Consider the following 55,704-nt stretch of genomic DNA (forward strand, 5'->3'; position numbering starts at 1 on the left):
GGCCAGCACGTGGAGCTCCGTCGACATGGACGGCAAGATCTACGGTCTGCCCCAGGACTCGGGCCCCATGGCGCTGTTCTACAACAAGGCCGTGTTCGACAAGTACGGCATCTCCGTGCCGAAGACGTGGGACGAGTACGTCGCCGCGGCGAAGAAGCTGCACACCGCCGACCCGGACGCGTACATCGCGGCCGACTCCGGCGACGCGGGCTTCACCACGAGCATGATCGCCCAGGCCGGCGGCACGCCCTTCACCACGAAGGGCGACAAGGTCACGATCAACCTCGAGGACGCCGGCACGAAGAAGTGGACCAAGACCTGGGACCAGCTCGTCGAGCAGGGGCTGCTGTCGAAGACCGTCGGCTGGAGCGACGACTGGTACAAGCAGCTCGGCAACGGCCAGATCGCCACGCTGATCACCGGTGCCTGGATGCCGGGCAACCTCGAGGCGAGCGTCGCGGACGCGAGCGGTGACTGGCGCGTCGCGCCGATGCCGACCTACGACGGCGGCACGGCCCAGACCGCGAACAACGGCGGCAGCGCCGAGGCGGTCATGAAGCAGTCGAAGAACCCGGCGCTCGCGGCGGGCTTCCTGAAGTGGCTGAACTCCTCGAAGGAGTCGACCGGCGTCTTCATGAAGTCCGGCGGCTTCCCGTCCACCACGGCGGACCTCGAGTCCTCGGCGTTCCTCGACGAGAAGCCCGATTACTTCGGCGGCCAGCAGATCAACAAGGTGCTCGTCGACGCGTCGAAGTCGTCGACCAACGACTTCACCTACCTGCCGTACCAGGTGTACGCGAACAGCGTCTACGCCGACACCGTCGGCCAGTCGTACGAGAACGGCACCTCGCTCGAGAGCGGGCTCGCCGCGTGGCAGAAGGCCCTCGCGAAGTACGGCGAGGACCAGGGCTTCACGGTCTCGTCCAAGTAGTCACCACACCAGTTCGACCCGGGGCCGTGCGGATCCTTCCGCACGGCCCCGTCTCCTGAGAGAGTTCCCCCATGCGCTTCGCCATCGGCGACACCGACTTCCTGCTCGACGGCGAGCCGCACCGGATCCTGTCCGGCGCGATCCACTACTTCCGCGTCCACCCCGACCTGTGGGCCGACCGGATCCGCAAGGCGAAGCTGATGGGGCTCAACACCATCGAGACCTACGTCGCCTGGAACGCGCACGCTCCGTCGCCCGGCGTCTTCGACCTCACCGGCGGGCTCGACCTCGGCCGCTTCCTCGACCTCGTCGCCGCCGAGGGCATGCACGCCATCGTCCGCCCCGGGCCCTACATCTGCGCCGAGTGGACGAACGGCGGTCTGCCGTACTGGCTCTTCGCCGACGGCACCGTCGGGGTCCGCCGCGACGAGCCCGGCTTCCTCGCAGCCGTCGAGACCTACCTGCAGCAGCTCGCCCCCGTGCTCGTCCCGCGGCAGATCGACGCCGGCGGGCCCATCGTCCTCGTGCAGGTCGAGAACGAGTACGGCGCGTACGGCTCCGACCCGGTCTACCTGTCGAAGCTCGAGCAGATGCACCGCGCGATCGGCCTCACCGTGCCGTTCACGAGCGTCGACCAGCCGATGGGCACCATGCTCGAGGACGGGTCGCTGCCCTCGCTGCACAAGACCGGTTCGTTCGGCTCGCGGTCCGTCGCCCGGCTGGCACGCCTCCGCGAGGCCCAGCCCACCGGCCCCCTCATGTGCTCGGAGTTCTGGGACGGCTGGTTCGACAGCTGGGGCGAGCACCACCACACGACCTCGGCCGCCGACAGCGCCGCGGACCTCGACGACCTGCTCGCCGCCGGCGGCTCGGTGAACGTCTACATGTTCCACGGCGGCACGAACTTCGGCTTCACGAACGGTGCGAACGACAAGGGCGTGTACCGCCCCATCGCGACGTCGTACGACTACGACGCCCCGCTCGACGAGGCCGGGCGTCCGACGGAGAAGTTCCACGCCTTCCGCTCGGTCATCGAGCGCTACGCGCCCGTGCCGCCGCTGCCCGACTCGATGCGTCCGGGTGGATCCGGACGGCTCGCGTCCGACCCGTCCGGCGGGTCCGTCGCGTCCGGCGGTTCCGTCGCGTCCAGCGGGTCCGACGCGGCGGTCCAGGAGGCGCGGCCCACCCCCGCCGCGGACGTCGCCGTCCGCCTCGACCGCGTCACGTCCCTGCGCGCCCTGCTCCCGGCGCTCACCGACTGGTCCTCGCACGACGTCCCGCCGACGTTCGACGCGCTCGGCGCCGCCTCGGGCTTCGTCGTGCACCGGACCGAGGTCGACCTGCCGGCCGGCGGCGTGCTCACCGTCGGCGAGGAGGTCCGCGACCGCGCCGTGGTCTCCGTCGACGGCACCGTCGTCGGCGTGCTCGAGCGGGAGCACCACGACCGCGCGATCGCGCTGCCGCCGGTCACCGGCACGCTCGAGCTCCTCGTCGAGGACCAGGGCCGCGTCGACTACGGCCCGCGCATCGGCGAGCCGAAGGGCCTGATCGGCGGGGTCGCCGTCGACGGTGTGCCGCTCGCCCGGTGGACCGCGTCGCCGCTCACCCTCGACCCCCTGCCCGAGTCGGCCCGGACGATGCTCAGCGACGCACTCGCGACCGACGGCGACGTGCTGGCCGGACCGACGTTCGCCACGGGGTCCTTCGACCTCGCGGAGCCCGACGACCGGTACCTGTCGCTCGACGGCTTCCGGAAGGGCGTCGCCTGGGTCAACGGGTTCTGCCTCGGCCGGTACTGGTCCCGCGGGCCGCAGCGCACCCTGGCCGTCCCCGGACCGGTGCTCCGCGCCGGGCGGAACGACGTCGTCGTCCTCGAGCTGCACGCCGCCGCGTCCCGCACGGTGTGCCTCCGCGTCGAGCCGGACCTCGGCCACACCGAGGCCTGATCGGGCTACGCTGAGCGGACGGACAGGGACCGAGGGGGTCGCGATGGTGCAGGTACTGCGTTCGGTGGGGCGGGTCGTCGCGACGGCGCTCCACGTGCTGGCGGGGGTGCTGACCTCGTTCGGGTCCGACGGGGTCGTCGGGGCGGGCACACCCCCGACCCCCACCCCGAAGCAGCCCCACGAGTACCGCCCCTGACCTACGGCGCGCGACGGAGTCCGTCGAGCGCGTCGAGTTCGGCCAGGGCCGCTCGTGCGTCGGCGATCCGGTCGGCCTCGGGGCGACTCCACCACTCGGGCCCGCGCTCGCCGAGCCCGTGCTTCGCCAGGCCGTTGCGGTGCCGCGCGGCCGCGAGGGCGTCCTCGTCGCCCGATCGCCTGGCCTCCCCGACCGCGTTGCGACCCCGGCCGAGATGGGACCGGAGCGCTGCGGCGACGTCCTCCGGGAGCGCGGGATCGGTCCGTCGCCACCGCCGGCCGTCGACGACGAAGAAGTGGTCGTCGGGGGTCGCGGTCATGTCCTCGAGTCTCGCAGCGGACGCCGCGTTCGTCCGGGGTGGTGACCGTTCCGGTTCGAGATCCCCGGGGATCGCGAACCGGAACGGTCAGCGCGCGGATCCGGTGGGCGGTGTCAGGGGCGCACGGTAGAACGGCGGGGATGCCCGCACCCCACCCGCGCCCCCTGCTCGACGTCCGCCGGATCTACGCCGAGCCCGCCGCCCTCGAGCTGCAGCGCGGGCAGGAGGTCGTCGGACGCTGGCCCGACGCCGAGATCGTGCCCGTCGCCTCGCACTGGAACATCCCCGAGGTGCACGGCGACGAGCGCAACGTCCAGCGGTGGGTGCGCATCAAGACCGAGGCGCTCGTGCTCGGCGTGAAGAAGTCCCTCGTGACCCGGCCGAACGGGCGTTCCGCCGACTTCATCGCCCCCTCGACGGCGAACGGCTGCGCCATGGCGTGCGCGTACTGCTACGTCCCGCGGCGCAAGGGCTACAGCAACCCCGTCACGGTCTTCGCGAACATCGACCAGATCACGAAGCACGTCGCCCGGAACATCGCGAAGCAGGGGCCGAAGACCGAACCGAACCAGTGCGACCCCGACGCGTGGGTCTACGACATCGGGGAGAACAGCGACTGCTCGGTGGACGCGATGCTGAGCGACAACGTCCGCGACCTCTGCGACCTGTTCCGGATGTCGCCCACGGCGAAGGCGTCCTTCGCCACGAAGTACGTGAACCGCGACCTGCTCGACTGGGACCCGGTGGGACGCACCCGCATCCGGTTCTCGCTGATGCCGCACGAGACCGCCAAGGTCACCGACATCCGGACGAGCCCGGTCGCCGAACGGATCGCCGCGGTGAACGACTTCGTCGACGCCGGGTACGAGGTCCACCTCAACTTCTCACCCGTCGTCCTCACACCGACGTGGGAGGCCGACTGGACCGAGCTGCTCCGACAGGTCGACGACGTCTTGTCACCGGCGGCGAAGGCGCAGCTCGCGGCCGAGGTCATCTTCCTCACCCACAACGAGGCGTTGCACGAGGTGAACCTCGGCTGGCACCCGAAGGCCGAAGAACTCCTCTGGCGTCCGGACCTGCAGGAGCAGAAGGTGTCCCAGAACGGTGCGGTGAACGTCCGGTACCGCTCCGGGATGAAGGGGGCGCTGGTCGAGCGCTTCCGCGAGCTCGTCGCGGAGCACCTGCCGAGCTGCCGGATCCGCTACGCCTTCTGACCGCACGGAACGACGAACGCCCGCGCCGGACGGCGCGGGCGTTGCGTGGTTCGACGGGTTCAGTGACCGTCGAGCTTGTCCTTGGCCTTCTCGGTCTCGAGGCGTGCCTCGCCCATGGCCTGGTCCTTCTGGCCCTGGTGCTTGAGCTCGGCGTCGTCGGTGTGCTTGCCGACGGCCTCCTCGACCTTGCCGACGATCTTCTGGGTGGCGTCCTTGGCCTTGTCTCCGAGCGACATGGTGTCTTCCTTCCTCCGGGAACCGCCGAGGGTCCCCGGCGCCTGTGCCACGAAGACAACCAGGCGCCACCGCGGGGTTCGCGGCCGAGGCGCAGGTTGGTGTACCCCGGTTGCTTCCGTCGGGGTACGGATCAGGAGACGAGGCGGTCGGCCCGGTAGCGGTCGAACAGCTCGGCGAAGGCGCGCTCGGTCCGACGGAACGCGGTGAAGCCGGCGTCGCGGCTCTTGCCCATGTCTGTCACGACCTCCATCGCGCGACCGAGGTCGGCGTCGGTGTGCCACCACGAGGCGAGGCGGGTGATGTCCGGCTCGGCGAGCCCGTGGCGCTCGGCGATCCCGGCCCACGCGGACTCGTACGGGGCCATCTGCGCTTCCAGCGGGCGGGGCTCGCCCTCGAAGCCGACCACGCGGGCGGGGTCGACGCCGAGGTGCGCCGCGAGCCGGGGCCACATCCAGCGCCAGCGGAACACGTCGCCGTTCACGATGTTGAACGCCTGGTCGGCTCCCGCCGGGGTCGTCGACGCCCACACCATGTGCTCCGCGAGGAGGCCGGCGTCCGTCATGTCGGTCAGGCCGTTCCACTGCTCAGCGCTGCCGGGGAAGACGAAGTCGAGGTCGAGCTCCTTCGCCAGGGTCGCCTGCACGGCGATGGTCAGGCCCATGTTCATGGCGTTGCCGACCGCGTGCCCGATGACCGTGTGCGAGCGGTGCACCGACCACGTGAAGCCCTGTCGCTCGGCGGCCGCGAAGAGCTCGTCCTCCTGCGCGTAGTAGAAGTTCGGGGTGTCGAGCCGCGGCTCCTCCTCGTGGAAGGGCGTGTCCGGCATCTCGCCCGCCGCGTACGCCTCGAACGGACCGAGGTAGTGCTTCAACCCGGTGACGAGGGCGACGTGCGCGAGCGGCGCGTGGTCGAGTGCGGCGAGCAGGTCTCGGACCATGCCGCCGTTCACGCGGATGTTCTCGGCCTCGGTCTCCTGGCGCTGCCAGGCGGTGAAGAACACGTGCGTCGGGCGCTCGCCGGCGAGGGCGGTGCGGAGCGAGTCCGGGTCGCGCAGGTCGGCGGCCACGGTCCGGACCCCGTCGCGGGGGAGCGGGCGCCGGGAGAGCGCGGTGACGGCCCAGCCGAGGCCGAGCAGGTGGTCCACCAGTGCGGAGCCGGTGATGCCGCTGGCGCCCACGACGAGGGCCTCGGGACGGACGTCGGTCGGTGCGGTGTCGGTCGGTGCGGTGTCGAGTGTCATCCCCGGGTGCAACGCCCACGCCCGACAGGTGTTCCCTACCGGGGGCGTCGGATCCGGATCGGGCCCTTCGCCGTGGACGGATCGACCACGCTGCCGTGCTGCGTGATCTCGACCTCGCCGCGCGCGACCATGCGGCGGGCGGCACGTCTCGCCGGTTCCATCAGGTCGCGCCAACCGTCCGGGTCGAGTGCCCGAGCGGCGTCCGACGGGCAGATGCTGGATGACCGGGAGCGCGCTGCGAGCAGCTCGTCGATCCGCTGTTCGAGCGCCCGGTCGGTCGCGTCGACGCCGTGCTTCCGGCACGCGGCCGAGCAGTACTTCGCGTCCGGAGCCGCGGACGCGGGCATCCGACGCCCGCACGACGCGCAGGTGCGTTCGGCGTGCTCGGCCGCGTTCGCCGTCGCGTCCGCCTCGGTCCTGATCGCGCGTCCCATGCGCCCATCCTCTCCCCGCTGTCCGGTTGCGCACCCAGCCCAGGCACGGCTGGCAGCATCGGGTCGGTGAACCCCGTTCCCGATGCCGCCCGCCCGCATGAACCCGCCTGGGTCGAACACGTGATGTGGTGGCACGTCTACCCGCTCGGGTTCGTGGGCGCCGAGGTCCGTCCGGACACCGCCGTCGCGGACCGGCCCGTCGAGCACCGCCTCGAGCGCATCGAGGCCTGGCTCGACCACGTCGTGGACCTCGGGCTGAACGGGCTGATGCTCGGTCCGGTCTTCAGGAGCTCGACGCACGGGTACGACACGGTCGACCACTTCCGGATCGACCCGCGGCTCGGCGACGACGAGGACTTCGACCGCCTGGTGGCGGCGGCGCACGAGCGCGGCGTGCGGGTACTCCTCGACGGGGTGTTCAACCACGTGGGGCGGGAACACCCGGCCTTCCGCGCGCTCGAGGAGCAGGGCCCGGACGCACGGACGGCGGATCTGTTCGCGATCGACTGGGCCGGCTGGTCGCCCGGAGACGACGTGCCGGTGGGACTGTTCGAGGGGCACGACATCCTGGTCGCGCTCGACCACGGCAGCCGCGCCACCGACGACCTCGTCGTCGAGGTGATGACGCACTGGCTCGCACGGGGCGTGGACGGCTGGCGACTCGACGCGGCCTACGCGGTGCCGACGGCGTTCTGGGCCCGGGTGCTGCCGCGCGTCCGGGAGCGCTTCCCGGACGCCTGGTTCACGGGCGAGGTCATCCACGGCGACACCGCTGCGTTCGTCCGTGCCTCGACGGTCGACTCCACCACGCAGTACGAGCTCTGGCAGGGCATCTGGCACGGCATCGCCGACCGGAACTGCTTCGAGCTCGCGCACGCCGTCGAACGGCACGACGCACTGCTGGCCGCGCAGGCGCCGAGCACGTTCGTCGGCAACCACGACGTGACGCGCATCGCGAGCGCCGTGGGGGAGCGGTTCGCCGGGCACGCCGCCGCCGTCCTCTTCACGGTCGCCGGGACCCCGAGCGTCTGGGCCGGTGACGAGTACGGCTGGACGGGGGTGAAGGAGGAGCGCGTCGGCGGGGACGACGCCGTCCGCCCGGAGTTCCCGGCCGGTCCGCTCGAGCCCGTGGAACTCACGCACGCGTACGAGGCGCTCATCGCCCTCCGTCGCCGCGAGCCCTGGCTGCACCGGGCGCACACCGACGTCGTCCACCTCACGAACACGGCGGTCGTGCTGCGCACCGCGACCTCGGAGCGGGCGGTGGTGACCGCCCTGAACCTGGCCGACGACCCCGTCGACGTGCCCACAGCGGGTGCGACGCGCGTGGAGGCGGGCGGAGCCGACGTCGGGGACGGGACCCTGCGCCTCCCGGCTGCCGGCTGGGCCGTGCTCTCCGGATCGTGAGCAGAAATGGTCGGGTCCCCGGAGAGGACCCGACCATTTCTGCTCACGAAGCGAACGCGCGCGACGCGAACGCGCGACGCGAACGCCCGCGACGCGAACGCGCGTCCCTACTTGCGGGCGGACGCGGCCCGGCGCTTGTTGAACACGTCGAACGCGACGGCGGCGAGCAGCACCAGGCCCTTGATGAGCGACTGGTACTCGGTACCGACGCCGAGGATCGACATGCCGTTGTTCAGGATGCCGATGATGAGACCACCGACGATGGCCCCCGGCACCGTGCCGATGCCACCGGTGACGGCGGCGCCGCCGATGAACACGGCCGCGATGGCGTCGAGCTCGAACCCGTTGCCGGCACCCGGCGCCGCGAGGTTCAGCTGGCCCGTGAAGACCACGCCCGCGAGGGCCGAGATGACGCCCATGTTCACGAAGAGCAGGAACGTCACGCGCTTCGTCTTCACGCCGGACAGCTGCGCGGCGAGGGCGTTGCCACCGATCGCGTAGATGTGGCGGCCGAACACCGCGCTCCGCATGACGACCGAGTAGATCACCACGAGGGCGCCGAGCACGACGAGGACGATCGGGGTGCCGTTGTAGCTGGCGAGCAGGAGTGCCACGTAGATCACGAGCCCGGCACCGAACGCCGTCTTCACGATGAACCAGACGAACGGCTCGCTCTCGAGCTGGTACTTGCGACGGGTGATGCGGCCGCGGAACGCCGCGATCACCATCACCGCGGCCGCGGCGAACCCGAGGATCATCGTGAGCGGCTCGTACCCGGTCGTGCCGAAGGACGGCAGGAAGCCGGAGCCGAGCGACCGGAAGCCCTCGGGGAAGGGCGAGATCTGCTGGTTCCGCAGGACGATCTGCGCCGCACCGCGGAAGGCGAGCATGCCCGCCAGGGTCACGATGAAGGCCGGGATCCCGAAGTAGGCGATCCAGAACCCCTGCCAGGCCCCGACGAGCGCACCGACGACGAGGCAGAGCACGACGGCGATCGGCCAGGGGAGGCCCCACTGCGTGATCATGACGCCCGACATGGCACCGGTGAAGGCGACGACCGACCCGACGGACAGGTCGATGTGCCCGGCGATGATGACCATCACCATGCCGATCGCGAGGATCAGGATGTAGCTGTTCTGGACGACGATGTTCGAGACGTTGATCGGGGCCAGCGTGATGCCGTTCGTCGTCACCTGGAAGAAGATGACGATGACGATCAGCGCGATGAACAGGCCGATCTGTCGGAGCTGCCCGGTGAGGTAGCCGGCGGCGGACTTAAGCGCGTTCATTGACAGGGGTCTCCCGTTCCTGGGTCATGTACTGCATGAGGACCTCGGGCGTGGCCTCGGAGCGGGGCACGTCGGCGGTGATCGTGCCCTCGGAGAGCGTGTAGATGCGGTCGCAGATGCCGAGGAGTTCGGGGAGCTCCGACGAGATCACGATGATCCCCTTCCCCTGGTCCGCGAGCTGGTTGATGATCGTGTAGATCTCGTACTTCGCGCCGACGTCGATGCCGCGCGTGGGTTCGTCGAGGATCAGCACGTCCGGGTCGGCGTACATCCACTTCGACAGGACGACCTTCTGCTGGTTGCCGCCGGAGAGCTTGCCGGTGACGACGTCGACGTTCGGTGCCTTGATGTTGAGGCTGCGGAGGAACCCTCCGGCGACGGTGGTCTCCTCGGACGCGTTGACGAAGCCCCAGTTCGCGAGCTTCCCGAGCGCCGACCCGGAGATGTTCCGCTTGATGTCGTCGATGAGGTTGAGGCCGTAGCGCTTGCGGTCCTCGGTGACGTAGGCGATGCCGTTGTCGATGGCCTGCGTCACGGTGTGGGTCTTGATCGGCTTGCCGCGCTTGTAGACGGTGCCGCTGATCCCCGACCCGTACGACTGCCCGAAGACGCTCATCGCGAGCTCGGTGCGTCCGGCGCCCATCAGCCCGGCGATGCCGACGACCTCGCCGGCCTTCACGTCGAGGTTCGCCTGGTGGATGATCTCGCGGGAGCCGTCGAGCGGGTGGTGCACGGTCCAGTCCTCGATGCGGAGGAGCTCCTCGCCGATGACCGGGTTCTCCCGCTCGGGGTACCGGTTCGACAGGTCGCGGCCGACCATCCCGCGGATGATGCGGTCCTCGGAGACCTCGTCGGCACGCATGTCGAGCGTCTCGATGGTCTTGCCGTCGCGGATGATCGTGACCTTGTCCGCGATCGCCTTGATCTCGTTGAGCTTGTGGCTGATGATGATCGCCGTCATGCCCTCCGCCTGCAGCGAGCGGATGAGGTCGAGCAGGTGCGCCGAGTCGTCGTCGTTCAGCGCCGCGGTGGGCTCGTCGAGGATGAGGAGCTTCACCTTCTTCGACAGCGCCTTCGCGATCTCGACGAGCTGCTGCTTGCCGACGCCGATGTCGACGATCTTCGTGACCGGGTTGTCCTTGAGGCCGACGCGCTGCAGGAGCTCGGCGGCCGCCAGGTTCGTCTTGTTCCAGTCGATGAAGCCGCCCTTGGACTGCTCGTTGCCGAGGAAGATGTTCTCGGCGATCGACAGGAACGGGCTGAGCGCGAGCTCCTGGTGGATGATCACCACGCCCGCCGCTTCGGAGTCGTTGATGTTCGAGAACGCGACCGGTTCGCCGTCGAGCAGGATCTCGCCGTCGAAGGAGCCGTGCGGGTAGACGCCCGACAGCACCTTCATCAGGGTCGACTTGCCGGCGCCGTTCTCACCGCAGATCGCGTGGACCTGGCCACGCTCGACCTCGATCGAGACTCCCTGCAGCGCCTTGACCCCGGGGAACGTCTTGGTGATGTCCCGCATCTCGAGGATGGTGTCCGCCATGCGGACCGCCTTTCCGTCGTGCGCGCGTGTGCGCGCTGGTGATGACGGACTGGAGGCGCGGTGCGGGCTCGCACCGCGCCTCCAGTCCCGAAGGTGAAGGGGACTACTTCAGGTCGGCCTCGGTGTAGTAGCCGGAGTCGACGAGGACTTCCTTGTAGTTGTCCTTGGTGACGATCGTCGGCTGGAAGAGGTAGGTCGGGACGACCTTGACCTTGTTGTCGTAGCTCTTCGTGTCGTTGACCTCGGGCTTCTTGCCGGTGAGCAGGTCCTCGGCCATGGTGACCGACTGCTTGGCGAGCTTGCGCGTGTCCTTGTAGATGGTCGAGTACTGCTGACCGGCGATGATCGACTTCACGCTGGCCTGCTCGGCGTCCTGGCCCGTGATCGTCGGGAGCGGTCGGTCACCCGAGCCGTACCCGGCGCCCTGCAGGGCCGAGATGATGCCGATCGAGATGCCGTCGTAGGGCGAGAGGACGCCGTTCAGCGTCGTGCCGCCGGAGTACGACTTCGCGATGAGGTTCTGCATGCGGGCCTTGGCGGTCGCCGGGTCCCACTGCTGCGTCGCGGCCTGCGAGAGCTGGTCCTGGCCGGACTGGATCTTCAGCGTGCCGTCCTCGAGGTACGGCTTCAGGGTGTCCATCGCGCCGTTGAAGAAGAACCCGGCGTTGTTGTCGTCGAGCGAGCCGGCGAAGACCTCGATGTTGAAGGGGCCCTTCTCGCTGGTCTTCTTGCCGTCCGCGTCGAGGACGCCGAGGCCAGTGAGGAGGCTGGTGGCCTGGTCGACGCCCACCTTGTAGTTGTCGAACGACACGTAGTAGTCGACGTTCTTGTTGCCCGTGAGGAGGCGGTCGTAGGAGATCACCTTGATGCCGGCCTTCGCGGCGGCGTCGAGCTGGTCGGAGAGCGCTCCGCCGTCGATGGACGCGATGATCAGGACCTTCGCGCCCTTCGTGATCATGTTGCTGACCTGCTGCGCCTGCTGCTGGACCTTGTTGTCGCCGTACTCGAGGTCGACCTTGTAGCCGGCCTTCTCGAGGTCGCTCTTGACGGCGTTGCCGTCCTTGATCCAGCGTTCCGAGACCTTGGTCGGCATCGCGACGCCGACGAGGGCGCCCTTGTTGTCGCCGCCACCGTCACCGCTGCCGGTCGCTCCACGTCCCCCTGCGGAGCATGCGGCCAGGCTGACTGCCAGCCCGACGGCCACGATCCCCGCTGCGATCTTGCGCTTCATCATCGAAGTACCTCTTGTTCCTCTCACGTCGTCCTCGACGCGCTGGGTGTGGGCTGCTGTGGCCCGTGGGTGCTGCTCAAAGTGAGCGCTCACATCATGTGGGTTGTTTCACGGGGTGTCAACTCGTCGTGATCGTTTCGCGACCTTTCGTCGGTTGCGAGTGCCGGGGGTACGGTTGCGACGTGACGAACACGACGGCCCCCGGGGGCAAGCGCCACAAGGCGCCGACGATCTTCGACGTCGCCGAGCGCGCCGGGGTGTCGCACCAGACCGTCTCCCGCGTCATCAACGGCGACCCGACCGTGCGTGACCAGTTCCGGGAGCAGGTCGCGGCCGCCGTGACCGAGCTCGGCTACCGTCCGCGAGCAGCGGCCAGGGCACTCGCCGGCGGGCGGAGCCGGGCGCTCGGGATCGTCAGCACCGGCGACGCGCTGTACGGTCCGTCGAGCACGGCGATCGGCTTCGAACGTGCCGCACGCACCGCCGGGTACCACGTGCTGCTGTCCACACTGCCCGAGGACCCCGTGCCCGCCGACCTCTCCGGGGCGCTCGCCTCGCTCCTCGCGCAGGACGTGGCCGCGGTCGTGCTGGTCGCCGCCGACAACCGCGTGCTCGATGCGCTCGCCTCACTCGTCGTCCCCGTGACGGTCCCCGTCGTGGTGGCGAACGCCGTGCAGCCCGACGCGGTCAGGACCGGAGCGGCGCCGAACGTCGCCGCGGTCGCCATCGACCAGGCCTCCGGGGCGGTACTCGCCCTCGACCACCTCTTCGCACGCGGGCACCGGCGCATCGTGCACCTCGCCGGTCCGTCCGTGTCGCAGGAGGCCGAGGTCCGCCGCGCCACCTACGAACGGGTCATGACCGACCGGGGGCTCGAACCCGTCGTCCTCGCTGGCGACTGGACGCCCGCGAGCGGCTTCCGTGCGGCGCAGTCGATCGACGTGCACACCGTGGACGCCGTCTTCGCCGGGAACGACCAGATGGCGCTCGGCGTGCTGCACGCCTTCGCGGAGGAGGGGCTCCGCGTCCCGGACGACATCGCCGTGGTCGGCTTCGACGACATCCCGGAGGCGGCGCACTTCACCCCGCCGCTCACCACGGTGCGGCAGGACTTCATGGCCATGGGGGAGCGGGTGCTCGACTCCGTCCGGGCGCTCGTCGAGGGGCGGTCCCACGACGACCGGCTCCTCGCGCCCGAGCTCGTGGTGCGCCGGAGCGCGTAGGGCGCGCGGGCGCTGGGCTGGGGGCGCGGGGTTGGGGAGCGCGGGCTGCGGCGGGCGCGGCGCACGGTGCGAGGCCCGTCGGTCGGTGCGAGGTTGCCCGCTCCGTGCGTGCTTGTAGCGCTGCACGGAGCGGGCAACCTCGCACGGACTGAGCAGTGCGGCACCGTGCGAGGCCGGCCCTGCGCAGCACGGAGCGGACAACAGCGCACCGTGCGCTTTCGTCCGCCCGGTGTCAGGCGCCGGACGTCCTCCGCGGGAACGGCACGGTGCGAGGTTCGTCAGCCGGTACCGGGTGCGTCTGCCCGTGCGCGGTGGATCCATCGGGATGGCGTCGGCCGGTGGCCGCACGGTGCGAGATCCGTCGGCCGGTGCGAGGTTGCCCGCTCCGTGCGTGCTCGTAGCGCCGCACGGTGCGAGCAACCTCGCACGGACTGGGTCGCGCGGCACCGTGCGAAGCCGGCCCTGCGCCGCACGGTGCGAGGTCGGCCCCGCGCAGCACGGTACGAGGTCGGCCCCGCGCAACACGGTGCGGGCGACCTCGCACGGACTGGGCAGCGGAGCACCGTGCGAGGTCGGCGCTGCGCAGTGCACAGCGTGCAACAGGGCGCCCGCGGACGTCAGCCCTTCAGCGCGCCGGAGGACAGGCCCGCGACGTAGAAGCGCTGCAACCCGACGTAGAGCGCGATGCACGGGATCATCGCCACGACCGACCCGGCGACGAGGTTCCCGTACGACACCTGCCCGTACGCCCCGGTCTGCAGGTTGAGCAACGCGACGGGCAGCGTGTAGAGCGAGTCCTTCGTGAGGAAGGTCAGCGCCCCGAGGAACTCCGTCCACGACGCCAGGAACGCGTACAGCGCAGCGGTTGCCGCACCGGGCAGGAGCAGCGGGCGGAGCACGGACACGACGACCCGGAAGCGTGAGGCGCCGTCGACGAACGCCGAGTCCTCGAGCTCGGTGGGGATCGACTCGAACGCGTTCCGCATCACGAACACCCCGAACGGCAGGTTCACCGTCGTGTAGAACAGCACGAGCCCGACGAGCGAGTTCGTCAGCTTCATCGCGTTCATCTCGAGGTACAGCGGCGTGAGGATGGCCTGGAACGGCACCATCATCGTCAGCAGCACGAGCCCGAAGACGATGCCGGACCCGCGGAACCGGAACCGCGCGAACCCGTACCCGGCCATCGTCGCGATCACGGCGGTGAGGACAGCCGTGGCGATCGAGACGACGAGCGAGTTCACGACGCCGGTGAGCAGGTGCGACGAGGGGCTGAAGACCGCGGCGAAGTTCTGCCACCCGAGCTGGAAGAACGTCGCGGGGTCCGCAGCCTGCGTGATGACGGCCTCGGACTGGAACGCGCGCAGGATCGACCAGATGAGCGGGACCCCGAAGACGAGGGTGCCGCCGACCCCGGCGATGACGTACAGCGTGCGCTTCACCGCGGTGTCGCGGGGGTGGCGCACGCTGCCATGGTGGCGACGACGCCGGCTGTCCCCGGAGGTGGTCAACGTCCGGGTGGACAGGTCCGGGGCCGCGAGGCCGGCACGGGAAGCGGTGGTGCTCATGGCTCAGTCCTTTTCTCGCAGTGCCCAGAACTGGAACACGGTGACGGCGGCGATGACGACGACGAGGGCGATCGACTCGGCGGTCGCCGCGCCGAGCTGCAGGTTCACGAAGCCGCGGTTGTAGATCGCGTTGACGATCGTCGTGGTCTCCGTCCCCGGCCCGCCCTGGGTCAGGATGTAGAACTGGTTGAACGCGAGGAGCGACCCGATCACCGAGATGATCGCGCTGAGGGCGAGGGTCGACCGGATCATCGGCATGGTGATGAGGCGCTCGGTCTGCCACCACGAAGCGCCCTCGAGCTGCGCGGACTCGTAGACCTCGTCGGGGATGCCCTGCATGGCGGACATCACGAGCACCATCGTCAGACCGGACACCGCCCAGACGACGAGCACGCAGATGAGCAGCGTCGCCAGGGGCCCGTTCACGAGCCACGCGGTGCTGCCGTCGGTGATGCCGAGCCAGCGCAGGACCATGTTCACGGCGCCGGAGTTCGGCTGCGCCTCGAGCACGAGCATGAACGACAGCGTGGTCAGTCCGACGACGTACGGCAGGAAGAACACCGTGCGCAGGAAGGTGCTCCCGCGTCGGCGGGCCCGGATCAGCACGGCCAGGAAGTACCCGAGCGCCAGGATCGGCACGGTGACGATCGCCGTGTAGAGCAGCGTGTACCCGATGGCGTGCACGAACGTCGGGTCCTGGAACAGCGTCAGGTAGTTCTGCAGCCCGATGAACCGGTACGGCCCGATCAGGGGCCAGTTCGTGAACGAGATGTAGAGCGCGAAGACGAGCGGCGCGAGGACGAACACCGCGACGAACAGGATCGCCGGGGTGACGAGCACGGCGCCGGTGCGCGGCGGGTGCGTGAGCGAGTTCCGGGACGGACCCGGGCGGCTGGTGCCACGGCCGACGGTCGGGCGGCCAGCGCCGGTCCGTCGGTTGGAGATGGTGGTCATGTCTGCACCTCTCTGTGCAACGAGCGAGCGAACGAGCGGGCGAGCGGGCGAGCGGACGAGCGGACGAGCGGACGCGCGAGCGACCGACGCTCAGGCCTGGACCTGGTCGAGGATCCGCGTGTAGTCGGACTGTGCTGCCCGCATCGCGGCGCTGACCCCGGACCCGAACACCGCCTCGCGGAACATGGCGAAGTACGGCGACGAGGGCTGGTTGACGAGCAGGTTGTACGCGAGCGTCCGCGGCGCGTACCCCTTGTCGATCGCGTCGAGCGGGCCGAACGCGAGTGGGTACTTCTTGCGGTACGCGGGCGTCGCGGCGTCGGACCGCGTCGGGAAGTACCCGCCGTCCGGCAGCGCCTGCTGCTGCTGCAGCCCGTTCGCGTACTGCATGAACGCCCAGCCCCCCGACGGGTTCGCGGCCCCGTTCGGGATGCACATGTTGTCGCCACCGTCGAAGAACGACCGCTTGCCGTCCCACGACGGGATGAGCACCGTCTGCATCTTCGCCCGCAACGCCTTCGTGGCCGCGGGCACGGTCGCACCGTACGAGGTCGGGAAGATGCCGACCTTGCCGGCGCGGAAGTCGGCACCCCACGTGGTCCCGGCGTCCGCGAAGGTCGCCTTCGACAGCGTGCCGTCCTTCCACAGCTGTCGGTAGAACTCGAGCATGCGCTCGAGTGCCTCGTTGCCGGTGATGTTCGCCGTCTGCTCGCCGACCTCGCCGGACATCATGTCGACGCCCGTGGCCCAGACGTGCGGCTGCGTGACGAACCCGATGATCCCCGCCGAGTTGCCGGCGATCGACCACCCGTACACGTCGTCGCCGGTCTTCCGGATCGCCGTCGCGGCGTCGAGCAGCGAGTCGAGGTCCTTCGTCGAGTCCTCGACGTCGAGGCCGGCGCGCTCGAACAGCTCGGTGTTGACGAACAGCTGCGAGTTGTCCGCCAGGTACGGCAGCCCGTAGTACCGGTCGCGGTACTCGAGCAGCCGCAGGTGGCCGGGCGAGATGGCGTCGAAGTAGTCGAGCCCCTTCACGACGTCGGTGAGGTCGGCGAAGGCCTCGCGGAAGATGAACAGCTGCGAGTTGATGTCGTCGATGTCCACGACGTCCGGCGGCTCGCCACCCCGGATCGCGGTCGCGAGCTTCGTGACGTACTGCCCGTCCGGCACCGGCGTCAGCTCGACCTGGAGCTTCGGGTTCGCCTTGTTGAACCCGGCGACCGCCGCCGTCAGGCCGGCCTGCGTCGCGGACCGGCACCAGACGTGCACGGTGCCGGTCGCGTTCCGACCGAAGCTCGCGACCTGCGCGTCGACCTTCGGCAGGGTGCCGGAGCACCCCGCGAGGGCGAGGGCCGCCCCGCCGACGAGACCGCCGACGAGGAACGCTCTGCGGTCCATCGGGTCACCGCGCCAGCGGGAGCCACACGCGCATCGGCGCGGCTCCGCGGTTCGCCCAGGCGTAGTACGGGACCGCGGTCGCGGTGACGTCCTGGAGGCGCGTGGCGGCCGCCGTGGACCCGGCCGCGTCGTCGACGCTGGTCGCGTCCACGGCGTGATCCGTGCCTCCCGGCCCGTCCAGTCGGCGGTACGGCCACGCTGCCTGCACGTGCTGGCCCGGGGCATGCCCGGCGACGCGCAGCGTGACGACGCCGTCGAGGAGGTCCTCGTGGCGTTCCTCGGTGATCGGCGCGTCCGCGTCGACCGTCAGGTCGTCGACCGTGAACCCCTGCTGGTCCGCCTGCTCGACCGCGTACACGAGCGGGCCGCGCTCGATGGCGACCTGCCCGCGTGCGGCGTCGATCCTGGCGTCGGCGACGTACCGGTGCGGGGTCGTGTCGAAGACGAGCTCGACGGTGTCGCCGGCCGTCCACTCGCGGTCGATGACGTGCAGCGTCCCCGCGGCGGGGCTGTCGGTGCCGTCGGGACCCTGCACGGTCGTGGTGTCCGACCAGGCGGGGATGCGCAGGCCGAGGGCGAGCGGGCCGTCCTCGGTGACCGTCAGGCGGACGCGGCCGTCGTGCGGGTACCCGGTCTCGACGTCGACGCGGCCGAGCGAGGCCGTGGCGTACTGGTGCAGCTGCAGGCCGCCGTCGGTCTGGGTCGCGAGGTAGCCGTCGAGGCTCGCGAACGTCCGCATGATGTTCGGCGGGCAGCAGGCGCAGTCGAACCAGCCGCGACGCCCGTGCGCGGGGGAGCGGTTCTCGTCCTGGTGCGCGTGGTCCCGCTGCTGCAGCGGGTTGACGTAGAAGTACTCGGTGCCGGCGAGGCTCACACCCGCGAGGAACGCGTTGTACAGCAGGCGCTCGATCGCGTCGGCGTAGACGGGCTTGCCGGTCGCGAGGAGCAGGCGCCAGGCCCACTGGATCCCGCCGATCGCCGCGCAGGTCTCGGCGTACCCGCGGTCGGTGGGGAGCTCGTACGGGTCGCCGAACGCCTCCCAGTCCCAGCGCGCGCCGAGGCCGCCCGTGATGAACGCCTTCGTGGCCATCATGTCCGCGAACTGCGTCTCGCTCGCGGTCAGCAGCTCGGTGTCGCCGGTCTCTATCGCGACGTCCACGGCCCCCGCGGCGAGGTAGACCGCGCGGACGGCGTGGCCCTCGACGGTCGTGGCCTGTCGGCTCGGCACCCGGTCGGAGAAGTACGTCGGCTCGCCGCCGGCGCGCTCGATGATCCCGGTCCCGCGGGCGTCGACGAACCAGTGCGCGAGGTCGAGGTAGTCGCGGTTCCCGGTCTCGCGGTAGAGCTCGACGAGACCCATCTCGACGACCGGGTGCCCGTCGATGTCCTGCTCGTGGTCGTCGCCCGGGCCGAACGTGCGGACGAGGTGATCGGCGCTCTTGATCGCGACGTCGAGCAGCCCGGTGTCGCCCGTCGCCCGGTGCTGTGCCACGGCCGCCTGGTACAGGTGCCCCGCGCAGTACAGCTCGTGGCTCCACTTGAGGTCCGTGTAGCGCTCGCCCTTCCCGCGGATCTGCTGGACGGAGTCGAGGTAGCCGTCGTCGGCCTGCGCCTGTGCGTACAGCGCGGTGACCTCGCGCTGGAGTTCCAGCAGGTCGTCGGCGGGAGCACGGCCGTACTCCCACGCCACGGCCTCGAGCCACTTCGTGACGTCCGAGTCCATGAAGATCGGGCCCGTCGCGTCGCCCTCCTCGAGGCCGGCGGCGATGCGGAGGTTCCGGAAGTTGCCGGCCGCCTCGAGCAGGGCGTACCCGCCACGGATCGCGTCGCGGCCGTTCCGTTCCTGCCGCAGGGCCCAGAAGCCGCCGGTGATGCGGGCGTCGCCCGTCGGCAGCGGACGGAGCGTCAGGTGCGCGGCGGCGGTCGGGAGGACCGGGGTCGCGGTGTGCGCGCGGCTGTCGGTCGCGAGCGTGGTGGTCATGTCGCCTCCTTGCGATGTGACTGCGGTCCGTGTCCGATCGCGTGGTGCATGCGGAAAACGGTTTCTGCGGAGGACGTTACGACACGACCTGGAGGCGCGCAAGGGCTTTGTCCCGCATCTTGCGTATAGTCATGATCAGTTTCCTGCGTCCGTACCCATTTTCGGAAAGGGGTTTGCCGTGACTCTCGAGCGCGCTGGGAAGACCGTCCGGATCACGGACGTCGCGGCGCTCGCCGGCGTGTCGATCGGTACCGCGTCGAAGGCCCTGAACGGCACCGGACAGCTGCGGGACGCGACGCGCGAACGGGTGAAGGACGCCGCCGAGAAGCTCGGGTTCGTCGGCGATGCTCGTGCCCGCGCGCTGTCCTCGGGACGCACGTACACGGTCGGGATGATCACGACGGACTCGTTCGGCCGGTTCTCGATCCCGGTCCTGCTCGGCGCCGAGGACGCCCTCTCCGCCGGGCAGATGGCCGTGCTGCTGTGCGACACCCGCGACGACCACGTCCGCGAGGCCCACTACCTCCGCTCGCTCGCCGCCCGCGGCGTGGACGGCATCATCGTGACCGGACGCTCCGCCGACGCCCGGCCGCCGATCGACGTGCCGATCCCGGTCGTGTACGCGTTCACGCCCTCGACCGACCCGGACGACGTGTCGGTCACCCTCGACGATGCCGCCGGCTCGGCACGGGTCGCCGAGCACGTGCTGTCGACCGGACGGCGCCGGGTGGCGATCGTCACGGGGCCGGAGCGCCACCGCTCGGCGGTGCGTCGGGTGTGCGGTGCCGCCGAGGTGCTCGGTGCGCACCTCGTCGCGGAGCCGATGTACGGCGAGTGGTCGGAGCGGTGGGGGCGGCAGGCGGTGGATCTGTTGGCCCGAGGGGCGGGGCTCGGATCGACCGGGACCGGGACCGGGGCCGGGACCGGGGCCGGGATCGGGACCGGGGTCGGGGTGGGGTCTGCCCCGGATGGGCCCGGCGTCGACGCGATCGTCTGCGGCAGTGACCAGATCGCACGCGGCGTCTGCGATCGGCTGCGCGAGCTCGGGCTGGCCGTGCCGGACGACGTCGCCGTCACCGGGTTCGACGACTGGGACGTGATGGCGCTCGCGAGCCGGCCGCCGCTGACCACGGTGGACCTGCGGCTCGAGGAGCTCGGGCGGGTGGCCGGTCGCGCGCTCCTCGACCTCATCGAGGGTGGCGCGCCGGTCTCGGCGACGGTGACCCCGTCCCTCGTCGTCCGCGAGAGCACCGTCGGGGCGTAGGGGACGCGGCGCTGCCCGGCCGGTCCGCCCCGGGCTCCCGTCCCTGGCCTGGCGCGCCGGGCGTCGGTCCCGGTGTCGCTTCGAGCGGGCGAAGTACGTCCTCCTCGACGGGTCCACCCGGCGTTGTCTGCCCGCTCGGCGTCGCACGTGCGGCGCGTCCTGCCCGCTCGCGGCGGCGCAGCGCGGCTCCGGGATCGGATGCGGCCGTGCGACGCGCTGCCTCGGAGTGCTGTGCTTCGACGTGCCCGACGGGCTCCAGGGGGCGGAACACGCCGTCGGTCGGAAGCCGAACGGGCGGAACACGCCGGTCGAGGTCAGCGAGTGTGACGTATTTCGCCCGCTCGCCCGAGGGGTCGGTGCCGCTCGGCGGTTGCAGGCGTGAGCGCTCACGTACTAACGTGTGAGCGCTCACTCAACGATGAGAGCAGGAGAGAACATGGACGCCGACGAGCGCCGACGACAGGTCGTGGACGGCCGGACGACCCTGGGGATCGAACTCGGCTCCACCCGCATCAAGGCCGTGCTCGTCGACGAGTCGCTCGTGCCGATCGCCTCCGGCGCGCACGAGTGGGAGAACGCGTACGTCGACGGCCGCTGGACGTACTCCCTCGACGCCGTCGAGACCGGACTCCGCGCCGCCTACGCCGACCTCGTGGCCGACGTCGAACGGCAGTACGGCGTGACGCCGACGACCTTCCGCGCCGCCGGTGTCAGCGCGATGATGCACGGCTACCTGGCCTTCGACGCCGACGGGCAGCTGCTGGTGCCGTTCCGGACCTGGCGCAACACGTCGACCGGTCCCGCTGCCGAGCGCCTCAGTGCGGCCCTCGGGTTCAACATCCCGCAGCGCTGGTCGATCGCGCACCTGGCCCAGGCGGTCCTCGACGACGAGCCGCACGTCGCCGAGCTCGCGGGCATCACGACCCTCGCCGGGTACGTGCACCGCCGCCTCACGGGTCGCGACGTGCTGGGCGTCGGCGACGCCTCCGGCGTGTTCCCGATCGACAGCACGCCGGCCGACAGCGGCCCTGGCGACCCGGGCACGCGCGACTGGGACGACACGATGCTGCGGACGGCCGAGGACCTGATCGGGCTCGATGACCTGCGTGCCCTGCTGCCCGAGGTGCTCGTCGCGGGGGACGACGCCGGGACCCTCACCCCCGAGGGCGCCGCGTGGCTCGACCCGACCGGCACCCTGCAGCCCGGCGTCCCGCTCTGTCCGCCCGAGGGCGACGCGGGGACCGGCATGGTCGCGACGAACGCCGTCGCGCCCCGCACCGGCAACGTCAGCGTGGGCACGAGCATCTTCGCCATGGTGGTGCTCGAGCACGCGCTCAGGACCCCGCACGAGGAACTCGACGTGGTCACCACGCCGTCCGGGGACGCCGTGGCGATGGTGCACTGCAACAACGGCGCGAGCGAGATCGCGAGCTGGGCGCGGGTGTTCGGCCGGTTCGCCGAGGCCGCGAGCGAGCGCACCGGCAGCGCGGCGATCGACATCGACACCGTGTACGCGACGCTGCTGGCCGAGGCCGAGCACGCGGACCCCGACGCCGGCGGCCTGCTGTCGTTCAACTACCTCGCCGGCGAGCCCGTCACGCACGTCGAGGACGGCCGACCCCTGCTGCTCCGCACGCCCGGCGCCCGCTTCACCCTCGGCAACCTCGTCCGCTCCGAGGTGCACGGCGCGTTCGCCACCCTCGCGATCGGCATGGAGGTGCTGCACGGCGAGGACGTCCAGGTCGACCGGATGACCGCCCACGGCGGGCTGTTCCGCACCCCTGGCGCGCCGCAGCGCCTGCTCGCGGCGGCGCTCCGCGTGCCCGTCGCGCTCGAGGAGACCGCGGGCGAGGGCGGTGCGTGGGGGATCGCGGTCCTCGCCGCCTACCTCGAGCACACCGACCGGCACCTCGCGGACTTCCTCGCCGAGACGGTCTTCGGCGGTGACGCCGTGCACGTGGCGGACCCCGAGCCGGCGGACGTGGACGGGTTCCGGACGTACCTCGAGCGCTACCGCCGAGCCCTCCCCGTCCAGCGAGCGGCCGCAGCCGCGACCGGCCAGGACGGCCCCGGGACCGACGCGACCACCCCCGAACCCGAGCCGACGACGGCAGGCGACCCGCGCCTCCAGGCCGAGAAGGAGCCGACACGATGACGGACCCGACCACCGACGAGACCAGGGCGGCCGTCGCCGCCGCGCGGGAGCGCGTCGCGCGCCTGCACGGCGAACTCGTCCGGTACGGACTCGTCATCTGGACCGGCGGCAACGTCTCCGAGCGGGTGCCGGGGACGGACCTGTTCGTCATCAAGCCGAGCGGGGTGTCGAGCGACGAGCTCCGCCCGGAGAACCAGGTCGTCTGCACGCTGGACGGCGTCCCGGCAGACGGCTGGGGCAACGCGCACGGCCCGTCCTCCGACACCGCGGCGCACGCCTACGTGTACCGGAACATGCCCGAGGTCGGCGGGGTCGTGCACACGCACTCGACCTACGCGACGGCGTGGGCGGCACGCGCCGAGGAGATCCCGTGCGTGATCACCGCGATGGCGGACGAGTTCGGCGGACCGATCCCGGTCGGTCCGTTCGCGATCATCGGTGACGACTCGATCGGCCACGGCATCGTCGACACCCTGAGCGGCCACCGTTCGCGGGCGGTCCTCATGCAGAACCACGGCGTGTTCACCATCGGCAAGGACGCCGAGGACGCGGTGAAGGCCGCGGTGATGTGCGAGGACGTCGCACGCACCGTCCACATCGCGCGGCAGGGCGGCGAGACCGTGCCGATCGCCCAGGAGGACATCGATCGACTCTTCGATCGCTACCAGAACGTCTACGGACAGAACCCCGAAGGAGCCATGCGATGACGCAGGTGAACCCCCAGGCCACCCTCGACAGCTACGAGGTCTGGTTCCTCACCGGGTCCCAGGGCCTGTACGGCGAGGAGACGCTGCGCCAGGTCGAGGAGCAGAGCCGTGCCGTGCACGAGCAGCTCGCGCCGCACGTGCCCGTGAAGCTCGTGTGGAAGCCGGTGCTGAAGGACGCCGACGGCATCCGTCGTGCCCTCATCGAGGCCAGCGCCGACGACCGGGTCATCGGCGTGACGACGTGGATGCACACCTTCAGCCCCGCGAAGATGTGGATCGGTGGCCTGCAGGCGCTGACGAAGCCGCTGCTGCACCTGCACACGCAGGCGAACGTGACGCTGCCGTGGGCGGACATCGACTTCGACTTCATGAACCTCAACCAGGCCGCGCACGGCGACCGCGAGTTCGGCTACGCCCTCGCTCGTCTCGGCGTCCGGCACGCCACCGCGGTCGGGCACGTGTCCGACGAGCGGGTGCAGCGGCGCGTCGCGGACTGGACCCGTGCGGCCGCGGCCGCCGCCTCGGTCCGCGAGCTCAAGCTGACGCGCTTCGGCGACAACATGCGCTACGTCGCCGTCACCGAGGGTGACAAGACCGAGGCCGAGATCGAGCTCGGCGTGCAGGTGAACACCTGGGCGGTGAACGAGCTGGCCGCGGCGGTGGCCGAGGCCGAAGCGGACACGGCGGCGGTCGACGCGCTCGTGGCGGAGTACGACGCGCAGTACGACCTCGTCGACGAGCTGCGTGACGGCGGGTCGCGCCGTGCTTCGCTCCGCGACGGTGCCGCGATCGAGCTCGGCCTCCGCACGCTGCTGGAGCGGAACGGCTCCGCCGCGTTCACCACCAACTTCGAGGACCTCGGCACGCTCAAGCAGCTGCCCGGCCTCGCCGTCCAGCGGCTGATGGCCGACGGCTACGGCTTCGGTGCCGAGGGCGACTGGAAGACGGCGGTGCTGGTCCGGGCGATGAACGTCGCCGGCGCCGGTCTGCCGGGTGGTGCGAGCCTGATGGAGGACTACACCTACGACCTCACGCCGGGCGCCGAGAAGATCCTCGGCGCGCACATGCTCGAGGTCTCGCCGACCCTGACCACCACGAAGCCGACGCTCGAGATCCACCCGCTCGGCATCGGCGGCAAGGACGACCCGGTGCGCCTGGTCTTCACCGCCGACTCCGGCGAGGCCGTCGTGGTCGCGCTGTCCGACACCCGCGACGGCTTCCGCCTCACCGCGAACGTCGTCGACGTCGTGTCCCCGACCGAGGCCCTGCCGAAGCTGCCCGTCGGCCGTGCCGTCTGGGAGCCGCGACCGTCGTTCCCCGTCGCCGCCGAGGCCTGGCTCACCGCCGGCGCCGCACACCACACCGTCATGACGACGGCCGTCGGGCTGCAGGTCGTCGAGGACTTCGCGACCATGGTCGGCACCGAGTTCCTGGTGATCGACGAGCACACCACCGCGCGCGGCTTCCGCGACGAGCTGCGTCTCCAGCAGACGTGGCACCGTCTCGACCGCGGGTTCTAGGGCGACGGACCGTACGATGAGCGACGTGATCGCAGCGCAGCGCACGCGGACGAACTGGGCCGGCAACGTGACGTACCGTGCCTCCGGGCTGGCACGTCCGACATCCGTCGCGGCAGTCCAGGAGCTGGTGTCCCGGACCCCGCGCCTGACGGCGCTCGGCTCGCGCCACTCGTTCAACACGATCGCCGACACCGACGCGCTCCAGGTCTCGTTGGCGGACCTGCCGCCGGTGCTCGACATCGACACGGACCGTCAGGTGGTGCGCGTCGCCGCCGGCATGATCCACAGCCAGGTGGCGGCGGGCCTGGAGGCGCGGGGCTGGGCACTCGCGAACCTCGCCTCCCTGCCGCACATCTCCACCGCCGGCGCGGTCGCGACCGGCACGCACGGGTCCGGCGTCCGCAACCCCTCGCTCGCGCAGGCGGTGGTCGGCCTCGAGATCGTCCGCGCCTCCGGGGACCGGGTGTTCGTCGACGCGTCGACACCGGACGGTTCCCTCGACGCCCACCGGGTGGCGCTCGGCGCGCTCGGCGTCGTCACGGCGGTCGAGCTCGCGATCGAGCCCACCTTCCAGATCGCCACGACCGTGCACCTCGACCTGCCGTGGGAAGCCGTCGCCGCGCACTTCGACGCGGTCGTGTCGGACGCGTACTCGGTGTCGCTCTTCACGTCCTTCGACGACCGCGGCGCACGGCAGGTCTGGGTCAAGCACCGCACGGACGAACCGGCGCCGGTGGTGGACCTCGTCGCGCTCGGTGCCCGCCCGGCCGACGGGCCCGTGCACCCGGGGGAGAACGATCCCGCCGGCGTCACCGAGCAGGGTGGTGTGCCCGGACCGTGGTCCGAGCGGCTGCCGCACTTCCGGTCCTCCTTCACGCCGTCGACCGGGGCGGAGATCCAGGCGGAGTACCTGCTGCCGGCCGGTTCGGCGGTCGAGGCGCTCCGGGCCCTCCGCGCCCTGGAGCCGGTCTTCGCGCCGATCCTCATCGCCGCCGAGGTCCGTACGATCGCTGCGGACACCGCCTGGCTCGCACCGTCGTCGGAGCGGCAGTCGGTCGGCATCCACTTCACGTTCCGTCGGGACGCGGACGCGGTGGCGGCCGCGGTGGAGCGGATCGAGGACGTCCTCGCGCCGTTCGACGCCCGGCCGCACTGGGGCAAGGTGTCGGGGGCGAGTGCCGAGCGGTTGCACGAGGCGTACCCGCGGCTGTCCGACTTCGCCGCGCTCGCCCGCGACCTCGACCCCACGGGGCGGTTCCGGAACGCGTTCCTCGCGCGCATCCTGAGCTGACCGGGCGGCCCCGACCGGGTGCCGACGATGGGGCTCACAGCCGCTTCGGATGACTTCTCCGGCCGATCCACCGCGGCGTTCCTGAGCGCTCACATGTGCGATCACAAAGGTTGGGGCATGGCGAACCTCAACCGCATCATCGGCATGGCCGGCAAGGTCATCGACAAGCAGCTCCAGAAGCGCGGGCAGGCGGGACCCGCGGCCGGCGCCGGGCAGCAGCAGGGCGGGAGCGACTGGCGCGACATCGTCCGGAACGCGGCGGACCGGCTGACCGGCGACGACCGGAGCCGACAGTCGCAGCAGCACGGACAGCAGTACGGCCAGGGCCAGGCGCCGCAGGGCCGGGCGCAGTACGGCCAGCCGCAGGACGGTCGGTCGCCGCAGGGCCACGTGCCGTCCGGGCAGCCGGCCCAGCCGCAGCGCGGGCAGGTCGACCCGGACCAGGTCGCGATCGCCAAGTACGACTACCTGCTCCGGACCGCGCCGCCGGAGCAGCTCGAACAGGTCCACCACGACGCCTTCGCCCGCCTCACGCCCGGGCAGCGTCAGCAGATCCGCGACCGGCTGAACTCCGAACTGCCCCCGCACGAACACCTCCGCGACGACTCGGCGGGCGGGATGGCGCGTGCGATGACCCGGGGCGAGGTCGCCCGGCCCGGCCTCGTCCGGCGGGTGCTCGGCGGTGCCGGTTCGGCCGGACGTGGCCGCGGCGGCGCGTTCGCCGGTGGGGCCGCGGTCGGTGCCGGTGCGATGGCGCTCGGCGGCCTGGGCGCGGCGGTCGCCGGCGGTGCGGTGCTGAGCGCCGCCGCGGGTCCGGTGCTGGCCGAGGCCGCGAACCTCGGGGTCGACTTCGAGGGCATCGCGTCCGGGTTCGGCGACCTCGGGCTCGCGGACCTCGGCGGTGGTGTCGAGGGGATCGCGGGCGAGGGCGAGCAGCTCCTCGGCGGCCTCGGGGAGCAGGTCTCCGGCCTCGGCGAGCAGGCGTCGAACCTCGGCAACGACTTCCTCGGGGGACTGTTCGACCGGTGACCGTGGGCGACCCGCCCGTGCGTGGCGGGCGGGACCCGTCAGCTGCCGCAGCGGCCGCCCGTCACGACCGGGTCAGGGCGTCCCCGACGGTGCTCCGGTAGTACAGGACGGCCCGGCCGTACCGTGACCGGTTCAACAGCCCGCCCCGCTCCATCACCCGCAGGTGCTGGTTGACCGCCGAGGTCGACACCCCGAACCGCAGCGCGAGGTCCGTCGACGACGCCGGCTCGCCGAGCGCTTCGAGCAGCGCGGCGCGGGTCGCTCCCAGCAGGTCCCGGACGGAGCCTGCGTCCGGGTGGCCGGAGGTCGACCACATCGCCCCCTGTCCGCGCGCCGGGTACATCACGGTCGGCGGCAGGTCGTCGTCGATCGGCACCGAGGCGCGCACCACGAACATCGACGGCACCAGCGTTAGGCCCTCGCCGCCGATCGGTCGGTCGCGCGCGACCGGGCTCGTCAGCTGCACGTCGAGGTCCGTGCCGTCGTACCGCACCGCTTCCGACAGCCCGCCGAGCACCGTGCCGATGCCCGCGTGCGCCGCGGTGCGCGCCCGGTGGCTGATGTCCGCCTGCAGCACGGCACGCATCCGGGCCCAGTGCGGCGCGAAGCAGAGCTCCCACGCCGTCGCGAGCGCCTGCTGCAGCCGCTCGACGACGGCCTCGTGCCGACCGGTGAAGACCGGTGGCACGGTGCCGTGCACCCGCTCGAGGTCGGCGACGATCCGCGCGCGGGGGAGTCTCCCGAGCGCCCGGAGCTCCTCGTCGAACGACGTCAGCGGTGAGGCCGGCCGGGGATTGACGAAGTCGGCCACCCACCGGCGCTCGTCCACGAGACCGAGCAGGACCTCGTCGTCGAGCAGCGGACGGACGGCGGCGATCCGGTCGAGCCACGGCTGCTGCAGCGGGTAGCGATCCGGTGCCCGGAACGCGCGGAGCCCGAGGCCGAGTTCGGAGAGGGGCGAGATGCCGAACCGGATCGCCGAGACGTCACTCGGTTCGAGGCGGTACCGGATCATGAAGCCCCACGCTACATCCGTTGTCCAGACACCCGCGTGCCTGCGAGAACTGGACCATGAGCACCACCGCGGCGTCCCGGGTCCCGATCACCACACTCGTCCGGGACGACCGGGTGCTCCGACGCCTGCTCGTCGTCACCTTCGTCGACACCCTCGGGCGCGGCGCGTTCTTCACGCTCACCACGCTGTACCTCACCACGATCGTCGGCATCGCCCCGGTCGTCGTCGGACTCGGGCTCACGGTCGCCGGGGCGGTCGGCGTCGCGAGCTCGCTCGTGTTCGGGCACCTCGCGGACCGGCGCAGCTCCCGCCGGATGCTCGTCTGGCTGCACGTCGTCCAGGGCCTCGCCCTCGTCGGGTACGTCGTCGTGCACGACCTGCCGACCCTCGTGCTGACGGCGTCCGTGGTGACGTTGGCGCAGCAGGGCGGCGGCTCGGTGCGCTCGGCCGCGGTCGGGCGGGCGTTCCCCGGGAACGAGCGGGTCCGGGTCCGGGCGACGATGCGGACCGTCACGAACGTCGGCATCGGGCTCGGCACGGCGGTCGCGGCGATCCCGCTCGCCGTCGGGACGGGTGCGGCGTACCGGGTGACGATGGTCGCGGCGGGTCTGCTCTTCCTCGCCTCCGCGGTGCTCGTGCTCGGTCTGCCGGCGGCACGGATCGACGCCGCGCCCGCAGAACGGACCGACACCGGGACGGTGGTCGTCCGGACCCCCGCCGGACGGAGCCCCTACCGGGACGTGCGCTTCCTGACGATCACGATCCTCACCGGGGTGTTCGGCATCCAGTTCGGCCTGTTCGAGGTCGCCGTGCCGCTCTGGGTCGTGCAGCACACCGTCGCACCGGACGTCCTGGTCTCGCCGTTGCTCCTCGTGAACACGATCGCCGTCGTCCTGCTGCAGGTCCGGATGAGCCGGGGGACGGACACGGTCGCCGGTGCCGCCCGGGTGATGCGGTACGCGGGCTGGCTGATGGCGCTCGCGTGCGGGCTGTGGGCGGCGGCCGGCTGGGTGCGGGGCGACGACTGGGTGCCGATCGCGCTCGCGGGGGGACTCCTCGTCGTCGCCGCGGTCACGCACTCCCTCGCCGAGATCACCTCGAGCGCCGCCGGCTGGGCGCTGAGCTTCGAACTCGCGCCGGCGGACCGGGTCGGCGCGTACCAGGGCGTCTACGGCACGGGGTTCGCCGTCGGTGCGATGGTCGCGCCGACGGTGGTCACGGTCACGGCGATCGACCTCGGGACCCCGGGCTGGGCGGTCCTCGCCGTGGTGTTCCTCGGCTCGGCACTCGGCACCGCACACGTCGCCCGACGGGCGGCGTCACCGGCCGTCCCGACGCCCGCCGAGCCCGCTCGGCCGGACGACCCTGAGACGCATCGGGAATAGACCGGGGGTGCACCGCGATTGGACCGTTACGTCGTGCGACGTCCCGTCGCGCCCGGGATTCGGACGCCGTCCGATCCCGGTGCCAGGATGGACGCCGCGCCGACATCAGGACCGGTCCTGCACCCGGACCACGGCGACGCGTCGCGGCCACCCCACGGCCGCGCACCACCACTTCCCCACGAGGAGCACCACCGTCATGAGACGCCCCAACCGCCTGACGATCACCGCTGCGGTCGCCGCAGCAGCAGCCCTGGTCCTCGCCGGGTGCTCGGGCGGCGGCGCGTCGGACGACGCCTCGGGCGGCACGTCCAAGGGCGGCACGCTCAACATCCTGACCACGGCCACCGCGGTGCACCTCGACCCGGCGACCAGCCAGAACCTCAACATCACGACGCTCGGCCTCGTGCTCCGTCGCCTGACCGCCTGGGACGTCGAGCCCGGCAAGACGGCCAAGGTCGTCCCCGACCTCGCGACGAACACCGGCGACTCGAGCGACGGCGGCAAGACCTGGACCTACCACCTCAAGAAGGGGCTGAAGTTCCAGGACGGCACCGAGATCACGACGAAGGACATCAAGTGGGGCATCGAGCGCTCGTTCGCGCCGACGCTCACCGGTGGCCTGAGCTACCACAAGTCGCTCCTGGTCGACGGTGACAGCTACAAGGGTCCGTTCGACGGCAAGACCCTCGACAGCATCGAGACCCCGGACGACTCGACGATCGTGTTCAAGCTCAACGCGGCCTACGGCGACTGGCCGTGGATCGTGTCGATGCCGGCGTTCGCCCCGGTCCCCGAGGGCGACGGCACGGACACCGGCGCGTACGACGCCAAGCCGGTCGCCTCCGGTCCGTACGAGGTGCAGTCGAACACGCAGGGCTCGCAGATCACCCTCGTCCGGAACAAGGAGTGGAGCGCGTCGACGGACTCCGTGCGCACCGCCGGTCCGTCGAAGGTCGTCTTCAAGGAGAGCCAGGACCCGTCGACCGTCACCCAGACGCTCATCGCCGACAACGGCGACGCGAAGGACTCGTTCGGTGCGACCTACCTCGGCGCTGCCGAGCTGAACCAGGTCCGCTCGAACCCGGCCGCCCAGGACCGCCTCGCCACGTCGAAGGCCGGCCCGATCAACTACCTCGCGATCAACACGCAGAAGGGCTCGCTCAAGGAACTCAAGGTCCGGCAGGCCCTGCAGTACGCGGTCGACAAGAAGTCGTACCGGATCGCCGCCGGTGGTGCGCTCGCCGGCTCGTACGCGACCACGCTCATCACGCCCGGCATCGCGGGGCGCCAGCAGTACGACCTGTACGAGCCGGGCGCGACCGGTGACGTGGCGAAGGCGAAGAAGCTCCTGCAGGAGGCGGGCGTCTCGGACCTGAAGCTCACCCTGGTCACACAGAACGACTCCGCCAACCTCGCCGAGGCGCAGGCGATCCAGGCGGGCCTGAAGCGCGCGGGCATCACCGTGACGCTGAAGCCGCTCGACATCGACTCGTTCTACACGGCGACGACGGACGGCGACGACTTCGACCTCGCGATGTTCAGCTGGCAGCCCGACTTCCCGAGCGCGAACGCGAACATCCAGCCGCTGTACGACTCGTCGCAGATCGGCGGGGGCGGCTACAACGTCTCGAAGTACAGCAACCCCGAGGTCGACGCCCTGATCAAGGAGGCGACCGGCACGATCGACCAGCAGGACGCCCAGAAGCTGTGGGCCGAGGCGGACAAGAAGATCATGGCCGACGCGCCGATCGTCCCCCTGACCTACGCGAAGCAGTCCTTCCTCGCCGGCTCGAACGTGCAGAACTTCCGGATCGCGGACTTCCCGGCGTACCCGAACTACCTCAAGGTCTCGCTCGCCAAGTGAGTGCTCCGCTGCTCGAGGTCGAGGGGCTCCACGTCGCGTTCGGCGACGCGGAGCCCGTCGTCCGTGACGTCTCCTTCACCCTGACGCCCGGCCGCGTGCTCGCCCTCGTCGGCGAGTCCGGGTCCGGCAAGTCCGTCAGCGCGATGAGCGTGCTCGGCCTGCTGCCCCCGGAGGCCCACGTCACCGGGAGCATCCGGTTCCGGGGCGCCGAGCTCGTGGGCGCGTCGGACGGCGACCTCCGAGCGGTCCGCGGCGCCGGGATCGGCGTCGTGTTCCAGGAGCCGATGAACTCGTTCACCCCGGTGCTCTCGATCGGCACCCAGATCGCCGAGGCGATCACCGCGCACCCGACGGACCTCGACCGCCGTGCCGTGTCGGCGCGCACCGACGAGCTGCTGCGCGCCGCCGGCCTGTCCGACCCGGCCCGGATCCGGAAGGCCTACCCGCACGAACTCTCGGGTGGACAGCTCCAGCGGGCGATGATCGCCATGGCGCTCGCGGGCGACCCGGTCGCGCTCATCGCGGACGAGCCGACCACCGCGCTCGACGTCACGGTGCAGGCCGGCATCCTCGACCTGCTCCGCACGCTCGGTCGTGAGCGGGACCTCGCCGTCCTGCTCATCACGCACGACATGGGCGTGGTGGCGGACGTCGCCGACGAGGTGCTCGTGATGCGACGCGGCGACCCGGTCGAGCACGGGACCGTGGCCGAGGTGTTCGCGCACCCGGACGCCGAGTACACGCGGGCACTCCTCGCAGCCGTCCCCGTCCTGGAGGCGCGACCCGCCTCGACACCGCAGGCTGCGGACGGTGCGACGGTCGCGACCACCGCGCCGGCCGACGAGACGGGGACGAGCCGCGCCTCCCGGCCCCTCGTCGCGCAGCTGCGCGACGTCGCCGTGCGCTACGCACGCCGCGGAGCACCCACCGTCTCCGGCATCGACTTCGCGCTCCACGCGGGCGAGACCCTCGGGCTGGTGGGGGAGTCGGGATCCGGCAAGTCCACCATCGGACGGGCGTTGGCCGGCCTCGTGCCGGTCGTCGCCGGGTCCGTCGAGGTGGACGGCAGTGACCTCCGCACGGCCCGCGGCGGGCGGCTGCGGGAGCTGCGCAGCCGCGTCGGCATCGTCTTCCAGGACCCGGCGTCGTCGCTCAACCCGCGTCAGACCATCGGCTGGAGCATCGCCGAGCCGCTCCTCGTGCACGGCACCGCCTCGGCACCCGAGCGTGCCGAGCGGGTCCGCGAGCTCCTCGTGGCGGTGCAGCTGGACCCGTCGTGGGCCGAGCGCTTCCCGCACCAGCTCTCCGGCGGGCAGCGGCAGCGCGTGGCGGTCGCCCGCGCCCTCGCGCTCCGGCCCGCCCTCGTGATCGCCGACGAACCGACGTCCGCGCTCGACGTCACCGTCCAGGCGGCCGTGCTCGACCTGCTCGCGGCACTGCAGCAGGACTTCGGCTTCGGCATGCTCCTCATCAGCCACGACCTGGCCGTCGTCCGGCAGCTCGCCGACGAGGTGGTCGTGCTCCACGACGGCCGGGTGGTCGAGCGCGGGACGACCGACGCCGTGCTCGACGACCCGCAGCAGGACTACACGCGCATGCTCCTCGCGGCAGCGCCCGTCGCCGACCCGGTGCGACAGGCGGCCCGCCGCGACGCTTGGCGCGCATGGGAAGGGGTGGCCTCGTGACCGCCAACGTCGTCGACCGTCCGGTCTCGGCGGCCGCGAACCGCAGCACCGGGTTCCGTGCCGTCGTCCGCCGGGTGCGCCAGGACCGCTGGGCAGTGGCGTCCGCGGTCGTCATCGCGGTGTTCGTCGTCGTCGCGCTCGCGGCGCCGCTCATCGCCGCGGTCACCGGCCAGGACCCGTACGGGTACCACATCGACGCGCTCAACTCCTTCGGTGCCCCGCGTGGCCCGGGTGGTGGGATCAGCGGCCAGCACTGGTTCGGGGTCGAGCCCCTGACCGGACGCGACCTGTTCGCGATCGTCACCTACGGCGCGCGGACCTCGCTCGGCATCGGCATCGCCGCGACCGTCGTCTCGATCGTCATCGGCGTGCTCGTCGGCGTCACCACCGGGTTCTTCGGCGGCTGGTACGACCGGGTGCTCTCGCGCGTGGTCGACGTGATCTTCGGCTTCCCGTCGCTGGTGTTCATGATCGCGCTGACCGCGATCGTCCCGACCTCGTTCCCGAAGCCGGTGCTCGTCGTCCTCGTCATCGGGTTCTTCGGGTGGCCGTCGGTCGCCCGTGTCGTGCGGGGGCAGACGCTCTCGCTCGTCACCCGGAACTACGTCGTCGCCTCGACCGCGATGGGTGCCGGGCGCTGGCACGTCATCCGGACACAGCTGTTGCCGAACCTCGCCGCGACGATCACGGTCTACGCGACGATCTCGATCCCGTCGATGATCGGCGCCGAGGCCGCGCTGTCGTTCCTCGCCGTCGGCGTCACCCCGCCGACGCCGTCGTGGGGGCGCAGCATCGGCGACGCGATCGGGTGGGTGCAGACCGACCCGATGTACCTCGTGTTCCCGGGCCTGGCGCTGTTCCTCATCACCCTGGCCTTCAACGTGCTCGGCGACGCCCTGCGTGACGCCCTCGACCCGCGGAGGAGCAACCGGTGAGCACCTTCCGCTTCATCGCGATCCGCGTGCTCGGCGCAGCAGTCGTCCTGCTCGTCGTCGCCGCGATCACCTACGCCCTGTTCATGCTGCTGCCGACGAACCCGGCGCGCGCGATCTGCGACAAGCCCTGCACGCCCGACCGGCTGCGAGAGGTGCAGGCGTTCCTCGGGACCGACAAGCCCTGGATCGCCCAGTTCGGGGCGTACCTGGCCGGCATCTTCACCGGCCGGACGTTCGGTTCCGGTGCTTCCGTCATCCACTGTGCGGCGCCCTGCTTCGGCTACTCGTTCCAGCTGCACGACAGCGTCACGAACCTCATCCTCACGCGCCTGCCCGTCACCGCGTCGATCGCCGTCGGCGCAGCCGTGCTGTGGCTCGTCGCCGGTGTTGCCGGCGGTGCGCTCTCGGCCCTGCGCCGCGGCACGTACGTCGACCGCACGGTGATGACGATCGCGGTGGCCGGGGTGTCCGCACCGTCGTACCTCGTCGGACTGCTCGCGATCCTGCTGTTCGGGTTCGTGCTCGGTGTCCTTCCCACCAGCGGGTACGTCGCGTTCGGGGACGACCCCGTCGGGTGGTTCACGCACCTCGTGCTGCCCTGGTGCGTGCTCGCGTTCATCAGTGCGGCGATCTACGCCCGCCTGACCCGGGGCGAGATGCTCGAGTCGATGTCGCAGGACTTCGTCCGGACCGCCCGCGCGAAGGGGCTCCGGGAGCGCCAGGTCGTCGTCCGGCACGGGCTGCGGACCGCGATCCTGCCCGTGGTCACCCTGTTCGGCCTCGACCTCGGATCGCTCCTCGGCGGCGCCGTGATCACCGAGAAGGTCTTCTCGATGCAGGGGCTCGGCGCGTTGCTCATCGACGCGGTGCACACCCTCGACCTGCAGGTCGTCGTGGGCTTCACGCTGTTCTCGGCGCTGCTCATCGTCACCGCCAACGTGATCGTCGACGTCGTCTACGCGTTCGTCGATCCGCGGGTGCGGCGCCGGGCGTAGGGCTCGGCGGGACCGCGACCGGGACGCGGCGGGTGGGCCGTCGGGGTCAGCGCTCCGTGCGGTCGCCGGCGCGGAGCAGCATCGGCACGAACAGTCCGAGCGCGAGCGCCAGGAGCGCGATCGTCCCGGCCACCGCAAGCCACACGCCGCCGACCGGGCCGGCACCACCGAGCAGGGCGACGACCACGAAGGCGACCGCCTGGCTCCCGACCTGCACGGCGACGAACCGCAGAGCCGACGGCACGAGGGCGCGGAGCTGCACCCGGGCGGTGCGCGGCGTCCACGCCCAGAGCAGGCTCGTGGCGAGGACGAGGTGCGTCGTCAGGAGGAGCACCGGCAGGTACGTCCCGCCGATCCCCGCGAGGGCGAGCTGCGCCACGAGGAGCGCCGCGAACGGACCACGGGGCACGACCGCTGCCGCCGCCGCGAGGAGCACCGCGACGACGAGCCAGCCGCTCGCCCCGACCACGACGACCGATCCGACGACACCCGCGACGAGGCCGAGCGCCCCGATCGTCCACGCCGGGACCGCCGGACCGATCGACGGCGCGCCGGTGCGCTCCGCCCTCGACCCGGCGGTCATCCGGTCCGCCGGGTGCGGCTGAGCAGGCGGAGTTGCACGGCAGGTGTGTCCCCGTCACCGGTGCGCCAGTGGATCAGCTCGACGCCGGTGGCCGTCATCTCCGTGAGCCGGTCGGACCGTTCGAGGGCGATGAGCCGGGACGCCGTGCGCTCGAGACGGCTCGCTCGCCGGAGGTCGGCGGCCGGGAGCACGTCGACGGCCACGACCCGGTGCCCGGTCGCCGCCCAGGTCACGGCCATCGTCGACGCCTGGTCGTCGAGGAACGTCGAGAGGACGACCACGAGGGACGCCGCCGGGACGAGCGGCATCCGTGCCGCGGTCGGCGCGTCCGGCTGCGGCGTCGCCTGTGCGATGGTCGTCCGGAGTCGCTCGAGGTGCCGGGTCCCGCCGCCGGGCTCGACCGACCGCGCGGTGCCCGCGAGGTCGCGGAAGCCGACCCGGTCGCCGGCGCTGATGTACGCGGTCGCGAGGGAGACGGCTGCTTCGCGTGCGAGGTCGAGCGACGTCGCCTGGTGGGAGCCGTGCCGAGCGCCCGTCCACTGGGTGACGTCCGCGCCGAGGTCGTCCCGGCTGTCGAGGACGAGCACGACCAGGGCGTCCGCGGTGGCGAAGGTCCGGCGCACGTAGAGCTCCCCCGGGCGCTCCGCTCGCCGAGCGGTGCGCCGCCAGTCGATCCGCCGGAGCCGGTCACCCGGAGCGAAGAGTGCGACGTCGCGGAACTCGCCGCCGTCACCCGGGCGCGCAGAACCGTGCACACCCGTGATGCCCGTCACCCGGCTCGGCATCGGGAGGTGCTGCATGCGCAGGTGCGGGGGTGGGACGACCGCGGACCGCACCGGGCCGGCCTCGGGCACCGAGACCGCGGTGCCGCCCCGACCGAGGAGTGACAGGTGCGTCCGCAGGACCTCCTGCGGGCCGGAGTGCGTGACCGGGACGCTCCCGCCCAGCCGCCTGGCGCGTCGAGGGTCGACCACGACGACGTGCCGCCGGTCGCCGACGACCCGGAACTCGACGGCGACCGCCTCGGCGGCGGACGGCACGGCGACCTCCGTCCGGTACGCCACACCCCGGCCGGAGTCGGACGGCTCGAGCGTGGTCGTCGTCCGGACGGGCGTCGTGTCGAGCCGGGGCCGGGCACCGAAGGCGGCCGTCACGAGGGCCGGGAGCGCCACCACCGCGAGCTCGGGGCGTCCAGTGACGAGGCCGAGCCCGGCGAGCAGCACGCCGACGGCGAGCCCGAAGACGAGCGCCGGGTTCCGCACCCACCGCGGCGCGGTTCCGGACCCGGCCGCCGGGCGGACGGGCGGGTCGTCGGGAACGCTCACCGCGCCTCCAGGCCAGACGCTCGCGCCCCGACCACCGGTGGGCCCGGCACCTGCGCGACGATGCCCCGCACGATCGCCGCGGGGTCCACGCCGTTCGCCCACGCCTGCGGTGTCAGCGAGATCCGGTGCGCGAGCACCGCGACGGCGGCGGTCTTGACGTCCTCGGGGGTGACGAAGTCGCGTCCGTCCATGACGGCTCGCGCGCGGCCGACGAGCATGAGCGCCTGCGCACCACGCGGTGACGACCCGACCTGCACGTCGCGGTGGGTGCGCGTGGCGGCCGCGAGGTCGACGCAGTACAGCGCCATGTCCTCGTCGACGTGCACCCCCTCGACCGTCGCCTGCATGCGCAGCACGTCGGTCGCGTCGACCACGGCGGACACCGTCGCGACCTCCTGCCGTCGGCCGATCCGGTTGAGGAGCACCTGCTGTTCACCCTCGCGCGTCGGGTAGCCGACCGAGAGGCGCACCATGAACCGGTCGAGCTGCGCCTCCGGGAGGGCGTACGTCCCCTCGTACTCGATGGGGTTCGACGTCGCGATGACGTGGAACGGGCGGGGGAGCGGGAAGCCCTCGCCCTCGACCGTGACCTGCCCCTCCGCCATCGCCTCGAGGAGCGCCGACTGGGTCTTCGGCGAGGTCCGGTTGATCTCGTCGGCGAGGAACATCCCGGTGAACACGGGGCCCGGCCGGAAGACGAAGTCCGCGGTCGCCGGGGCGTAGACGAACGACCCGGTGATGTCGGCGGGCAGGAGGTCCGGGGTGCACTGCAGCCGACGGAAGTCGAGGCCGCAGGCGGCCGCGAGGCTCCGAGCCGCGAGCGTCTTGCCGAGGCCGGGGACGTCCTCGAACAGGACGTGGCCGCCGGCGAGGATGCTCGCGAACGCCAGCTCGAGCGGCTCCCGCATCCCGACGACGACCGCGCCGACCGTGTCGAGGACGTCACGGCTGCGGGCGGCGACGTCGGCGATCGGGAGCGGCTGGGAGCTCTGCGTCGTGGTGTCGGTCACGGGTGCCTCTCGGTCGTGGGTTCCAGGGTCTCGAGCGCGGTGAGGACGCTCGCGAAGGTGGTGAGGTCGATCTCGGACCGCCGCTCGCGCACCAGGACGGCGACCACTGCCGACGGCAGGACCGCCTCGATCGCCCTCCGGTCGCCGGGGTCGTCGAGGTCGAGTCGGTGGCGCGTCCACAGGCGGTGGCGAGCCACCGCACGGACGCGGGCGAGTGTCCGCTCGGGCACACCGCCGTGGGCGCGCAGCGACCACGCCGTCTCGGACAGCTCGCGTCGAGCGCCGGGTTCGGAGCGGACGGGAGGCACGGGCCAGGTCAACGGGACGTCCTCACGGACGGCGCTCCACGTCAGACCCACCGCGGCGACGACGCCTCCGACGGCGAGCGATTGCACGACGCCGACGCCGAAGAACCACGTGAGCGCCGCGGCGACGACGGCGAGCACCAGGACGCCGATGGTGCGGCCGCGGGTCACGTGCGGCCCGTCGGGGCGTCGGCCCACTGCGCGTCGAGCGTTCGCAGCGCGGTCCGGACGGCGGCGACGTCGGCATCGGTCGCCGGGGCTCCCCCGAAGCGCACCGCGAGGTAGCAGCGCCGGAGGGTGCCGAGCGCGGTCTCGTCGACGTCGAGCTGCCGGAGGATGCGGGTCGTGAACTCCGTCGGCGTCTCGGCAGCTCCGCGGCGGAACCCGGCGTCCTCCGCCGACTCCTGCAGGCCGACCCAGGCCGCGGTGACGGCGTCGGAGGGGTCCCGTGGTCCGGCCAGCACCTCGAGCGCACGGCCGATCCCGCGACGCAGGTGCTGGCGCCCGACCTCGGTCGAGGGGTCGACCGGCACCTCGACGGCGAGGCCGGCCACGTCGATCGCGTCCGGACGCGTGGGACGGCGCCGCTTCCGCAGGAGGTGCAGGACCACGAGCACCAGGAGCGCTGCGACGACCACTCCCAGGACGACGAGGACCCATGACGCGTCGACGTGCTCGGCGGCCCGTGCTCCGAGCGGCTGCGGCTCGTCGGTTGCGGGCGGTGACGCGGTCGGCTCGACGACAGGAGCGCGGGCGGGCGCGACCGTGGGGGACCAGCGGGCACCGGTCAGGACGGGCCGCGCGCCGATCGTGGCCGCGACGACGACCAGTGCGCCGAGGGCGAAGGCGGCGACGGGGACGAACGGGAAGCCGCCGCGGTGCGGACCGTCGTCGTTCGCCATGGATCCACGCTACCCCGCGTCGCGTGCGCTCAGCCGTCGACCGGCTCCGCCGACCGTGCAGCCCGGACGATCTGCCAGACCGCGAGGGCGACGACGACCGCTCCCGCGGACCCGGCGATCCACGACCCGGCGACGCCGAGCACGGGCGCGGTCTCGCAGGAGCTCGTGGCGTGGCCGGGAGCGGCGTCGGAGCAGCTGGTCACCTGGACCAGGAGCAACCAGAGCACCGTCACGGCCACGATGACCGCCACCGTGCTCCACCCCACCACTCGCCCGACTGCTCGCTCCACGACCTGCTCCGTCCCCCGACGTTCCCGTGACCAGGCTCGCACGGTCCGGGCCGATCGCCGGTCTCGATCGCGCAACGGGACGCGGGTCCGTCAGCCGGTCGGGCGGTCGTCCCGCGGCGTCAGCCGGTCGGGCGGTCGTCCCGCGGCGTCAGCCGGTCGGGCGGTCGTCCCGCGGCGTCAGCCGGTCGGGCGGTCGTCCCGCGGCGTCAGCCGGTCGGGCGGTCGTCCCGCGGCGACGGCCTGGAGGCGCGCCCCGCGCCCGTCACGCCGGGTGCGGTGATCCGCTGTTCCTGCCTGCGCGCTCGCGAGACGACGATGATCGTGCCGGTGGCCGTCGCTGCCGCGACGGTTGCGAGGCCGACCCAACCCGGCAACGGCAGCAGGGCCGAGAACACCGGACCGAGCACCGGTGCTGCGGCGAACGTCCCGGTCACGATCGCCGTCAGGAGCACGACCGCCGGGACGGCTCCGAAGGCGCTCGGCGGTCGACGGCGCAGGCACCAGTCGGGCAGGCCGGCGAGGGCTCCGGCAACGAGGCCGAAGAGGAACGCACCGACGACCGCGAAGGCCAGCACCGGGATCATCATGACGAGGAAGGGTGCACCGGTGAGCGACTGCTCGACGATCATGCCCACGAGCGTCCAGAGGACCGGGACCGCGACGACGGCGATCGCTCCCGCCCACGCCGTCGTCAGCGGCAGGACGGACAGGAGCGTCCGGCGCGTGGCAACGTCCTCGCTGCTCGTCGCGTCCTCGTCCGACGTGGTGTCTCTGCTGCTCGTCATGTCCCCCGGCACGGCCACAACCCTAGGGGGCCGTCGCTGGACGCGGCCGATCCGTGCCGCCCGGGTCGCAGCTCGAAGACGTCGGACTCGAGCGCCTTCGAACGCAGCGCACCCCAGCCGTCGTCGTCGCTCCACCAGACACGAACGCCTTCGACGATCCGCGCGACCGCAACGTACCGCGCCGCGGCGTCCGGCCGACGATCGGTCTGCGGAACGATCAGCCCCCGAACCTGCCGGTGGTTCGCTTGGATTCCCATCAATCGAGCTGATGCAGCTCGTTCCGAGAGTGCCCCACCGCGGCCATGGCCTCTCTGATGCGTGCGAGCGACAGGTCTGCAGCGGCCGCCTGTGCCAACAGCCGCGGCATCATCTCGTCGCTCTGCCCGTTGCGATCCCACCCGTTGTTGCCGATGAGGTGCAGCGTCTCGAGAACTTCGTGTTGTTCCTGGGTGAATCCGATCCAAAAGAGATCGGCAGGAGGGGGAGCCATGACTCGATTCTGCTGGTTGAGTATCCTGTTCGGTTGCCGGTCGGCTATGGGACTGAACGTCAGTCCGCGGCCTGGTACCGAACGGCGCCATCGGTGGACCGGTAGGGAATCAAGAAGCTCGAGCAGATCACGCCGTTCTCGCAGTCGTCCTTGACCGTGTCCATGAAGGCGTACGCCTCGTCGTCCGTGGCGAAGACGCCCAGGACCGTGTTGTCGGGTGACTCGTCGTGCTGGACGATCCAGACCTCCCCGCCAGCGAAGGGCTTCGGGCGCCGGAAGAAGCGTGGCTCAGGACTCCGTCTCCTCACGAGGGAGAGTGTAGGAGGGCGCGTTCCGTGAGCCTATCCCCTCCCGGACGCTGAACCGTACTTCGCGCACTACCGTCGAGCCATGAGTGAGTTCTTCATCGCGGGTAGCTGGCGTAACCGGGCTGCAGTACTCAACGTCGTCGAGGCGCTCGACCGTGCCGATGCTGCGTCGTACTCCTTCGTGCGAGCGGAGTACGACGAGGATGCCATCGTTCTCGCGGCCCCGGGAGGTGCGGATGACGCCGCTCTCGATTCGGTGCCGGTGCGAAAGCTCTTCGAACAGGACCTCGCCGAACTGCGCGCGGCCGAACACTTCGTGCTCGTGCTGCCGGCCGGCGCTGCTGCGCACATCGAAGCGGGGATTGCCTTCGGCCTCGGAAAGCGGTGCTGGGCGGTCGGACCTGTCGACCGATCCGAGACCCTCTACCGCATCTTCGAATCGATGTCCCCCGATGTCGCGGGGTTCATCGATCAGCTCCGGGCACTGCGGATCGTTCAATAGCCGATAGCCGATCGGTAGCTGAGGACCGGCTACCAGACGGAACCCGACGGTCGTCGGGGGCTACGGGAGCTGTGGTGGCTCGATCAATTCGATGAATCCGCCGAGCGCACCCTCGAGGTAGATGATGCGTGTGCCGAGTCGGGCGCCACGAGCCATTCGGTGAGGAGTCCCGACCGGTTGCCAGCCGTGTCGCGCGCAGAGCGTGAGCACACGATCGAGGTCCGTGACCGTGAGTGCGATGTGCACCGTGCCGACCAGTGCGGGCGAGCCAGCGGACTCAACCGTGCGGATTGGGTCGTACTGCAGCAACTCGATCCGGTGACGGCCCAGGACCACTGTCGCTGCGCGGATCGCCGCTTCGTGGACGCCGGTGGTCGCAGACGTGACGTCCACGTCGAGCGTGAAGGTCCGCTCGAGTGTGAACCCTAGTCCGGAGCACCACAGTGCCAATGCGTCATCAAGGTCGGCCACGCTGAGGCCGGAGTGCGCAACGTCGGAGACGAGCGGTGATGCCATGACATCAGTATCTGGCTCCAGCCCGCCTTCCTTCGAGAACAGGGTCTCGATGGCCGGTGCACCTTCGACTTGATCGCCTGCACACTCACTGTCCGATCGCTGGACTCCGGTCCGTCCCACATGGATGGTCCGGAGAACGTCTCAATGACGGTCCGTCATGTGGAGGCTGTGCGACCGCCGTGCTCACACCCCGTCCCACCACCGCAGCACACACGTTCCGACGAGCGTGAGCCAACGGGACGGCTCGCCGGCCGGGACGTCCACCTCGAACCACTGCCGACCGGGCGGACGCTCGCCCTGGAGCCAGCGTCCGTCGGCGCCCCGTGCGGCGCGGACCACCTCGATCGCCTCGGCGGCGCGGGGGTCCGGCGCAGCTCCGTCCCGGAGCGCCGCAGCCCGGAGGTGGTCGGTCGCGCGGAGCACGGTGTACTTCCAGCGGAACGGGTACGCGAACTCCGTGGCCCAGGGACCGACGAGCTCGCCGTCGGACTTCCGGTGGAGGAGGCGCCGGTCGAGCAGGTAGTCGGCACCCCGGTGGCGGGCTTCGCGCAGCTCGTCGGCAAGGGGGTGCCGACCGTCGGTCAGGACCTCGTGCTGCAGGAGCCCGTCGAGCACGTTGAGGGTGGAGTGGAACGAGGACACGGTCGAGCCCTCGACCCAGTCGCAGTTCCACCCGCCGTCGCGCAGCTGGTGCTCGAGCAGCCACTGCGCGATCCCGTCGACGTCGGCTCCGAGCCACGCTCCGTTCGCGAGCGTGAACGCGTTGATGCAGCAGTCGACCTCGCCGCCCCAGTACGGCAGCTCGTCGTACTCCCACCGGCTGTTCGCGTCGAGCCGTGCGGCGGTGTCCCCGAGGACCGCGGCATCGAGGCCCCACTCGCGCAGGGCGTTGAGCGACCAGGTCGTCGCGGTGTACGGCTGGCCGGGACCCTCGGGCTCGGGTTCGGCGGGGAAGTACGCGCCGCCGGCCCACTGTCCGTCCGGGTCCTGGCGGGCGAGCAGTGCTGCGCCGAGGCCCTCGGTCGCGACCCGGGCGCGGGTGGTCTGCCACGTCGACTCGGGGGCGCCGACGAGGTCGCGCTCCACCTGCCACCGGAGGGCCGGGTCCGAATCGAGGAGCCAGCCGACCACCGTGTCGTCCATGGCGCGGAGACTACCCCGACCACGGCGCGGGGACGACCCTGACCACGGCACTCGGACGCCCGCGCACGACCAGCGCACAACCGAAGTCCGTCCGAGCCGCGCGCGCCCGTGGTTCGGGCGCACTTCGGTTGTGCAGCGCCGAGCCGAACCGGGCCCGACCACGGCGCGCGGGCGCCCGCGCCTCAGCCGACGTACCGGTACGACCCGCCGTCGTCCGTCCGCTCGAGCACGCCGAGGTCCACCGCGTCGCGTCGCACGACGGCGACGTCCTCGGCGAACATCGCGATCGCGGCGTTGAGCACCGGCTCGGGGACCGCCCGGCCGGTCCCGAGCCGGTCGAACACGAGCCCGACGATGCGGACGGACAGCGGGTGGCGCTGGTCGTCCGGCGCTGGCATGCGTGCGATCCGGTCGAACTCGAGCAGCGCCGCCGGCCCCTGCAACCGCTGCAGGTCCTGCGCCGTCCGCCCGAGCAACGGCGTGTCCGGGCCGTCGTCCCCGACCCAGTCGAAGGCCCGGACGGCGGCGCTCGTCCGCTCGTCGAGGGCTGCGCCGCCGACGATCGCTGCCCGGAGCGACGGGCTCGCCAGCACCGCGACGGCCTGGCGAGCCCGTGCGACCGAGTCGCGCAGGGACATCAGAAGTAGGTGATCCCGTGCGGCGCCCGCGGCGGGGTCAGCATCGCCCGCAGCAGTGCCGGCGCCGCGGGGTCCGTCGCGCGCAGCAGGCCGGCCGCGGCGAGCGTCGTCGGCGAGACCGACCCGATGAGCACCGCGCCGAGGTCCGCGACGTCGAGCTGGATGTCGGAGGCGGCCGCGTCGGCGTCGTCGGCGGTCCGTGTGACGGTGCCGCGCCCGTCGTGGACGTCCAGCCGGTACGTGCCGGCCGCGTGGCCGAGCGCGTCCGTCACGGCGAGCGTCAGCGAACCGTCGACGGCGTACGGCCGCGAGGCGAGGACCCGCTCGACGTCGAGGACACGGAGCCAGACGTGGTCCTCCTCGTGGTCGACGTCGTACGCGCGGTTGTCGCCGAGCGCCGCGACGATCGGATCGTCGAGCCGCGAGCGGCTGTACGTGACGACGTCGTTCAGGTCGATCGAGAGCAGGAACTCCCAGAGCGACAGGTAGGCCTCGTCGGTCGCGTAGACCAGGTCGACGATCTCGAGCGTCGTGTCGCCGTCGCGGCTCTCCTTGACGCGCCACGTCACGTAGCCGTCGACCTCGTCCGAGTCGTCGGGGCGGTGCACGGCGGCCCGGACGTCCTTCGCCTTCTCGCCGTCCCCGGTGCGCAGGCCGAACACGATGGGCCAGGTGCCGGTGTTCCGGACCATGGAGCCCGGCGTTCGTGCGTCGAACCGGTCGAAGACGGCCCGGCCGGGGCCGTCCGCGAGCCACTCGGGCGTGACGACGCTGACGACACCGGTGGTCGGGACGAGGAACGGCAGTGCACGCGCTCGCCGGACGCGGACGGCCCGCTCACGGATCGCGCTGCCGAAGCCGAAGCGGCGGTAGATGGTGCCCTCGGACGCCGTCAGCGAGGCGATCGCGTAGCCCTCGGCGACGCCGCGCTCGAGGGCGTGCGTCATCATCGCGCGGAGGATCCCGCGGCGGCGCTCGGTCGGTCGTACGGTCACGGCGGAGATCGCCTGGGTGTCGATCGACGAGCCGTCGCCCCAGCTCAGCGCCTTGCCGAACCAGGCGAAGGTGCCGGTCGGCCAGGTCTCGTCGACAGAGCCCGGCGCGGGACGGCGCACGTGGGCGCCGAGCCAGGTCTGGTCGTCGACGACGAAGTCCGCGACCATCTGCGCGGCCACCTCGCCCCCGGGGTGGGGCTCGTGGAACCCGAGCCCGACGGCCTGCATCCAGGCCTCGGTCTCGGCGTTCGGTGCCCCCTGCTCGTCCGTCCCGGGCGCGAAGGCGCGCAGCTCGTAGCGGTCGTCGAATGCCTCGTTGCTCACGTTCTCGACCCTATCGGGGTCGAGTGACGGAACGACAGGCAGACGGGCGTGCCAGGAGGCGCGGCTCGGCCCCGCCACCCGCCGCACGCGGGTGCGGATCACGCTGGCCCGCGCCGGCTCACTTCCCGGCGCGGCGTGCCGCGGATCGCGGCGGGTTCCGGCGCAGGTGCTCGCGGATCCGCCCGAGGACCCGGTCGAGCTCGGCGGCGTCGTCGTCCGTGATCGGTGCGAACAACAGCCCGTGCACGGTGCCGATGTGCCCGGGGAACACCGCGGCGAGGACGTCCCGCCCGGCGTCGGTCAGCGAGACCACGGTGCTGCGCTCGTCGTCGGGCGAGGGGCGGCGCGTGACGAGGCCGCGCTGCTCGAGCAGCTGCGCCTGGTACGTCAGGCCGCTCCTGCTGTAGACGACGCCGTCGGCGAGGTCCGTCATCCGCAGGTGCCCGTCGGGGGAGTCCCCGAGTCGGGCCAGCAGCTGGAACTGCACGTACGACAACCCGCCGGCGTCCTTGAGCTGCTGCTCGACCGAGGGACGGAGGAGCGCGCTCACCTCGGTGAAGGCGAGGTAGGCGCGCAGCTGTGTCGGGGTGAGGGACGACGGGGTTCCAGACATGCCGCCATCCTACCTGTTGCTTCGAGTTCGAAGCAGTGGTACGGTCACACCAATCGCTTCGAATTCGAAGCACAACGCAGAGGAGTCCATCATGAAGGCAGTGCAGTTCCACGAGGTCGGCGGTCCCGAGGTCCTCACCTACGGCGACGTCGACCAGCCGGTGCCGGCCGCGGGCGAGGTCCTCGTCCGGGTCACCGCGTCGGCGTACAACGCGGCGGACAACGGCATGCGCGGCGGGTTCCTGCCGATCCCCGTCGTGCTCCCGCACGTCCCCGGGTACGACGTCTCGGGCACGGTCGACTCGCTCGGGGACGGTGTCACGGACCTCGCGGTCGGCGACGCGGTGATCGGGTTCCTGCCGATGGAGCGGGACGGCGGAGCGGCCGAGTACGTCGTCGCCCCGGCCGACGCCCTCGTCCCCGCGCCGACCAGCATCCCCCTGGCGGACGCCGCGGCCCTGCCGTCGGTGGCGCTCACGGCGTGGCAGGCGCTCTTCGACGAGGGGCGGCTCGAGGCCGGGCAGCGGGTGCTGATCGTCGGTGCCGGCGGCGTGGTCGGGAAGTACGCGATCCAGCTCGCGAAGCGGGCCGGCGTCGAGGTGATCGCCACCGCCAGCCCGCGGAGCGTCGACGCCGTCCGTGCCGCCGGTGCCGACCAGGTCGTCGACCACACCACGACCGACGTCCTGCGGGCGGTCGACGGCCAGGTCGACGTCCTGCTCAACCTCGCGCCGATCGAACCCGAGCAGTTCGCCGCGTTCGTGGCCGCGGTCCGCGACGGCGGCGCGGTCGTGAGCACGACGGCGTTCATGGCGACCCCGGGGGACGACTCCCGCGGAGTCCGTGCGGCGACGGTGTTCGTGCTCCGGAACCGCGAGCGGCTGGCCGAGCTCGTGCGGCTCGTCGACGCCGGCGAGCTCACGGTCGAGGTGACGCGGCGCATCCCGCTGACCGAACTGCAGTCGCTGCACACCGAGGGTGCGGCCGGACGGATCGCCGGCAAGGTCGTCGTCCTCGTCTGAGTGACCAGCGACCCGGTGGGTGGGTGGTGACCCACCACCGGGCCGGGCCGGTCAGGGGGTGCCGCGCCGCGCCTCCTGGGCGACGACCTCGTCGAGGTCCGACAGCTTCCGCATCTGCTGCAGCGGCCGGGCCATCCGGTTGTTGTGCCGCAGCGCCGGCTCCGTCCGTGCGAGGAACGCCCAGTACCCCGCCGTGAACGGGCAGGCGTCCTCGCCGGTGCGCTTCGTCGGGTCGAACCGGCAGCCACCGCAGTGGTCGGACATCCGGTCGATGTACCGACCGCCAGAGGCGTAGGGCTTCGTCGCGACCATCCCGCCGTCCGCGTGCTGCGACATCCCGATGATGTTCGCCGGCATCACCCAGTCCGTGCCGTCGACGAACACGTCGGTGAACCACTCGGTCAGCTGGACGGGCTCGTAGCCGCGCTGCAACGCCCAGTTGCCGAGCACCATCAGCCGCTGGATGTGGTGCAGCCACCCGTGCTCGTGCAGACCGTCGACGGCGGTGCGGAGGCACACGGCGTCGATGTCGGACGCGTCGAGCTCCCGCCACCAGCGGGGGAGTCGCTCGTGGGCGTCGAGCGCGTTCTCGGTCGCGCCGTAGTCGTCGCCGAACCACCAGTACAGGTGCCAGACGTAGTCCCGCCAGCCGGCGATCTGCCGGACGAAGCCCTCGACGCTCGCGAGCGGCGCGTCGTCGTCCCGGTGCGCCACGAGCGCCGCCTCGATCGCGTCGCGCGGGTCGAGGACGCCGAGGTTCATCGGGACGCTGAGCAGCGAGTGCGCCATCGTCCAGTCGTTCGTCAGCGTGGCGTCCTCGAACGGGCCGAAGTCGTTCAGCCGACTCGACACGAAGTCCGCCAGTGCCCGCTGCGCCTCGTCGTGCGTCACGGCGAAGCGTCGACGGTCGTCCGCCCCGACGAACCGGGCGACACCGTCCCGCTCCCAGCGGTCGAGGTCGCGGCGGACCTCGTCGTCGATCGCGTCCTCCTCCGGCCACCACGGCTCCGGCAGGCCGAGCGTCGTCGCGCCCTTGGGCGGTGGCTCGCGGTTCTGGTCGTCGAGGCTGAACTTCCCGCCCACCGGCTTCTCCGAGCGCATCAGCCACCCCTCGCGCTTGCGGACGCGCTCGTAGAACGTCTCCATCCGGAACCGGCCGCTTCCCTGCGCGGCCCACTCGGCGAACTCGTCCTCGTCGGTGACGAAGCCGCGGCTCGGCAGCACCTCGGTGCCCCGACCCCAGTGCCGGACCTGCGCGCGGAGGGTGCGGGAGGGCGGGTCCACCACCTCGAGGTCGTCGCGCCCGACCAGCGCGTCCTTGAGCGTGTCGACCCGGACGTGCTCGACGCGGTCGCCCTCGCCGGCGTCCCGGAGCTCCTGGACACGGTGCCGGAGCGCGCTCAGCCACAGGTGGGCCTTGGCGCGGTGCATCGGCCTGGCGGTGAAGAACTCGCGGGCCTCGACGACCAGCAGCGGGCCGCCGTCGTCGAAGTCCGGCCCGTACTGCCCCGGCAGGATCAGGCGGCGTCGCGGACCCGCGCCGCCGGAGTGCTCGTCCGTCATGCGCCGGACGCTACGCGAGCGCCGACGGCCGGGCGCGGGACGTCCCCCGACTGCTCGGCGGGTTCCGGGCTGGGGCACGCACACCGCGCCCGAGGTGTCCTGTCCCGACGCGCGGCCGCTGTGTAGGGTGACACGCATGCAGTGCATCTGAACCGCTTCCGACACCCACCAGTGCGCCACGTCGGCGCCGTCGAAAGGTTCACCATGTCCGCATTCCTGCCCCTGCACGGCAAGACCGCCCTCGTCACCGGCGTGTCCCGACGCCGCGGCATCGGGTTCGCCGTCGCCTCGAAGCTCGCGTCCCTCGGCGCCAGCGTCGTCATCCACCACCACCGTCCGCACGACCTCGACCTGCCGTGGGGCGGCGACGACCTCGACGCGGTCCGCGACGGCGTCCGCGCGCACCTGACCGAGGGAGCGCGGTTCGCCGACCTCCCCGCCGACCTGTCCGACGCGTCCACGATCCCCGGGCTGATCGCGACCGCCGCCGCGCTCACCGGCACGCTCGACGTCCTCGTGTGCAACCATGCGAAGAGCGGCGACGACGGCAGCATCCTCGACATGACCCCCGACCGGCTCAGCGCCTTCTGGGAGGTCAACACCCGCGCGACCGTGCTCCTCACCGCCGAGTTCGCGCGATTGCGGGCACCGCGGCCCGACGAGCCGCGGCGACCCGGCGACCGGATCCAGGGGAACGGCCCGTACCCGGGGCCGCAGGGCCACGTGTTCTGGATGACCTCGGGGCAGATCCACGGCGCCATGCGCGGCGAGGTGGCCTACGCCGCGAGCAAGGCGGCACTCGCGGGGGTCACGGCGACGGTGGCGCAGGAGCTCCTCGAGCTCGGCATCGTCCTGAACACGATCAACCCCGGGCCGGTGAACACCGGGTACTTGGACCCCGAGACCACCGACCGGTCGCTGGACGACCTCGACGACTGGATCGCGACCACGCCGTTCGGTCGCGTCGGCAGGCCGGAGGACCCCGCCGAGCTCATCGCGTGGCTGGCGACGTCGGCGGGGAGCTGGGTCGTCGGCCAGGTGCTCACCTCGGACGGCGGCTTCAGCCTCTGACGCGGCCACGGCCACGGCCGTCGGCCAGACCACGGTCGGACGGGAGGCGCGGTGCGGGCCCGCACCGCGCCTCGTGTCCGCCGTCCGGTCGCGGTCAGTCGGTGGCGCCCGGCGGCGGGTCGAGCAGCAGGCCGACGCGGTCGGCCAGGTAGGCCTCGAGGGGGACGGTGGTGCCCGCGGTGGGGGACCAGCGGACGGCGGGGACCCCGTCCGCTATGACGAGCACCCCGTCCGAGCCGACGAGCGAGCCGTCGAGGGGGATCGGCGTCGCCCCGTGGTTCACGGTGTCGCCCGGCTCGAAGTGCCCCTTCTGCGCCGCCGCCCGGTACGCGCGGCGGACCTCGGCGGAGACCGACACGAACTGCGAGCGACCGGGCTCGGTCACGCGCGTGATCCGACCGGTCGCCCAGACCCGGCCGTCGGTCTCGGGCGAGGACCCGAGCAGCAGGGCACCGACGCGCCAGACCCGGCCGAGGGAGCGGATGGTGGGGTCACGCCGGATGCCGAGCAACGCCCTCGGTTCGACGTACTCGCCGAGGGCCTCGTCGGGGACGTCGGCGTCGCGGAGTCGTCGGGCGGCGTCGTCGAGCAGCGCCCTCGCCCGTTCCACGCCGTCCGTCACGGCACCCGAGCGTAGTCGGGTGGTCGCCCCCGCCACACCCCGTCGACCGGCCGCCCGGAATGCCGGGTGCCGTGCGGCCGTTGCACCGTCCGGAAACGAGGAGGGCCCCATGGGCATCGTGCGGTGGCTGTTCGACGCGCAGCTCGTCATCGGCGACCAGACCGTGCTCTGGCGCGAGGTGATCGGCAACGTGTTCGGCTTGCTCAGCGCCCTCGGTGGGATGCGCCGCAGGGTCTGGGCCTGGCCGGTCGGCATCGTCGGCAACGCCCTGCTCTTCACCGTCTTCATGGGGGCGCTCTTCGACACCCCCAACCCCGTCAACCTGCTCGGTCAGGCCGGTCGCCAGGTGATGTTCATCATCGTCAGCGTCTACGGCTGGTACCGCTGGACGCACCGCCCCGAGGACGTGACGACCGTGATCGAGCCGCGCTGGGCCTCCTGGCGTGCCCGCGCACTGCTCGTCCTCGCGCTGGTGGGCGGCACCGCCGTGCTGACCCCGGTGTTCCGAGCCCTCGGCTCGTACGAGCCGGTGTGGAGCGACGCCTGGATCTTCGTCGGCTCGCTGCTCGCGACCTACGGCATGGCGAAGGGCTGGGTGGAGTTCTGGCTCATCTGGGTCGCGGTCGACCTGGTCGGCGTGCCGCTGCTCTTCTCGGCCGGGTACTACGCCTCCGGGCTCATGTACGTGTTCTACGGGGTCTTCACGCTGGCCGGGTTCTTCGTCTGGATGCGACAGCGGACGCGGCCCCCGGCGGCGGCCGTCACGGTCGGCTGACCTCGGGTCCGGCCGAGTCCGGCCGTGTCCGGATTGCGTGACGCCCCCCGCACGGGTTGCAGACACCTGTACGGGATTCCGCTGGGATGGGTGAATGACAGAACTTCACGTGGCGGCTCTCGAGGACGAACAGTCGCTCGCCGAGCGGATCGTCCGTGGCGCCATCCGCGCCTACCGGCTCCACCCGTTCGACCAGGTCGACGCCGCGGTCGTCGCCGAGACCGCCCGGCTCCCGCTCGACGCCGTCGAGCGCGTGTTCCCGACGTGGGACGCCCTGCTCCTCGTGACGTACGACCGCTGGGTCCAGCTCCGTGGCACCCGACGCAGCTGCGCGCCCCGGTGCACCATCGAGTACGTCCGCATGACCCTGGCCGAGGACGTCGCGGATCCGGGGCTCGTCCGCGTCCTCGCCGGTGTCGTCAACATCGCCGGGGCCGAGACGGGCTTCGCCGAACTCTTCCGCAAGCGCTACGACGACTACGTCGCCCAGCTCGCGGCCGGACTCCAGCGCGACTTCGACGCCGACGTCGAGCAGTCGGCGATCCCGGCGGACCAGGCGGCCACCCAGCTTGTGGCGCTCTACCAGGGGCTGCAGATCCAGATGCTGGTCCGCCCGTACATCGACGTCCTCGTCGAGTACGACCGAGCGGTCCGGACGCTGCGCCGCGGATGGCAGGAGCGTGAGGTCCCCGCGTGGGACCTCGAGGACTCGCAGGCGACGGTCGTACCCATGCGGCCGGCCGTGACCGTGCTCTCGTCGTCGGCCCGAGTCGCCCAGACGTCGGCCTGAGCCGTCCCGTCGTCGGCCTGAGCCGTCCCGTCGTCCGCCTGAGCAGCTCCGGGGGCCTTCCGCCGCCGGTGCTCAGCGTGCCGGTCGGCCCCGTCGCCGCCACGATGCGATCTGCCGGAGCGTCACCTTCGACCCGTACTGGGCGACCGAGTGCCGGAACAGGTACTCGGCGAACCACAGCAGCACCGCCGCGACCACGAACACCTCGACGATGCAGACCACCGACTCGGCGACGGTGAGCGAGCCGACCGCGTTCCGGACCATCGCGGTGATCGGCGTGAACGTCGGGAAGTACGTGAAGAACGACGCGACCGGCGACGTCGGCGTCGTCATCACGAAGAACGCCGCGTAGAGCGGGATGATCAGCGAGAAGATCGCCACCGACTGCAGCGCCGAGGCGTCCTTGATCGACGGCACCGCAGCGCCGACGACGACGAAGAGGGCCGAGGCGAGCAGGACCCCGCCGACCAGGAGCAGCGCACCGACCGCCATCCGCCAGGGGTCGATCGCCAGTCCGCCGAGCCGTGACGCCACGAGGGGGAGCGCGACGAGCAGCCCGATCAACCCCGGGACCACGAAGACCCCCACCTGGACGAACCCGACGAGCAGCATCGCGATGACCTTGCCGCGGATGAGGTCCCCGGCGGTCACGGTGGTCAGGATCATCTCGGAGATGCGGTTCTCCTTCTCCTCGACCACCACCGTCACCATGCGGGTCGCGAGCAGGATGACGAGTCCGAAGAACGCCGCGACGTAGAGGAACGGCGGCACGATCGACAACCACCCGGGGGCGACCGCACCGTCGGCGTAGGTCGTCAGGTCGGTGGCCGGTGGGTTGCGCAGGAGCTCGACGGACTCCGGGTCGTCGACGGCCTGGGCGACGCTCTGCTCGAGCACCCGCTCGGCCAGCGACGAGTACCCGCCGTTGCCGAAGAGCCCGCGGTCGGCGCCCTCCACACGGATCGGCGAGGTCGACGGGGATGCCGGGAAGGTGATGAACGCGTCGAGGGAGCCCGCGCGCACCGCGGCCCGGTCAGCAGCGGGGTCGGTCGAGGGCGATCCGCCCCACCGCGCCGCCACACGTTCGGACACCAGCCCCGACTCGTCGACGTACCGGAACGGCGTCTTCGTGGCGGACGAACTCGACACGACCGAGTCGGTGCCGGCGCTCTGCCCGACCCCGACGAGCAGGGAGACGACGACGATGACCACCGGCAGCGCGAGCGTGCCGATCCAGAATGCGGGCTTCTTCACCGCACGGACGAACTCGAACCGGATCACGGTCCCCAGGCGGCTCACGCGGCCGCTCCGGCCCGCGCGGCCTCGGCAGCGGCGTCGGAGCCCGCGTCGTGGCCGTACACCTGGACGAAGATCTCGTCGAGCGGGATGCGGCGCATCTCGAACCCGGTGACGTGCACGCCGGCCGAGACGAGCGCCGCGAGCACGTCCGAGCCGTCCGCCGCCGCAGCGGGCGTGGGCACGAGGTAGGCGATGTGCCCCTCGCGCCGGGCGAGCCGGTAGAGCGGCGACGGCGGGACGGGGCCGTCGAGTCCCACCCGGGCGACCGCGCCGCCGAAGGCGTCCTGCACGTCCGGGATGGTGCCGTAGGCCGCCGCGGTGCCGTCCTTCAGGAGGAGGATGCGATCGCAGAGCCGTTCGACCTCGTCCATGTGGTGGGTCACGAGGACGACCGTCGCGCCGTCGGCCTTCCGCTCGTCGACGAGGTCGAGGAGCAGCCGGCGGTTCACCGGGTCGAGGCCCTTGGTCGGCTCGTCGAGGATGAGCAGCCGTGGCCGGTCCATGATCGTGATGCCGAGCTGCACCTTCTGCTGCTGCCCGCCGGAGAGCTTGTCCACGCGGAGCTTCGCGCGGTCGGCCAGCCCGACGCGGGCGAGGTAGTCCATGCTCCACGCGGTCGCCTCCGGGCCGCGCAGGCCGCGGAGCCGCCCGAAGTACGTCATCACGTCGATGACGGACTCCTTGCGGTAGAGCCCGCGTTCCTCGGGCAGGTAGCCGATCCCGCCGGTCGCGGGCCGGTAGGGCTCGCCGTCGATCGTCAGCGTGCCGGCGGTCGGCGTGGTGATGCCGAGCAGGGCGCGGATGGTGGTGGTCTTGCCGGAGCCGTTGCTGCCGAGCAGGCCGAAGGTCTCACCGGGGGCGATGTCGAACGACAGGCCGTCGACCACGTTCCGGTCCCCGAACCGCATCACGAAGTCCCGCACGCTGATGGTCGCCCCGCTCATGCGGCGACCCTACCGGTCGTTCCTTCCCAGAACAGTCGCGATGGGATGCGGAAACGGGCGTACCTGGTCGAACAAGACGACCAGGTACGCCCGATTCCGCCAGGTACGCCTGAGACCGCCCGGCGGGGTCGACGCGACCGGCCGACGGACTGGAGGCGCGGTGCCTGACCGCACCGCGCCTCCCGTCCGTCACCTGGTTCCGTCAGGAACGCAACCAGGCCGTCCCCACACCCGACAGTGCGCCGTCTGCCACCGGCGCGGAGGCGAGCAGCAGCTCGCCGGCAGGGAGGTCGTAGGGCTCGTCGCCGAACACCGTCACGCTCGTCCACCCGTTCGGGCGACGGAACGCGAGGACGTCGTCGCGGCCGGTCTCGAGCCACTCGAGGTGCTCCTCGGACTGCAGCTGCCCACGCAGGCCGAGCGCCGTCCGGTAGAGGTGCAGCGTCGAGTCCGGGTCGGCGTCCTCCGCCTCGACCGACACCTCGCCGAACCAGGCCGGCTGCGGCAGGTGCGACCCACCGGCACCGAAGCCGAAGCTCTCACCCGAGCGCGTCCACGGCAGGGGCACGCGGCAGCCGTCGCGGCCCACGTCGACGCCCGGGTTCCGGAAGAACGCGGGGTCCTGGCGGTCGGCGTCCGGGATGTCGCCGACCTCCTGCAGCCCGAGCTCCTCGCCCTGGTACAGGTACGCCGAACCGGGCAGCGCGAGCTCGAGGAGCGTCGCCGCGGTGGCACGGCGCAGGCCGAGCGCGCGGTCGAGCGCGTCCTGCGAACCGCCGGCGAGCAGCCACGCCGAGCCCTGCTTCTCCTCCGCACCGTTGCGGGCGGGGAGCGCGTAGCGGGTGGCGTGCCGGACGACGTCGTGGTTCGAGAAGACCCACGTGGTCGACGAGCCGGACTGCTCGGCGAGACCGAGGTTGAACTCGATGATGCTGCGGAACTGGCCGGCGTCGAAGTCGGCCTCGAGCAGGTCGAAGTTGAACGCCTGCCCGAGCCCCTCGGCGCTGGCGTACCGGGCGCGGCGATCGGCGGCGACCCACGCCTCGGCGACCGCGGTCCGGGCGGGCGTGTACTCGTCGAAGACCTTCCGCCACTCGGCGTAGATCTCGTGCACGTCGTCGCGGTCCCACAGGATGTGCGAGCCGTCCTTCGGGGACGCGAGGACCTCGGCCCAGCTGGGGAGCTCCCCGTCCGGCAGGTCCTTCGCGAGCCCGTGCGCCACGTCGATGCGGAACCCGTCCACGCCACGGTCGGACCAGAAGCGCAGGGTGTGCAGGAAGTCGTCGCGGACCTCGCGGTTCGCCCAGTTCAGGTCGGGCTGCTCCTTCGCGAAGTTGTGCAGGTACCACTGGCCGTCGCCGACCGCGGTCCACGCCGGGCCGCCGAAGATCGACACCCAGTCCGCGGGCGCCTGTTCCCCGGACGGTCCGGTGCCGTCGCGGAACACGTAGCGGTCGCGTGCCGGGCTGCCCTTCGGGGACGCCAGCGCCTCACGGAACCACGCGTGCCGGTCGCTCGTGTGGTTCGGCACCACGTCGACGATGACCCGGATGCCGGCGCCGTGCAGCGCCGCGACCATCGCGTCGAAGTCGTCGAGCGTGCCGAGGCGCGGGTCGACGTCGCGGTAGTCGTCGACGTCGTAGCCGCCGTCGGCGAGGGCGGACGGGTAGAACGGGCTGAGCCAGACGGCCTCGATGCCGAGCGACGCCAGGTACGGCACCTTCGCGGTGATGCCGGGGAGGTCGCCGATGCCGTCGCCGTTCGCGTCCGCGAACGACCGCGGGTAGATCTGGTAGACGCTCGCCTGGCGCCACCAGGTCTCGTCGGTGGCGGTCGGTGCGGGCTGGACGTCGGGGTCGAGCACGTCGGTCATGGGGTGGGGGTCCTCTCGGGTCGGTGTGGGCGCGGCTGCGGGCGCGGGCGTGGCGGGGCTCGTC

At 71.8% G+C, this 55,704-nt stretch carries 54 protein-coding genes (2 of these 54 only partly in view); 22 read left to right on the forward strand and 32 right to left on the reverse strand.

The window, feature by feature from the left end:
- The 3 genes from ACQXVK_RS10445 to ACQXVK_RS10455 form a co-directional block, all read left to right on the forward strand.
- A protein-coding gene (locus ACQXVK_RS10445) for an ABC transporter substrate-binding protein (RefSeq protein WP_430853522.1) crosses the window boundary here: on the forward strand, positions 1–931 show its 3' portion. 404 nt of this gene lie to the left of the window's left edge; 931 of the gene's 1,335 nt are visible here — the last part of the coding sequence; the start codon falls outside the window, past its left edge; it ends in the stop codon at positions 929–931.
- 71 nt (positions 932–1,002) lie between these two features.
- On the forward strand, positions 1,003–2,877 hold the full coding sequence (locus ACQXVK_RS10450) for a glycoside hydrolase family 35 protein (RefSeq protein ID WP_430853523.1): 1,875 nt from the start codon (positions 1,003–1,005) through the stop codon (positions 2,875–2,877).
- A gap of 43 nt (positions 2,878–2,920) precedes the next feature.
- Complete coding sequence (locus tag ACQXVK_RS10455) at positions 2,921–3,073, forward strand: hypothetical protein (protein WP_430853524.1); 153 nt, start codon at positions 2,921–2,923, stop codon at positions 3,071–3,073.
- A 1-nt stretch (position 3,074) separates the two neighbouring features.
- On the opposite strand, the gene ACQXVK_RS10460 is transcribed toward ACQXVK_RS10455, so the two are convergent.
- Positions 3,075–3,392 (reverse strand): biopolymer transporter Tol, encoded by a 318-nt coding sequence (locus ACQXVK_RS10460; protein ID WP_430853525.1) that lies wholly within the window; start codon positions 3,390–3,392, stop codon positions 3,075–3,077.
- 140 nt (positions 3,393–3,532) lie between these two features.
- On the opposite strand from ACQXVK_RS10460, the gene ACQXVK_RS10465 reads away from it, so the two are divergent.
- Positions 3,533–4,606, forward strand: coding sequence for a spore photoproduct lyase family protein (locus ACQXVK_RS10465; RefSeq protein ID WP_430853526.1), 1,074 nt, complete (start codon positions 3,533–3,535; stop codon positions 4,604–4,606).
- 59 nt (positions 4,607–4,665) lie between these two features.
- Here ACQXVK_RS10465 and ACQXVK_RS10470 read toward each other — a convergent pair whose 3' ends face one another.
- The 3 genes from ACQXVK_RS10470 to ACQXVK_RS10480 all read right to left on the reverse strand — a co-directional run bounded on the left by ACQXVK_RS10470 (position 4,666) and on the right by ACQXVK_RS10480 (position 6,517).
- On the reverse strand, positions 4,666–4,842 hold the full coding sequence (locus ACQXVK_RS10470; protein ID WP_022907426.1) for a CsbD family protein: 177 nt from the start codon (positions 4,840–4,842) through the stop codon (positions 4,666–4,668).
- A 131-nt stretch (positions 4,843–4,973) separates the two neighbouring features.
- Positions 4,974–6,083 carry an SDR family oxidoreductase gene (locus ACQXVK_RS10475; RefSeq protein ID WP_430853527.1) on the reverse strand — a complete coding sequence of 370 codons (1,110 nt, stop codon included), beginning with the start codon at positions 6,081–6,083 and terminating at the stop codon, positions 4,974–4,976.
- A 35-nt stretch (positions 6,084–6,118) separates the two neighbouring features.
- The gene (locus ACQXVK_RS10480) at positions 6,119–6,517 is read right to left on the reverse strand and encodes a DUF3253 domain-containing protein (protein ID WP_022907424.1); all 399 of its coding nucleotides are present in this window, start codon (positions 6,515–6,517) and stop codon (positions 6,119–6,121) included.
- 123 nt (positions 6,518–6,640) lie between these two features.
- Between ACQXVK_RS10480 and ACQXVK_RS10485 the strand changes: the two genes are divergently transcribed.
- A complete protein-coding gene (locus ACQXVK_RS10485) occupies positions 6,641–7,924 on the forward strand; it encodes an alpha-amylase family glycosyl hydrolase (RefSeq protein WP_430853771.1) in 1,284 nt (427 codons plus the stop codon).
- A gap of 107 nt (positions 7,925–8,031) precedes the next feature.
- On the opposite strand, the gene mmsB is transcribed toward ACQXVK_RS10485, so the two are convergent.
- The 3 genes from mmsB to chvE form a co-directional block, all read right to left on the reverse strand.
- Positions 8,032–9,213 (reverse strand): multiple monosaccharide ABC transporter permease, encoded by a 1,182-nt coding sequence (gene mmsB / locus ACQXVK_RS10490; protein ID WP_022907422.1) that lies wholly within the window; start codon positions 9,211–9,213, stop codon positions 8,032–8,034.
- On the reverse strand, positions 9,200–10,753 hold the full coding sequence (gene mmsA, locus ACQXVK_RS10495) for a multiple monosaccharide ABC transporter ATP-binding protein (protein WP_022907421.1): 1,554 nt from the start codon (positions 10,751–10,753) through the stop codon (positions 9,200–9,202). The genes mmsB and mmsA overlap by 14 nt, the downstream gene beginning before the upstream one ends.
- Positions 10,754–10,856: 103 nt before the next feature.
- The gene (chvE, locus tag ACQXVK_RS10500; protein WP_022907420.1) at positions 10,857–11,987 is read right to left on the reverse strand and encodes a multiple monosaccharide ABC transporter substrate-binding protein; all 1,131 of its coding nucleotides are present in this window, start codon (positions 11,985–11,987) and stop codon (positions 10,857–10,859) included.
- Between the two features lie 179 nt (positions 11,988–12,166).
- Here chvE and ACQXVK_RS10505 point away from each other — a divergent pair, with 179 nt between their 5' ends.
- Positions 12,167–13,207: a LacI family DNA-binding transcriptional regulator gene (locus ACQXVK_RS10505; RefSeq protein WP_022907419.1), complete on the forward strand. Its 1,041-nt coding sequence runs from the start codon at positions 12,167–12,169 to the stop codon at positions 13,205–13,207.
- 617 nt (positions 13,208–13,824) lie between these two features.
- On the opposite strand, the gene ACQXVK_RS10510 is transcribed toward ACQXVK_RS10505, so the two are convergent.
- The 4 genes from ACQXVK_RS10510 to ACQXVK_RS10525 all read right to left on the reverse strand — a co-directional run bounded on the left by ACQXVK_RS10510 (position 13,825) and on the right by ACQXVK_RS10525 (position 19,108).
- Positions 13,825–14,775, reverse strand: a complete 951-nt coding sequence (locus ACQXVK_RS10510; RefSeq protein ID WP_430853528.1) for a carbohydrate ABC transporter permease — start codon at positions 14,773–14,775, stop codon at positions 13,825–13,827.
- 3 nt (positions 14,776–14,778) lie between these two features.
- On the reverse strand, positions 14,779–15,729 hold the full coding sequence (locus tag ACQXVK_RS10515) for a carbohydrate ABC transporter permease (protein ID WP_402267336.1): 951 nt from the start codon (positions 15,727–15,729) through the stop codon (positions 14,779–14,781).
- A 90-nt stretch (positions 15,730–15,819) separates the two neighbouring features.
- Complete coding sequence (locus ACQXVK_RS10520; protein ID WP_430853529.1) at positions 15,820–17,127, reverse strand: ABC transporter substrate-binding protein; 1,308 nt, start codon at positions 17,125–17,127, stop codon at positions 15,820–15,822.
- 4 nt (positions 17,128–17,131) lie between these two features.
- Complete coding sequence (locus tag ACQXVK_RS10525; RefSeq protein WP_430853530.1) at positions 17,132–19,108, reverse strand: glycoside hydrolase family 127 protein; 1,977 nt, start codon at positions 19,106–19,108, stop codon at positions 17,132–17,134.
- Positions 19,109–19,286: 178 nt separating this feature from the next.
- Here ACQXVK_RS10525 and ACQXVK_RS10530 point away from each other — a divergent pair, with 178 nt between their 5' ends.
- The 6 genes from ACQXVK_RS10530 (at position 19,287) to ACQXVK_RS10555 (ending at position 27,074) form a co-directional block, all read left to right on the forward strand.
- Entirely contained in the window at positions 19,287–20,372 is a 1,086-nt protein-coding gene (locus ACQXVK_RS10530; protein ID WP_430853531.1) for a LacI family DNA-binding transcriptional regulator, read from the forward strand.
- A 436-nt stretch (positions 20,373–20,808) separates the two neighbouring features.
- Positions 20,809–22,527 carry a xylulokinase gene (locus ACQXVK_RS10535; protein WP_430853532.1) on the forward strand — a complete coding sequence of 573 codons (1,719 nt, stop codon included), beginning with the start codon at positions 20,809–20,811 and terminating at the stop codon, positions 22,525–22,527.
- Entirely contained in the window at positions 22,524–23,234 is a 711-nt protein-coding gene (locus ACQXVK_RS10540) for an L-ribulose-5-phosphate 4-epimerase (protein WP_430853533.1), read from the forward strand. Before ACQXVK_RS10535 ends, ACQXVK_RS10540 begins: the two co-directional genes overlap by 4 nt.
- The gene (gene araA / locus ACQXVK_RS10545) at positions 23,231–24,754 is read left to right on the forward strand and encodes an L-arabinose isomerase (protein WP_430853534.1); all 1,524 of its coding nucleotides are present in this window, start codon (positions 23,231–23,233) and stop codon (positions 24,752–24,754) included. The genes ACQXVK_RS10540 and araA overlap by 4 nt, the downstream gene beginning before the upstream one ends.
- Before the next feature lie 16 nt (positions 24,755–24,770).
- Entirely contained in the window at positions 24,771–26,045 is a 1,275-nt protein-coding gene (locus tag ACQXVK_RS10550; protein ID WP_430853535.1) for a D-arabinono-1,4-lactone oxidase, read from the forward strand.
- Between the two features lie 117 nt (positions 26,046–26,162).
- Positions 26,163–27,074 (forward strand): cation-transporting ATPase, encoded by a 912-nt coding sequence (locus tag ACQXVK_RS10555; RefSeq protein WP_430853536.1) that lies wholly within the window; start codon positions 26,163–26,165, stop codon positions 27,072–27,074.
- Between the two features lie 61 nt (positions 27,075–27,135).
- Here the strand turns inward: ACQXVK_RS10555 and ACQXVK_RS10560 are convergent, their stop codons facing one another.
- Positions 27,136–28,089, reverse strand: coding sequence for a DUF5937 family protein (locus ACQXVK_RS10560; RefSeq protein ID WP_430853537.1), 954 nt, complete (start codon positions 28,087–28,089; stop codon positions 27,136–27,138).
- A 56-nt stretch (positions 28,090–28,145) separates the two neighbouring features.
- Here ACQXVK_RS10560 and ACQXVK_RS10565 point away from each other — a divergent pair, with 56 nt between their 5' ends.
- From ACQXVK_RS10565 to ACQXVK_RS10585, 5 genes are all read left to right on the forward strand, one after another.
- Complete coding sequence (locus tag ACQXVK_RS10565; RefSeq protein ID WP_430853538.1) at positions 28,146–29,474, forward strand: MFS transporter; 1,329 nt, start codon at positions 28,146–28,148, stop codon at positions 29,472–29,474.
- Between the two features lie 196 nt (positions 29,475–29,670).
- Positions 29,671–31,338 (forward strand): ABC transporter substrate-binding protein, encoded by a 1,668-nt coding sequence (locus ACQXVK_RS10570; protein ID WP_430853539.1) that lies wholly within the window; start codon positions 29,671–29,673, stop codon positions 31,336–31,338.
- Positions 31,335–33,023 carry a dipeptide ABC transporter ATP-binding protein gene (locus ACQXVK_RS10575; RefSeq protein ID WP_430853540.1) on the forward strand — a complete coding sequence of 563 codons (1,689 nt, stop codon included), beginning with the start codon at positions 31,335–31,337 and terminating at the stop codon, positions 33,021–33,023. The genes ACQXVK_RS10570 and ACQXVK_RS10575 overlap by 4 nt, the downstream gene beginning before the upstream one ends.
- Entirely contained in the window at positions 33,020–33,958 is a 939-nt protein-coding gene (locus ACQXVK_RS10580; protein WP_402267302.1) for an ABC transporter permease, read from the forward strand. The genes ACQXVK_RS10575 and ACQXVK_RS10580 overlap by 4 nt, the downstream gene beginning before the upstream one ends.
- A complete protein-coding gene (locus tag ACQXVK_RS10585; protein ID WP_022905270.1) occupies positions 33,955–34,953 on the forward strand; it encodes an ABC transporter permease in 999 nt (332 codons plus the stop codon). Before ACQXVK_RS10580 ends, ACQXVK_RS10585 begins: the two co-directional genes overlap by 4 nt.
- A 46-nt stretch (positions 34,954–34,999) precedes the next feature.
- On the opposite strand, the gene ACQXVK_RS10590 is transcribed toward ACQXVK_RS10585, so the two are convergent.
- The 9 genes from ACQXVK_RS10590 to ACQXVK_RS10630 all read right to left on the reverse strand — a co-directional run bounded on the left by ACQXVK_RS10590 (position 35,000) and on the right by ACQXVK_RS10630 (position 40,951).
- Positions 35,000–35,536: a hypothetical protein gene (locus ACQXVK_RS10590; RefSeq protein ID WP_430853541.1), complete on the reverse strand. Its 537-nt coding sequence runs from the start codon at positions 35,534–35,536 to the stop codon at positions 35,000–35,002.
- Complete coding sequence (locus tag ACQXVK_RS10595) at positions 35,533–36,861, reverse strand: DUF58 domain-containing protein (protein ID WP_430853542.1); 1,329 nt, start codon at positions 36,859–36,861, stop codon at positions 35,533–35,535. Before ACQXVK_RS10595 ends, ACQXVK_RS10590 begins: the two co-directional genes overlap by 4 nt.
- Positions 36,858–37,871: an AAA family ATPase gene (locus ACQXVK_RS10600; protein WP_402267293.1), complete on the reverse strand. Its 1,014-nt coding sequence runs from the start codon at positions 37,869–37,871 to the stop codon at positions 36,858–36,860. Before ACQXVK_RS10600 ends, ACQXVK_RS10595 begins: the two co-directional genes overlap by 4 nt.
- A complete protein-coding gene (locus tag ACQXVK_RS10605) occupies positions 37,868–38,347 on the reverse strand; it encodes a hypothetical protein (RefSeq protein ID WP_430853543.1) in 480 nt (159 codons plus the stop codon). The genes ACQXVK_RS10600 and ACQXVK_RS10605 overlap by 4 nt, the downstream gene beginning before the upstream one ends.
- The gene (locus tag ACQXVK_RS10610; RefSeq protein ID WP_430853544.1) at positions 38,344–39,078 is read right to left on the reverse strand and encodes a DUF4129 domain-containing protein; all 735 of its coding nucleotides are present in this window, start codon (positions 39,076–39,078) and stop codon (positions 38,344–38,346) included. Before ACQXVK_RS10610 ends, ACQXVK_RS10605 begins: the two co-directional genes overlap by 4 nt.
- 29 nt (positions 39,079–39,107) lie before the next feature.
- Positions 39,108–39,368: a hypothetical protein gene (locus ACQXVK_RS10615; protein WP_430853545.1), complete on the reverse strand. Its 261-nt coding sequence runs from the start codon at positions 39,366–39,368 to the stop codon at positions 39,108–39,110.
- 206 nt (positions 39,369–39,574) lie between these two features.
- Positions 39,575–40,153 carry a hypothetical protein gene (locus ACQXVK_RS10620; RefSeq protein WP_430853546.1) on the reverse strand — a complete coding sequence of 193 codons (579 nt, stop codon included), beginning with the start codon at positions 40,151–40,153 and terminating at the stop codon, positions 39,575–39,577.
- Positions 40,154–40,409: 256 nt separating this feature from the next.
- A complete protein-coding gene (locus tag ACQXVK_RS10625; protein ID WP_430853547.1) occupies positions 40,410–40,643 on the reverse strand; it encodes a hypothetical protein in 234 nt (77 codons plus the stop codon).
- Between the two features lie 59 nt (positions 40,644–40,702).
- Positions 40,703–40,951, reverse strand: a complete 249-nt coding sequence (locus ACQXVK_RS10630) for a hypothetical protein (RefSeq protein WP_430853548.1) — start codon at positions 40,949–40,951, stop codon at positions 40,703–40,705.
- Between the two features lie 82 nt (positions 40,952–41,033).
- Here ACQXVK_RS10630 and ACQXVK_RS10635 point away from each other — a divergent pair, with 82 nt between their 5' ends.
- Complete coding sequence (locus ACQXVK_RS10635) at positions 41,034–41,453, forward strand: hypothetical protein (protein WP_430853549.1); 420 nt, start codon at positions 41,034–41,036, stop codon at positions 41,451–41,453.
- 60 nt (positions 41,454–41,513) lie between these two features.
- Here ACQXVK_RS10635 and ACQXVK_RS10640 read toward each other — a convergent pair whose 3' ends face one another.
- From ACQXVK_RS10640 to ACQXVK_RS10660, 5 genes are all read right to left on the reverse strand, one after another.
- Complete coding sequence (locus ACQXVK_RS10640) at positions 41,514–41,969, reverse strand: VOC family protein (protein WP_430853550.1); 456 nt, start codon at positions 41,967–41,969, stop codon at positions 41,514–41,516.
- A 183-nt stretch (positions 41,970–42,152) separates the two neighbouring features.
- Positions 42,153–43,112, reverse strand: a complete 960-nt coding sequence (locus ACQXVK_RS10645; protein ID WP_430853551.1) for a squalene cyclase — start codon at positions 43,110–43,112, stop codon at positions 42,153–42,155.
- A 182-nt stretch (positions 43,113–43,294) separates the two neighbouring features.
- A complete protein-coding gene (locus ACQXVK_RS10650) occupies positions 43,295–43,750 on the reverse strand; it encodes a DUF2087 domain-containing protein (protein ID WP_430853552.1) in 456 nt (151 codons plus the stop codon).
- Complete coding sequence (locus ACQXVK_RS10655) at positions 43,750–45,069, reverse strand: GNAT family N-acetyltransferase (protein ID WP_430853553.1); 1,320 nt, start codon at positions 45,067–45,069, stop codon at positions 43,750–43,752. Before ACQXVK_RS10655 ends, ACQXVK_RS10650 begins: the two co-directional genes overlap by 1 nt.
- A 118-nt stretch (positions 45,070–45,187) precedes the next feature.
- Positions 45,188–45,682, reverse strand: a complete 495-nt coding sequence (locus tag ACQXVK_RS10660) for a MarR family winged helix-turn-helix transcriptional regulator (RefSeq protein ID WP_430853554.1) — start codon at positions 45,680–45,682, stop codon at positions 45,188–45,190.
- Positions 45,683–45,773: 91 nt separating this feature from the next.
- Here ACQXVK_RS10660 and ACQXVK_RS10665 point away from each other — a divergent pair, with 91 nt between their 5' ends.
- Positions 45,774–46,703: an NADP-dependent oxidoreductase gene (locus ACQXVK_RS10665; RefSeq protein ID WP_430853555.1), complete on the forward strand. Its 930-nt coding sequence runs from the start codon at positions 45,774–45,776 to the stop codon at positions 46,701–46,703.
- 51 nt (positions 46,704–46,754) lie between these two features.
- Here ACQXVK_RS10665 and ACQXVK_RS10670 read toward each other — a convergent pair whose 3' ends face one another.
- On the reverse strand, positions 46,755–48,266 hold the full coding sequence (locus ACQXVK_RS10670; protein WP_430853556.1) for a cryptochrome/photolyase family protein: 1,512 nt from the start codon (positions 48,264–48,266) through the stop codon (positions 46,755–46,757).
- A gap of 204 nt (positions 48,267–48,470) precedes the next feature.
- Here ACQXVK_RS10670 and ACQXVK_RS10675 point away from each other — a divergent pair, with 204 nt between their 5' ends.
- Complete coding sequence (locus tag ACQXVK_RS10675) at positions 48,471–49,337, forward strand: SDR family oxidoreductase (protein ID WP_430853557.1); 867 nt, start codon at positions 48,471–48,473, stop codon at positions 49,335–49,337.
- 94 nt (positions 49,338–49,431) lie between these two features.
- Here ACQXVK_RS10675 and ACQXVK_RS10680 read toward each other — a convergent pair whose 3' ends face one another.
- Positions 49,432–49,959, reverse strand: a complete 528-nt coding sequence (locus ACQXVK_RS10680; RefSeq protein WP_416393819.1) for a hypothetical protein — start codon at positions 49,957–49,959, stop codon at positions 49,432–49,434.
- Positions 49,960–50,068: 109 nt separating this feature from the next.
- On the opposite strand from ACQXVK_RS10680, the gene pnuC reads away from it, so the two are divergent.
- Together pnuC and ACQXVK_RS10690 are read left to right on the forward strand one after the other, a co-directional pair.
- On the forward strand, positions 50,069–50,734 hold the full coding sequence (gene pnuC / locus ACQXVK_RS10685) for a nicotinamide riboside transporter PnuC (RefSeq protein ID WP_430853558.1): 666 nt from the start codon (positions 50,069–50,071) through the stop codon (positions 50,732–50,734).
- Positions 50,735–50,828: 94 nt separating this feature from the next.
- Positions 50,829–51,524 carry a TetR family transcriptional regulator C-terminal domain-containing protein gene (locus ACQXVK_RS10690; protein WP_148286804.1) on the forward strand — a complete coding sequence of 232 codons (696 nt, stop codon included), beginning with the start codon at positions 50,829–50,831 and terminating at the stop codon, positions 51,522–51,524.
- A gap of 72 nt (positions 51,525–51,596) precedes the next feature.
- Here the strand turns inward: ACQXVK_RS10690 and ACQXVK_RS10695 are convergent, their stop codons facing one another.
- The 4 genes from ACQXVK_RS10695 to ACQXVK_RS10710 form a co-directional block, all read right to left on the reverse strand.
- Positions 51,597–52,823, reverse strand: a complete 1,227-nt coding sequence (locus tag ACQXVK_RS10695) for an ABC transporter permease (protein WP_402269041.1) — start codon at positions 52,821–52,823, stop codon at positions 51,597–51,599.
- Positions 52,820–53,767 carry an ABC transporter ATP-binding protein gene (locus ACQXVK_RS10700; RefSeq protein WP_430853559.1) on the reverse strand — a complete coding sequence of 316 codons (948 nt, stop codon included), beginning with the start codon at positions 53,765–53,767 and terminating at the stop codon, positions 52,820–52,822. Before ACQXVK_RS10700 ends, ACQXVK_RS10695 begins: the two co-directional genes overlap by 4 nt.
- A gap of 202 nt (positions 53,768–53,969) precedes the next feature.
- The gene (locus tag ACQXVK_RS10705; RefSeq protein ID WP_430853560.1) at positions 53,970–55,640 is read right to left on the reverse strand and encodes a glycoside hydrolase family 13 protein; all 1,671 of its coding nucleotides are present in this window, start codon (positions 55,638–55,640) and stop codon (positions 53,970–53,972) included.
- A gap of 62 nt (positions 55,641–55,702) precedes the next feature.
- Positions 55,703–55,704, reverse strand: partial view of a carbohydrate ABC transporter permease gene (locus ACQXVK_RS10710; RefSeq protein WP_430853561.1) — a 2-nt sliver only. Its footprint extends 904 nt past the window's final position; just 2 of its 906 coding nucleotides fall inside the window; its start codon lies off the right edge, out of view; its stop codon straddles the right edge of the window (only 2 of its three bases are visible, at positions 55,703–55,704).

The organism is Curtobacterium sp. AB451, from assembly GCF_050585845.1.
In the GTDB taxonomy this organism is placed as follows: domain Bacteria; phylum Actinomycetota; class Actinomycetes; order Actinomycetales; family Microbacteriaceae; genus Curtobacterium.

Excerpts from the sequence above, each read along its gene's own strand:
- mmsA (WP_022907421.1), bottom strand. The coding sequence starts at position 10,753 with ATGGCGGACACCATCCTCGAGATGCGGGACATCACCAAGACGTTCCCC.
- ACQXVK_RS10590 (WP_430853541.1), bottom strand. The coding sequence starts at position 35,536 with ATGACCGCCGGGTCGAGGGCGGAGCGCACCGGCGCGCCGTCGATCGGT.
- ACQXVK_RS10705 (WP_430853560.1), bottom strand. The coding sequence starts at position 55,640 with ATGACCGACGTGCTCGACCCCGACGTCCAGCCCGCACCGACCGCCACC.
- ACQXVK_RS10690 (WP_148286804.1), top strand. The coding sequence starts at position 50,829 with ATGACAGAACTTCACGTGGCGGCTCTCGAGGACGAACAGTCGCTCGCC.
- ACQXVK_RS10620 (WP_430853546.1), bottom strand. The coding sequence starts at position 40,153 with ATGACGAGCAGCAGAGACACCACGTCGGACGAGGACGCGACGAGCAGC.
- ACQXVK_RS10510 (WP_430853528.1), bottom strand. The coding sequence starts at position 14,775 with ATGAGCACCACCGCTTCCCGTGCCGGCCTCGCGGCCCCGGACCTGTCC.
- ACQXVK_RS10480 (WP_022907424.1), bottom strand. The coding sequence starts at position 6,517 with ATGGGACGCGCGATCAGGACCGAGGCGGACGCGACGGCGAACGCGGCC.
- ACQXVK_RS10700 (WP_430853559.1), bottom strand. The coding sequence starts at position 53,767 with ATGAGCGGGGCGACCATCAGCGTGCGGGACTTCGTGATGCGGTTCGGG.
- ACQXVK_RS10660 (WP_430853554.1), bottom strand. The coding sequence starts at position 45,682 with ATGTCTGGAACCCCGTCGTCCCTCACCCCGACACAGCTGCGCGCCTAC.
- ACQXVK_RS10485 (WP_430853771.1), top strand. The coding sequence starts at position 6,641 with ATGTGGTGGCACGTCTACCCGCTCGGGTTCGTGGGCGCCGAGGTCCGT.
- ACQXVK_RS10450 (WP_430853523.1), top strand. The coding sequence starts at position 1,003 with ATGCGCTTCGCCATCGGCGACACCGACTTCCTGCTCGACGGCGAGCCG.
- pnuC (WP_430853558.1), top strand. The coding sequence starts at position 50,069 with ATGGGCATCGTGCGGTGGCTGTTCGACGCGCAGCTCGTCATCGGCGAC.
- ACQXVK_RS10625 (WP_430853547.1), bottom strand. The coding sequence starts at position 40,643 with ATGGCTCCCCCTCCTGCCGATCTCTTTTGGATCGGATTCACCCAGGAA.
- araA (WP_430853534.1), top strand. The coding sequence starts at position 23,231 with ATGACGCAGGTGAACCCCCAGGCCACCCTCGACAGCTACGAGGTCTGG.
- ACQXVK_RS10475 (WP_430853527.1), bottom strand. The coding sequence starts at position 6,083 with ATGACACTCGACACCGCACCGACCGACACCGCACCGACCGACGTCCGT.
- ACQXVK_RS10455 (WP_430853524.1), top strand. The coding sequence starts at position 2,921 with ATGGTGCAGGTACTGCGTTCGGTGGGGCGGGTCGTCGCGACGGCGCTC.
- ACQXVK_RS10640 (WP_430853550.1), bottom strand. The coding sequence starts at position 41,969 with ATGGCATCACCGCTCGTCTCCGACGTTGCGCACTCCGGCCTCAGCGTG.
- mmsB (WP_022907422.1), bottom strand. The coding sequence starts at position 9,213 with ATGAACGCGCTTAAGTCCGCCGCCGGCTACCTCACCGGGCAGCTCCGA.
- ACQXVK_RS10520 (WP_430853529.1), bottom strand. The coding sequence starts at position 17,127 with ATGGACCGCAGAGCGTTCCTCGTCGGCGGTCTCGTCGGCGGGGCGGCC.
- ACQXVK_RS10535 (WP_430853532.1), top strand. The coding sequence starts at position 20,809 with ATGGACGCCGACGAGCGCCGACGACAGGTCGTGGACGGCCGGACGACC.
- ACQXVK_RS10650 (WP_430853552.1), bottom strand. The coding sequence starts at position 43,750 with ATGTCCCTGCGCGACTCGGTCGCACGGGCTCGCCAGGCCGTCGCGGTG.
- ACQXVK_RS10525 (WP_430853530.1), bottom strand. The coding sequence starts at position 19,108 with ATGACCACCACGCTCGCGACCGACAGCCGCGCGCACACCGCGACCCCG.
- ACQXVK_RS10515 (WP_402267336.1), bottom strand. The coding sequence starts at position 15,729 with ATGACCACCATCTCCAACCGACGGACCGGCGCTGGCCGCCCGACCGTC.
- ACQXVK_RS10570 (WP_430853539.1), top strand. The coding sequence starts at position 29,671 with ATGAGACGCCCCAACCGCCTGACGATCACCGCTGCGGTCGCCGCAGCA.
- ACQXVK_RS10565 (WP_430853538.1), top strand. The coding sequence starts at position 28,146 with ATGAGCACCACCGCGGCGTCCCGGGTCCCGATCACCACACTCGTCCGG.
- ACQXVK_RS10670 (WP_430853556.1), bottom strand. The coding sequence starts at position 48,266 with ATGACGGACGAGCACTCCGGCGGCGCGGGTCCGCGACGCCGCCTGATC.
- ACQXVK_RS10560 (WP_430853537.1), bottom strand. The coding sequence starts at position 28,089 with ATGATCCGGTACCGCCTCGAACCGAGTGACGTCTCGGCGATCCGGTTC.
- ACQXVK_RS10635 (WP_430853549.1), top strand. The coding sequence starts at position 41,034 with ATGAGTGAGTTCTTCATCGCGGGTAGCTGGCGTAACCGGGCTGCAGTA.
- ACQXVK_RS10665 (WP_430853555.1), top strand. The coding sequence starts at position 45,774 with ATGAAGGCAGTGCAGTTCCACGAGGTCGGCGGTCCCGAGGTCCTCACC.
- chvE (WP_022907420.1), bottom strand. The coding sequence starts at position 11,987 with ATGATGAAGCGCAAGATCGCAGCGGGGATCGTGGCCGTCGGGCTGGCA.
- ACQXVK_RS10555 (WP_430853536.1), top strand. The coding sequence starts at position 26,163 with ATGGCGAACCTCAACCGCATCATCGGCATGGCCGGCAAGGTCATCGAC.
- ACQXVK_RS10460 (WP_430853525.1), bottom strand. The coding sequence starts at position 3,392 with ATGACCGCGACCCCCGACGACCACTTCTTCGTCGTCGACGGCCGGCGG.
- ACQXVK_RS10465 (WP_430853526.1), top strand. The coding sequence starts at position 3,533 with ATGCCCGCACCCCACCCGCGCCCCCTGCTCGACGTCCGCCGGATCTAC.
- ACQXVK_RS10675 (WP_430853557.1), top strand. The coding sequence starts at position 48,471 with ATGTCCGCATTCCTGCCCCTGCACGGCAAGACCGCCCTCGTCACCGGC.
- ACQXVK_RS10645 (WP_430853551.1), bottom strand. The coding sequence starts at position 43,112 with ATGGACGACACGGTGGTCGGCTGGCTCCTCGATTCGGACCCGGCCCTC.
- ACQXVK_RS10550 (WP_430853535.1), top strand. The coding sequence starts at position 24,771 with ATGAGCGACGTGATCGCAGCGCAGCGCACGCGGACGAACTGGGCCGGC.
- ACQXVK_RS10470 (WP_022907426.1), bottom strand. The coding sequence starts at position 4,842 with ATGTCGCTCGGAGACAAGGCCAAGGACGCCACCCAGAAGATCGTCGGC.
- ACQXVK_RS10540 (WP_430853533.1), top strand. The coding sequence starts at position 22,524 with ATGACGGACCCGACCACCGACGAGACCAGGGCGGCCGTCGCCGCCGCG.
- ACQXVK_RS10610 (WP_430853544.1), bottom strand. The coding sequence starts at position 39,078 with ATGGCGAACGACGACGGTCCGCACCGCGGCGGCTTCCCGTTCGTCCCC.